This window comes from Shewanella mangrovi, from assembly GCF_000753795.1.
In the GTDB taxonomy this organism is placed as follows: domain Bacteria; phylum Pseudomonadota; class Gammaproteobacteria; order Enterobacterales; family Shewanellaceae; genus Shewanella; species Shewanella mangrovi.
Window position 1 is genome coordinate 1 of record NZ_JPEO01000018.1, and the last position, 57,671, is coordinate 57,671.

A 57,671-nucleotide genomic window follows, 5' to 3' on the forward strand; every position below is an offset into this window, starting at 1 on the left:
CCATAGGAGGTGGTTTAAGGGTGACAAAAAACGGCACAGCGAATGCTGTGCCGATATTCTTGCTTATTTGTTTAGCCGCCGAAGTCATCCAACAGAATGTTTTCGTCTTCAACACCTAAATCTTTCAGCATCGCGATAACTGCTGCGTTCATCACTGGAGGTCCACACATATAGAACTCGCAGTCTTCCGGCGCTTCGTGTTGTTTGAGATAGTTCTCATACAACACATTATGAATAAAGCCTGTGTAGCCATTCCAATCGTCCTCTGGTTGAGGATCAGAGAGGGCAACATGCCATTCAAAGTTTTCGTTATCTGCTGCTAAGCCATCAAAATCTTCTACATAGAACATTTCGCGCTTAGAACGAGCACCATACCAGAAGCTTATCTTACGGTTAGTTTTGATACGTTTAAGCTGATCAAAAATATGCGAGCGCATTGGTGCCATACCAGCACCACCACCGATGAAGACCATTTCAGCATCGGTATCTTTCGCAAAGAACTCACCGAATGGGCCAGAAATAGTCACTTTATCACCAGCTTTCAGGCTCCAGATATAAGATGACATCTTACCGCAAGGCAAACTCAAATTACGTGGCGGAGGTGTCGCAATACGTACGTTGAGCATGATGATGCCAAACTCTTCTGGGTAGTTCGCCATTGAATATGCACGAATGGTTTCTTCGTCAACTTTAGATTCAAGTTTGAAGAAACCAAAGTGTTCCCAGTCGCCACGATATTTTTCCGGTACGTCAAAGTCAGCGTACTTGACGTGGTGTGCTGGCGCTTCAATTTGGATATAACCACCGGCACGGAAAGGTACAGACTCACCATCAGGGATTTGTAGCTTCAGCTCTTTAATGAAGGTCGCTTTGTTATCGTTAGAGATAACTTCACATTCCCACTTCTTAATACCGAAGATGTGTTCATCCAGCTCAATGTCCATGTCAGATTTTACGTTAACCTGACAAGACAAACGGCAGCCGCTACGAGCTTCACCTTTGTTAATGTGGTTTAACTCTGTCGGCAGAATATCTCCGCCACCAGACTTCACAATCACACGGCATTGGCCACACGAACCACCACCACCACAGGCAGATGATACGAAGATGCCATTATTGGCTAACGCACCCAGCAACTTGCCACCCGCTTGGGTAGTGATTGCCTTGTCAGGGTCGTTATTGATTGAAATTGTAATATCGCCTTCCGATACCAGCTTAGACTTAGCGAACAAAATCACTAACACCAACACCAGTACGATGGCGGTAAACATACTCACACCGAGATAAACCTCAAGTGGAGTGGACTTAAAAATACCAAGAATATCCATTAACTTATCCTTAGAAGGTCCAAATAGGGTGTTTTCGCTGATCTACTATAGAGATACACCGGAAAACGACATGAAGCCCAAGGCCATCAGACCCGCGGTAAGGAAAGTAACCCCCAAACCACGTAACCCAGCAGGGACGTCTGCGTACTTAAGTTTTTCACGAATACCCGCCATCAGCACAATTGCCAGCGCCCAACCAGCGCCAGAACCGAAACCGAATACGACACTTTCACCCAAGGTGTAATCGCGTTCCACCATGAAAGACACCGCACCAAAAATTGCGCAGTTCACGGTAATCAACGGTAGGAAGATACCCAGCGCGTTGTACAGTGGTGGAAAGTACTTATCCAAAGCCATTTCCAGAATCTGTACCAGTGCCGCAATCACCCCAATAAAGGTAATGAACTTCAAAAAGCTCAGGTCTGCATCAGGGAAGCCTGCCCAGTCTAAAGCACCAGGCGCTAACAGCCCTTGATAGATAATTTGGTTTACGGGTACAGAGATACTCATTACCACGATAACCGCAACACCCAGACCGATGGCTGTATCGACTTTCTTCGATACCGCCAAAAAGGTACACATACCAAGGAAGAAGGACAGCGCCATGTTTTCAATGAAAACAGAACGGATCAACAAACTAATATAATGTTCCATTATGCTTATCCTTTCGCTTCTACTTGTTCAGGCTTGTAGGTGCGCAGCGCCCAAATCACGAAAGAGATCAGGAAGAAGGCACTTGGCGGCAACAGCAACAGACCATTTGGTTGATACCAACCACCGTCGGAGATCTTCTGCAGAATTTGCACACCGAACAGTGAACCGCTACCCAGTAATTCCCGGAAGAAGCCAACTGTCAGCAGAATCGCACCATAACCCAGACCGTTACCGATACCATCCATGAAGCTCATCATTGGCGGTGACTTCATCGCGTATGCTTCAGCACGTCCCATTACGATACAGTTGGTAATAATCAACCCAACGAACACCGACAACTGTTTCGAAACGTTGTAGGCATAGGCCTGCAGGAACTGATCCACCACAATTACCAGCGAAGCAATAATGGTCATTTGCACAATGATCCGCACGCTGTTTGGAATATGGTTACGGATAAGTGAGATAAATAGGTTGGAAAAGGCTGTTACGGCAGTCAGTGCCAGAGCCATTACCAAAGCAGTTTCCATTTTGCTGGTTACCGCTAGCGCACTACAAATCCCCAGTACCTGCAACGCAATTGGGTTATTGCTGAGAATAGGTCCAGTAAGAACCTGTTTGAGATCATTAGCTTCAGCCATTAGCTCAATCCTCCATTGCGTGCTTTCTTAATGAAGTTAGCAAACCCTTCATTCCCCAACCAGAAGGTCAGTGTATGTTGGACACCATTGCTGGTCAGCGTGGCGCCAGACAGTGCATCGACACCATAAGGTGTTTCTGCTACTGCAGGGTTTTTCGTCACAGTAATTGCGATGTTGCCTTGCTCGTCAAATAGCTTCTTACCATGCCATTTGGCTTTCCATTTTGGATTTTCAACTTCGCCGCCCAGCCCTGGCGTTTCACCTTGGCTGTAATACACCAAATTTTGCACTGTGTTCAGATCTGGCTCAACAGCCAAGAAGGCATACATAGTTGACCAGAGACCATAGCCATGGACGGGTAAAATAACACTGGTAAGCTTGCCAGATTCATCATGTACCAGATAGATAACAGCGTTATCTGCTACACGCTTAATTGAGGCAATATCATGTTCAGGCTTAGAAGATGTTTCGGGGTCGCGTGATACTTTCTGTTGATCATAAGTATCACCATCAACGCCTGCGACTTCTTCGCCTGTTTTTAAGTTGATGACTTTGGCTTCTACGAACTTCTCATAGGTTGCCAAAATCTCTTTTTTGCTGACCTGAGACTTGCTGTCAATCAGGTTAGCAGCTTCAAGAATGTATTTTTGCTTATCGAGTAACTTGTTTTCTTGCTGCGTAGGTTTTAATAACACCGCGGCGGTCGATACGAAGATCGAGCAGATAAAACACAAGCCGATAACAATAAATACCGTCCGAGCGAACGTTTCCTTATTCTTAGCCACGGGCAATCCTCCGTTTGATATTCGCCTGAACGACAAAATGGTCAAACAATGGGGCAAACAGGTTAGCGAACAGAATCGCCAACATCATGCCTTCTGGGAAAGCAGGGTTGACTACGCGGATAAACACTACCATCGCGCCTATCAAAAAGCCGTATGCCCATTTCGCCTTGTTGGTAAAGGATGCAGATACTGGGTCGGTCGCCATAAACATCATACCGAAGGCAAAACCACCCAATACCAAGTGCCAGTACCACGGCATAGCAAACATCGGATTAGTGTCGGAGCTAATTACATTCAGTAGCAGAGAAATCGCAATCATCCCCGCCATAACACCACCGACAATGCGCCAAGATGCGATACGAGTGTAGATAATCACTAAGCCGCCCAGCAAAATTGCTAAGGTAGAAACTTCACCTACGGAGCCTGGAATCATACCCAAGAAAGCATTCCACCAGCTTTGGTCTAAGGCGTAGCTCATGTTACCTGCCGCTGCTTTACTCAATGCAGTAGCACCAGAGAATCCGTCAGCCACCACCCAAGTGGTATCACCTGACATATTCAGTGGGTAAGCAAAGAACAAGAAGGCACGTCCAGCCAACGCAGGGTTCAAGAAGTTACGTCCGGTACCACCAAACACTTCTTTCGCGACAACCACACCAAAGCTGATACCTAAGGCAACCATCCACAATGGAATTGTCGCTGGCAGCGTCAGCGCAAATAGCACAGAAGTCACGAAGAAGCCTTCGTTAATCTCATGACCACGTACCGAGGCGAACACCACTTCCCATATGCCACCGACCGCAAAGGTAACAGCATAAATGGGCAGGAAGAAACAGGCGCCATACCACATTAAGCCTGCCCAACCAGTATTGGCAGTCAATTCACCACCCAGTAATTGGAACAGACCCACTTGCCAAACGTCTGGCGAACCAAAGCCCGCCGCCAGCGCCAGTTGCGCCTGTAAACCTACGTTATACATACCGACGAACATTGCAGGAAATGTGCAAGCCCATACGGTAATCATCATACGTTTCAGATCGAGGTTATCACGAACGTGAGTAGCCCCTTTATTGACCTTCCCCGGCGTATAAAATATGGTGGCCGCTGCTTCGTACAGCGCATACCACTTTTCGTATTTACCGCCTTTTTCGAACTGCGGTTCAATACGTTCAAGAAAATCTTTTAAACTCATAGACCTTCCCTCTCGATAGTATCGAGGCAATCACGCAGATAGGTGCCGTAGTCATACTTACCTGGGCATACAAAGGTACACAAAGCCAGGTCTTCTTCATCTAACTCCAGCGCACCTAACGCCGCAGCGCCATCGGTGTCTCCCGACAGCAGGTCGCGAAGCAACATGGTCGGCAAAATATCCATCGGTACTACACGCTCATAGTTGCCAATTGGCACCATTGCGCGTTCTGAACCACCGGTGCTGGTTGTCATGTTGAACAACTTTTTCGGGCTCAGATGGCTTAAGAAAGAACGCGTGATAGAGAATTTATCGGCCCCTGGCATTACCCAGCCCAAGAACTCTTTCTCAGTGCCTTCTTCCAGCAACGTCAGTTGCGTCGCATAGCGTCCCATAAAGCAATGAGGGCCACGTGCGTGTGTACCGTGCAGCACAGAACCAGAAACCACACGGACAACACCGTCGGCTTTTTCTGCAGCTACCAGATCTTCTGTGCTTGCGCCCAGAACAGAACGCAACAGTCGAGGTGATTTCGCTTTCGGACCACCAATGGCAAACACACGTTCTACATGTAATTGACCCGAGGTAAATAATTCACCGACGGCAATAACATCTTGATACCCGATATTCCAAACCGTACGTTTTGACGATGCAGGCATCAGGAAGTGAATGTGTGTGCCCGGCAAGCCAGCTGGATGAGGACCAGCAAATTCTTCGACTTGCGCATTGGCTGACGGGATATCGGCACCGGGTGCTTTACAAAGGAAAACTTTGTCTGCAAGACGGGCCAGTACTTTTAGGCCGTTACTGAACGCTGCTTGTTGTTCGGCAATAACAACTTGAGGATCAGCTGCGAGAGGTTGAGTATCAATGGCAGTGACAAAAATCGCTGCGGGAGTAGCATCAATAGCTGGCACTTTACTGAAAGGTCTTGTACGGAATGCTGTCCACAGGCCAGATTCGACCAAGTTTTCCCGTACTTTTTCCGCTTCCAGAGTGTCTAACTGCTGAGCGTTATATTGAGCAAACGAGACGGCATCATCTCCCTCGACCTCAATAACGACAGACTGTAATACACGTTTGGCGCCGCGGTTGATTTCAGTTACTGTGCCACTGGCAAAAGCGGTATATTTTACGCCAGGATTCTTTTTGTCTTCAAAAATCACCTGCCCTTTCAGCACTTTGTCGCCGACACGAACTTTCATGGTCGGACGAAGGCCAATATACTCTTCACCTAATGTAGCTACGTGTTTGATGGCAGGACCATCATGGATAACTTGCTTTGGAGTACCTGCAACAGGTAGATCCAATCCTTTCTTGATTGTAATCATATCCACATGCACTACGTTTTGGAGGAAAGACAATGCGCCGCGTTCCTGTCAATTAGCAGTTATCACAGTTGTAAATCCCTACTGATTGAGCTAGCGCAGATTTATCTCAGAAATGCGATCGCAATCACGTTGAACGGCGGCATTCTAACGCAATTAACAGGCTATCGCCACGAAAATTGTAGTGTTTTTCTGCTGCATAAATATTCGACATATCAGTAACTTCTAACAGATTTTCCTATAAAATCGGCGCCAATTCTTATGGCGCAACAGCATGATTTATAAGAAATTCAGTTAATATTCAGCAAACACTTCAAGCTTCAGGACTAAGCACTAACCGCGCTTATTTGTGCCACCAACCTCCATTTCGCATGCATAAACTACAACTAAAGTCGTATGCGACTTACGAAATTTTATTTCAGCGTTTTAAACAACGCATCACTGTAGAATTCATATTTCGAAATCAGCAATTTCTGCTAGCGTTTTGCCGTTTCGCAGAGGTTATCCAACGTAAATTTTACTTTTACTTTCATTGAATAATCCCAATTCATTACATGTTAGTAACTTAATGCTTTTTTCGCGCAAAAAAAAGCTACCCTTTAGTCTGAGTAGCTAATTAAAATGTTGCTAAATTACAACTTCTGCAGAATCTCGTCGCTGAGCTTGAGTTCATCATTTCGGTTAACTTGCACACCGGCTTTGATGACATCACGAGCAATGCTCTGTGCCTGCTCCAGCGAATGCATGCTGTAGGTTCCGCACTGATATTCGTTCAACTCAGGAATGTCGTTCTGATCTTGTACACCAATCACGTCATTCATCGCGGCAAGCCATGCATCTGCAACACGTTGTTCTGTCGGAGCACCAATTAAGCTCATATAGAAACCGGTACGGCAGCCCATTGGCGAAATATCGATGATTTCTACACCGTTACCATTGAGGTGATCACGCATAAAACCAGCAAACAGATGTTCTAAGGTATGGATACCACGCTCACTTAAAATCGCTTTATTTGGAATGCAAAAACGCAAATCAAATACGGTAATGGTATCACCACCCGGTGTGGTCATGGTTTTTGCAACACGCACCGCAGGCGCATGCATACGAGTATGGTCAACGGTAAAACTGTCTAACAATGGCATTGTTTCAGACCTCTTTCTAAGGTTCTTTATTCACGCTAAAGAACACAATTAATTTTCAATTATCCTTTGCACTTAGGCGATTCTGGCACTTGCTGCTCAGACTGCCATTCAGCGGGCGTGTATGTATGCATTGACAAAGCATGAACGCCATTAGCCAACTCATGAGCTAAAGCTTCATTTACTTTACGATGTCTAGCCAACAGCCGTAAGTCGGCAAACGCTTCACTCACGACAATCACTTTAAAATGGGTTTCAGAATTCGGAGGTACATGATGATTATGACTTTCATTAATCACCTGCAGATGCACTGGCAGCAGCGCTTGCTGCAATTTCTGCTCGATAACGGCCGCAACGGACATGTAGATTCTCACTTGAGCTGACAATTTGCGGCAGGTTACTGCGTGCTCCGCCAAAGATCAATCTTATCGACGGTTTCACGGCTGATGATAAAAAGGCACAATCTGCCGAAAGGTGAAATTCAAACGAGCATCGGTTATTTTTGCCCTCGACGGCAGCGCATGTTGCCAGTCTCGCTGCATCGGCCAACGCATCAATAACAAATCCCCTGCCGCCAACGCAATGCGATGTTTTTCACCACTTTGCTTATGACGAATATCAAAATCACGGGCAGCGCCGAGAGACACCGACGCGATAGTGCTTTGCGGCATTAACTCGGGTTCATCATCACTGTGCCAGCCCATTTTCTCTTGTCCGTTGGCGTAATGATTCACTAACACGCCGTTCAGCTGTAATTGAAACTCTTGATTGAGTTGTTGGCACAGTCGCGCAAGATAATGTGGCCAAGGTAAGGCACGGATCATTAACCCTGAATAGAGATAATCACAGCCTGCGTCCGCAAACCAGGCTTGCGTTCTAGGAATAGCATGCTGCTTACCAAATACGGTTAATTCAGGGCGTGAAAAGGGAAAATGAGCCGCCTCTTGCCAAAGAAGTTGTTGCTGTTTCGACGAAAGATAGCCGCTAAGCAATTGCCAGGGAACATCGGTTTGGCTCTGAGACGGCGCGTCTTCAAATAACGGCATTTGCGATTTGGCAGACATTCGGTTCCCAAGTTAGCTGACTTTCACAACAGGTGATTAGCTTATCGACAAATCCAGCTATTCGCTAATCCGCAGGCGATCTGCGATAATTGCGCCATTCAATCTTTGCCGCGTTTTGCCATGACCAACCAGTTCCAATTTAACAATATTACGCTTGAACTTAACCGCTATCCCGCCAATTCAAACGATAATCTGCAAGCGTGGGATGCTGCCGATGAGCATCTGCTAAAACAGCTAAATGCCGACGTAGCCCAACAATCCCTGCTGCTAATGAATGATAGCTTTGGCGCTTTGTTGTGTGCGTTAAAAAAGCAGTTCGTTGATTGTCATCTAACATGGTTTTCAGATGCCAAAACCAGTTTGCTCGGTTGCCAGCAAAACCTACAACACAACCAACTCAGTGAAAGCGATATTGACTGGTTGCATCCACTGCAAACGCCCGTAACAGCGCCAACAATTGTGCTGCTAAAACTCCCTAAAAATCTCAATTACTTTGTCGAACAGCTACGAATGTTAACTCAGTGGCTAGCGCCAGAAAGCCAATTGCTCATCGGTGCCAAAGCGAAAAATATTAACCAAGCCCTGCTTCATAGCATTGAGGTAAATTTTGGCAGCGCATCGGCCAGCTTAGCTTGGAAAAAAACACGTGTTATCAGTGCCAAGTTTGACGGTAAGCGCCGTGCAATACCTGAGATTCAGCGCTGGCAAACCGAAGATGGAATTAAGCTTATCGGCTTAGCCAACGTATTCGCTGCCAGCAAGCTAGATATTGGCGCGCGTTTGATGTTAGCGCATTACCCTGAAGGAAATTTCAAACATGTTGTCGATTTAGGCTGTGGTAACGGTGTTCTGGGGCTGCAAGCCGCTTTGCGTTATCCGCAGGCCCATATCCATTTTGTCGATGATTCATTCGAAGCGGTAAGCAGTGCTGAACAAGGCTGGCATGCTAATCAACTAGACACTCATCGAGGTCATTTTCACTGGGACGATTGTCTGACGCATCTGCCGACTGAGCAGGCACCAGATTTGATCTTATGTAATCCGCCATTTCACCAAGGCGAGGCCATTACCGATCATATCGCCTGGCAAATGTTTATGGACGCTAAAAAACGCCTTATTGACGGGGGCATGTTACAAGTCGTCGGCAATCGCCACTTAGGCTACCACGTCAAACTCAAACGCCTATTCGGTAACTGCACCACAGTCGCAAGCAATCAAAAATTTGTTATTTTACGGAGCATTAAGTAACAACCTCTTAAAAACTGTTTATTTGATGTGCAAGAAAGGTATAGGATGATGCTTGATTAGGAATCGTTTTAGTAATCAAAGGAGTGTTGATGAAACGAAGCATCATCCTGCTGTTTTCATGCCTAGCAATGTCGTTTTTCGCCCATTCAAAAACAGCAGAAATCTACCAACAATTCGCTACTCTACCCATCATGCAATCACCCACTATCTCCCCTGACGGCGATAGTATTGCCGCGGTTTATAACGGCAAAGACGGCCCACAAGTGGTGCTGATGAAATTCCCGACCATTCAGTTCACGCCGTTGGCACAATTGAGTCGCGGTAAAGACAGAATTGAAACCCTGGCATGGTCAGGTAATCGTTATCTTATTATCGGCGCTTCATATCCGGAGTATTACCGAGGCGATACTTTTAGGGTGCAACGTTTATATCGACTCGATATCAAGACCAAGGATATTCGTGAGCTGTCTAACTCTAAAAACCGCAAAGAGACCTTCTTCAAATACGTCAATTACTCGCTTGCTTCGACGCTAAGAGATGATCCGGAACACATCCTCGTGAGCACTTATGACCAGCGTGATGATTACTACACACTGTTCAAAGTAACCCTAGAGAACGGCACTTACGAAAAGTATTTCACCAATGAAGAAAAGCTTGATTCGCTGCGGACCGATATAGAGGGCAACATTCGGGTTGGTGTCAAAATCGAAAAGCTCAAGGGCAGCGAGAAGCATGAAAAAACCATTTGGTATCGTGACTCGCTTGATGAGCCAATGAAGAAAATCCACAGCCGCATTCTAGGTGAAGGTGAAACCTTTGATATTGTGGCGCTTAGCGATGATAACGTTCATGCTTATGTGATCAGTGACCGCGAAAATGCGCGCCAAGCCTTATGGCTCTACAACATCAAAACCAATGAGTTTGAAAAGGAGCTGTTCAGTCATCCTAAATACGATGTTGCGGGGGTTATTCACGACAACGAAGGCAAAGTGGTTGGCGTTTATTACTACGATGACTACGAGCGTCAGTACTTTTTCAACCAGCAACAAGATCAGTTGACCACTGTCGCACAAAATCTGTTACCAAAGGCGCAGGTATATATTGTCACCAGTTCCAAAGACCAAAAGCGCTTTATGTTTAGCGCACAATCACCCGAACGCGTCCCCGTTTATTACTACGTCGATTTGCGCCAGCAAAAAGCAGGAGCTTGGCTCGCCAGTTACCCAAATCTCGTTAAGACCCAACTTGCGGAACCGCAAAAATTTGAGTTTGCCGCTAGTGATGGCATGCAGCTGAACGGTTATTTAACTTTGCCACATGGCGTGAAAAACCCACCACTCATTGTGTTTCCACACGGCGGTCCCACATCACGCGACACCAAATACTACAGTCCTTTTGTGCAATATTTTGCCGCCAAAGGTTATGCAGTGATGCAGGTCAATTTCCGCGGTTCAGAAGGCTTTGGTAACCACTATGAGACTTCAGGCTACTTTGAATGGGGCAAACGCATGCAGCGTGACGTCGATGATGCCACCGACTACGTGCTAGCCAATTATCCGGTCGCAAAGCATAAATCGTGTCTTGTTGGCGCTAGCTATGGAGGTTATGTCGCATTGACTGAGGCATTTCAGCGACCTGATAAATTCGATTGTTATATCAGCATTGCTGGTATCGCAGATTTAAAGGACTTGGTCGAACATGAGCGTCGCGATGATAACTTTATCAAGAACATAGTGCCGGATGAAGACTCGGATACTGTAGATAAATTGACTGAAGTATCTGCCGCCTATCATATCAACGAAATCAAGAAGCCAATATTGCTGATCCATGGCACTAAAGATACTCAGGTGAGTTATCACCAGTCAGAAGAGTTCTACAGTAAGGCCAAAAGCAGAATCGATATTGAGTATGTCGAAATCGACAACATGACCCACTATCTCGATGACGCAGAAGGCCGAATGGAAACCTTTAAAGCTATAGATGAATTTCTCGATAAACATCTGTAATAGTAAAAAAGCCTGACGTCATGTCAGGCTTTTTTATGTTAGGCATGTATACGTCGGCGCCAAACCACAAACGCCAATCCCAACAGACCAAGTAGTGACAGACTACCACCCTCCACCACAACGGTTTCTTGATAACCATAGTCTTGATCGCGGTTGTAACTTTGCAATGGCAATGCATACAGACTGTTAGTATCGTCACTGCTGATAGTGGCAACGATGTCGTCATAACCAACTTCATACAGATCAATCAGAATGTCGTAGTGATCAGTGGGATAACCAGTGTCCAAACTCGTCACGACTTCATAACTATCAAAGGCACTTTCACCCTGCAGATAAAACACGTCTGTGGTATGCAGATAAACCCAATCACCGCCATTTCTGCTGGTATAAATCACCGCATATACGGGCACTTGCTCATCCACGTATGCACCATAAACGTCAGCATCAAAGTTTATCGAGAACGAGTGATAAAAGCCGTCATAGTTGTCGTCACTGAGTAAATACGTGTCGGCACTGTAGAAGGAAAATTCGTGATAATAACTATGTAAGGTCTGGCTGGATATTGACTGCACTTTGGATTTATCCGCAGTGCCCGATTTCGCCGCTATCTCACGTTGCTTAGCGTCGCGACTGATTGACTCCAGCACAACCGCTGCTGAGCTTTGCTGCTGCAGCTGGGTCGATGTTTTTTCACGCTCAGCATTGGCTTTATCGCCATTAACACCATACTCGATAATGTTTACCGATGCCTGCTCTGTGGCATTTGCAACTTGTGCCCATGAGATACTCAGCAATAGCATTGCAGCATAGCCTAATGTTTTCATATCCATTACCCTCTTATCTGAGATTTAGGACCATTAAACCTTTGAGCTAATGAACAAAAGATGAATGAAAATGTTCAGCCGATGTTCATCTTGCTGACGAATAATGGCAGGGCAAGGATTCACTACCTGGAAAGATTTCATCCTCTCGCAGGATCTTTTACACTGATATTAAATCTTTTAAGAGCCTTGGTTATGACACAGCGTTTTTTTAAAAATCCCACCCGATTCAGCTATCTAATAGCTGTGCTGTTACTGTGTCTGCTGCAACCTAATTTTTCCTATGCTAAACACGATAAAGGTAACCACCAGCGACAATCACAAAAGCTGAGTGTCACCAATAGCAACCAAGCCGCACAGTTAGCCAAAAGCCGCTATGGCGGTAGAGTGTTGAAAGTCAGCCGCCATAAAATGGGTGGCGATCCTGCCTTTAAAGTTAAGTTAGTGACCAATGATGGTCGTATCATCTATGTCAGCGTCAATGCTGTTACTGGCTCGGTAAACTAAGGAAGGTCAAGCATGCGGATTTTGTTAGTAGAAGATGACCTCGATTTACAACAGAACCTAAAGCAACACCTACTCGAAGCAAACTACGGCGTAGACACCGCTGCCGATGGTGAAGACGGTCTCTTTCTCGGCACGGAATATCCCTATGACGCCGCCATTATTGATATTGGTTTACCTAAACTCAATGGCATTCAAGTGATCGAAGCCTTACGCAAGCAGCAATGTGACTTTCCGATATTAATTCTCACTGCACGTGACAGTTGGCAAGATAAGGTTGAAGGACTCGATGCCGGCGCAGATGATTATCTAACTAAGCCGTTTCATCCGATGGAATTAATTGCCCGCATGAAAGCGCTAATTCGACGTTCGGCAGGCAAGGCAAGCCCTATCACCCAAAACGGCCCTCTGACCATCAACACGAGCTCCGCCGAAGTCCGCTTAAATGATAAGGCGGTTAATCTCAGCGCCTCAGAATATCGCTTGCTCGAGTACCTGTTTCTGCATATTGGCGTGGTGCAATCAAAGAGTGATTTGATTGAACATCTCTATGATCAGGACTTCGACTTGGATTCTAACGTGATTGAAGTTTTTGTCCGCCGTCTGCGCAAAAAGCTCGATCCTGAAAATAAGCTCAACCTAATCGAAACCTTGCGTGGCCAAGGATATCGCATGAATCAACTGGCAACTGACTGAGTTAAGGATACAAATGTCACCGCCTGAACGCCCGTCCCTGTCTCTCAAAAGCCGCATTATCGCCAGTGCGCTGTTTTTAAACCTGATCCTCGTACCACTGATTGGCATGGCATTGTCTGATGCGTTTCGAGTAGAAATGACCGACGCAGAGCAAAGTGAAATGAGCGCTGCTATGTATGGCATTCTGGCACTAGCTGAGATGGAAGATGACGAGCTGGTGTTACCAGCGATGTTGCAAGATAAGCAGTTTAACGTCGACCAGTCGGGACTGTATGCATTAGTCACTAACGAACATGGTGACATTCTGTGGCAGTCCGCCTCTTTACTCGGGATGAACTTGCCGCAAAAGCTGCCATTTCCGGCGCTTGGTGAGCGCAAGTTCAGCGAGATTAACTTTAATAATAAGCCCCATTTTCTATTCAGTTTTAGTGCCGGATTTGCGGCAACAACAGCAACCGAAAAGCCACTGAATTTTGCCGTACACATCATCAAAACCGAGGACGCCTTAGAATTAACACAGGCGGAATTCACCCAAAAAATCTGGCATTGGCTGTTTATCCTGATGGCGATTTTATTGTTGATACAAGGCGGATGGCTGTGGTGGACCTTGTGGCCAATCGCGCGCTTTCGCAAAGAGTTAACCGCCGTTGAACAAGGCCAGCAGCAACATATTAACAGCCGATATCCGAGCGAACTGGCCAAAGTGGCTGAGCAAATCAACCTGTTAATCTCCAACGAACAACGTCAACGACAACGCTATCGCAATGCGCTGTCTGACTTGGCTCACTCGCTGAAAACCCCGCTTGCCGTGTTATCCAGTATTAAGCAACTTCCTGCCGAGGCGCAGGAACCAATCAACAACATCAGCGCTAATATCAGTCATCAGTTAAAACGGGCGCAGTCATCGGGCAATGCCGCCTGGCATAAAGGGATTGATGTTGCCCCAATTGCGCAGCGATTAGCGCGCACCCTGCCGAAAATCCATCACGAAAAACAACTCTCGATTGAGCTCAACATCGAAAACAATCCACTCTTTTATGGTGAAGAAGGCGACTTAACGGAATTGCTCGGTAACCTATTAGACAATGCCTGCAAAGCCGCTAAACAGCGCATCAGATTGAGTGCCAGCAAGCAGCAAGGCGAATTACACTTGGTCATTGAAGATGACGGTCCCGGTATTGCTGAAGAATTACGTGAGGCAATTTTTCAACGCGGTGTCAGAGCCGATACTTACGACAAAGGCCACGGTGTAGGGTTAGCCATCGTCAAAGATTTACTGACTACCTATCAGGGCCGTTGGCAGATTGAGCGTTCCCAAAAGCTCGGCGGAGCGCAATTTACTATCCAATTGCCTAAATAAATCGATCTTTTTTTGAGCTTTCAGCTTATGTTCATCTTGCGTTGCGTAAGCTCAACCATGAAATGATAAAAACCGCACCAGTTTAGGTGCCCTCATGCGAAACGCGGAGGCGACTATGATAACCGTTATGCGTACCCCCAAAAATGCGAGCTTCAGTATCATACTGTTGCTATTAGCATTATTTGCTGTTGGTTTGGCACGCCCAACCATGGCAGCCGACGACGATGGTAGCTACAGCGATGCCGAGGTGGCACAGCTGATGTCCCCCATCGCCCTATACCCTGATACACTCCTGACGCATGTGTTAATTGCCGCCAGCTATCCGTTAGAAGTTGTGCAAGCACAGCGCTGGCGCAAACAACATAGCAATTGGAGTAACGACCAGCTCACCACCGAAGGCGGTAAACAAGGTTGGGATCCTAGTGTTGTCGCCCTACTTGCGTTTCCAGAAGTGCTAGACAAAATGAGTAACGACCTCGATTGGACCGAAAAAGTCGGTGAAGCGTTTGTCGCCGATGAAGGTCAGGTCATGGATAGTATTCAGGGCTTGCGCCAATCAGCTTACAACGCTGGGAATTTAAAAGATGTTAAAAATATTAAAGTTGAGCAAGATCAGCAACGAATTGTAATTGTTCCATCAAGCCCTAGTGTCGTTTACGTTCCTTACTACGATACTCGATACATTTACGGAGACTGGTATTGGGGGGCATATCCACCCGTATATTGGGATCCATTTCCCGGTTATGTCGTCGCGCCACATAGTCTGTTCTACTGGCGTGGTAGCGGCGTGCATATCTCGTTTAACTTCTTCTTTGGTGGCTTATTCTGGCACGATAGAAGCGTTTGGGTCGACTACCGCCACAGACACACTCGTTATGTGCATGTACGCCGTCACCACACCATGGAAGGTCAACGTTGGGAGCATCGTCCTGAACACCGTCGAGGTATTCACTACCGCTCAACATCACTGAATAAGCGTTATGAACCACGTTTTCACCGTAACCGTGATACACGAGACTTTGAACGGGTACACCGTACAATGAGCACTCACCATTTGCCAAACGCGCGTCATATCGAAGGCCGTAACAGCAAAGTGATACATAGCACAGGTGAACGTCGTGATCTCGCTGAGCGAGAGCACCGTCAACACGATATCAACAATCGCTTGCGAGATCAGCGAGAACCGAATCGTAGCGTAACGCCACATAACCAGTTACGTAGCACGTCATTGCAACCTAAAGCCGCGCCTAAAGTTGATTTTCATCGCGATCGTCAGGGCAATGATAATATGAGCAAGCCCGGTTTCAGAAGCCGTGAATTTAAAACTGAGCGAGCTCAGGCACCGAAAGCAGAACCTATGCGAGTACAACCACGTCAACCAACGATGAACGTACGCAGCGAACGGCCACAGCGCGCACAACGAGAGATCAGTAAGCCAATGCATCATCAGGCGAATCGTTCAACACGCAGCGTGGAACGCCGCAGCCAACCAACGACGCGCGGCAATAATGGCAGTGCCCGACGTCATGAAAACTAATATGTTGCGACATAAAAAAGCCGGGGTGTTCCCCGGCTTTTTTTATGTCAATCTCATCATGACAAAGCGCTAAATCGCCATATCATCATAGAGTTTAATCTGCGTCAGCTCCGCGACTTCTTCTATATAGCGGCGAATACGTTCTGGGAACGCTAAGTCTTTAACAAGCGTCAAATTTCGTAAGCCTGGGAACAGTAAAATATCATCATAGCTGAGCTGATATTGACGTTCAGACGGCAAGCTCACCGAGTCGAGAAGCGGCCAACAATGAGCCAAGCCGTTGATGTAATTTGCAGATTTGGCATAAGCGTCGTCAAAACTCATGCTTATCATTGCCGTTTTGTTTTTGGTATACCAAGCAATGGCCTCCGCTTGCTGAAACTCAGGCATATCTACTTTGACATTACGTGGAAACAGCAAACGGCTACTGTAATAGGATGACTCTTGTAAAAAATGCTGTATCTGCTGGCTAAACACCGCTGGCGCTAGGCTCTTATCACTGGTCAACTTGTCGAGATATGCCACGATATCCAGACTTTCTGCCATAAAACTACCGTCAGCTTTTTCAAGAATAGGCACCATGTTGGCACCGACCATACGAATGCGCGCATCGACATCTTGGTTTTGCAGATAGACCCACTCGACATTCAGACCTTTCCATCCGGTCATCATCATTGCACGTACGCAGTAGGGGCAATGATCAAAAATGAACAGCTTCACTGTGAACTCCTTGCAGTGTTTGGCTAAGTGCTACAGATAAACATATTTGCCCTGCGAATGCACTCATCCCACCGCAAAGAGCGTAACTTCTACGATGCGAATTAGCGCTCACTGCCGATAATCGCTGGCAAGTTGCGAATCTCCAAATGCTGACCAGCACAATCAATAACGTCGAGATCCAATTGCCCAGAAAGCAATTGTGGAGTTTGAGTTGGCAACCACCCAACGCTCTTTGCCGCCAGCTCAATTTTGGGAGTAAATACCCCTTCAACGCAGCCACAAGCCGATAAAATACGCCATTGACGTAGACGACGGCCACGTTGCTCTACGGTTAACTGAACCGATGGCAAAATATGACGTGCACCATCCAACCACAAGCCATTGCCCGGAAACGTTGCCGACAATCCATCTGTGAGACACATACCGGCTCGGCGTCCATTAACGTCCCCATTAAAAATCAGCCAACGCCAAGGTGTCTGACGGGAACTCTGACCGACAAAATAGCCATAACCGGCCGTCATTCTGGACAACACTTGTGGCTCAAAATTCAGCATGAACTCACCGACAGGTGCTAATCCATGATGTTGCTGTTGATATACCCACCCCTGAGGTCTAAGCGCACCACAGCAGCTCACCGGCAAACTCAGTGGTGTCGGCCGTAACTCAGCGTTAAGGCTCAGTGGTAACTTAGCTGCGGCGGCTGCCAATTGCAGTTGCCAATGTCCTTGAAACTTCGCCAGCTTGAGCTCTCCTGCACTGCTCATCCCTTGCCATGCATTTGATGAAAGTGTTGCTCTGCCTTTGAAAAAACGACGCGGAGAGATATCCCGTACTTGCTGTTTAACATGATCAAACAGCAATATTTGTGGCGCTTGCAATGGTGCAGCGACACGACACAGTAGCTGAAACTGTCGATGTTGCAGCATCACGATTTCTAGCTGCCGCTTCAGCCTCAGCCGCCATTGAGTCCCCAATGAGAATGATGCCCCCGGCGCTGTTAGCTGCTTTACCGGGCCATCAAAATAACCAAAATTGGGCTCACCTGCAGTGAATAACTGTTCGGGGGCCATGCGAGTGATGGTTCGTTGCTTAAAGGTGCTTGATGGATTTAGCTCAGTCACAGTCAACTCTCCTGCAAACATGATGAACCCACTCTATCGCGAACCGCTTACGGACAAAAGCCAGCAGCTGAATATTCGCTTGCCAAGCATGGCAGAAGACTGCCCAGCTCAATGAAATCTGTTATGCTGGCCTCTTTGACATCTTGTATGGGCTGTTGTTATGAGACTGTTGTTTGCCTTGCTGACCATCACCGCGCTATTGACTGGTTGCGCCGCTAATTCTCCAAAAACTCTGGTACTTAGTCCCGAAATTCCGCCAGCCACGGCGCAAACCTCATCGCTGATTTCGTTAGCACTTAAAAGTAAAGATATGCGCAGCATTAGCTATGTAGTGCGCTTTATGGACGATGACAAAGTGGAGCGCTTAGTCAATCCTGCTGAGTCACCGCGCATTACACTTGAACGCCTGTTTAATCAGGCATTAGCCAACGCAGGTTACCAAATTGACCCCGCCAGTAGCCGCGATTTCGAAATTGTTGTCGATCAAGTGGTAACCGACGTGGATGAGTCAATGTTGGGATTTGAAGCAAATACCCATTTGATGATGACGGTCAATGCCAGCAATCAAAATCGAACCTTTACTAAACGCTACTCCGCGACTAGCCGTTTGAAAGGCCCGTTTAAAGCGGATTTTGCCAGCTTAGAATTGGACATCAACAAGTTAATCACTCAACTGAGTGGCCAAATCGTGAACGATCCTGAACTGAATCAATTTTTACAGCAATAACAAGGAGACACTGCCGGCACATCACGGTAGTCAACGGAATAATATGAGTAAGTGGTTATTTGCAATCTGTTTTTCTTTAGTCAGTCAGCTAGCCGTTGCTGCGGTCGATATTCAAAAAGACAACCTCTATCCGGTGGTCGAAATGGATACCAGCATGGGCAAAATTGTGATGGAGCTAGATCGTACCCGCGCGCCCATTACCGTCGATAATTTTCTGACCTATGTGGTAAAAGGCGAGTACGACAACACCATTTTCCATCGCGTCATCGCCGACTTTGTGGTGCAAGGTGGCGGACTCGATCCAAACTACAAAGAACGCCCAGAAGGTAAACCGATCTTCAACGAATCAGGAAACGGCTTATCAAATGAAACCGGCACCATCGCGATGGCAAGAGAGAACGATCCGCACTCTGCTATTCGCCAGTTCTATTTCAACGTTGCCGATAATAAGAAGTTAGACCCGTCGTCAAGACGCTGGGGCTATGCGGTATTTGGTGAAGTGACCGAAGGCATGGATGTATTGCAAAAAATGTCACAGGTGCCTACCGGAGAAAACTCAGAATTGCACTGGCAAGATGTCCCATTGACACCGATTATTTTGAAAAAAGCGACTTTGCTCCCAAGAAAATAAACTTAGCGAGCGAATAAGCAAGAGCTGGTTATACTCAGCTTAGTCAACAGGGAACGATAAGATGAACGCCGAAGAATTCATCCAAACTAAAGCACCGCAACTGGCCTTTTTTGGCCACAGTTTTTTCAGAGGCCAATTGCCTTTAGCAGAACTGGAACACTACATTTGGCAGACGCTGGAAGAGTGGCAACAGTACGCTTTTGCGGGCGACGCCCACACCGAACAAGAATCCATTTTTTGGTTTCTCATGCATGAACTGCATCGTTGGCCAGAGCCAGTACTACGCGGTAATCGTTATCTGTCGAGCAAGCTCATTGAATGCTGTGACTATCTTTCGGGACAAGGCTATTTCCCCGAAAATTGTATCGGCATCCGCCCAGCCATCAATATTCAGTCCAAAGGCTCAGCCGCCTGAGACCTATGGCTGCTAGTAGCGCTTGTGTTCCGACGCAGCGCTACTTACTCTAACAATCTCTATTTTAAGATGTAACTTGCCCATGCCCGTTGTTGACAGCATCAAAAATACTCTCGGCGTCTATGCCCACAAACGCGTGCTACTGATGCTGCTGTTTGGTTTTTCCTCTGGTCTGCCGTTGATGTTGGTATTTTCTACGCTGTCATTTTGGTTGCGTGAGGCTGGCGTTGATCGCGCCGCAATTGGCTATTTTAGTTGGGTGGCTCTGATGTACGCCTTCAAATGGGCGTGGGCTCCATTGGTGGATCGATTAAAGTTGCCATTGCTAAGTCGTCTTATGGGGCGGCGTCGCAGTTGGATGCTGCTATCACAAGTGGTGTTGATAGGTGCCATTATCGGTATGGCGAGCAGCGATCCAACTCAAGATTTACATCATTTGGCGGTCTGTGCGCTATTAGTCGCGTTTAGCTCTGCCACCCAAGATATTGTGATTGATGCCTATCGCATTGAATCAGCCCCCGAAGGCATGCAAGCGGCACTCGCCGCAGCGGCGCAAGTTGGCTATCGCAGCGCGATGATCATCGCCACTGCCGGGGCGTTAACCGTGGCAGCGTGGATATCTCCGAATCCCGAGGCATATGATCTTCACAGTTGGCAAGTTGCCTATTGGGCGATGGCCGGTCTGATGGGCATTGGGCTGGTTACCACCCTGTTTGCACGCGAACCTCAAGTTGACACCCGTTCAGCAACGGCGGCTGAAATGGCGCTGCGTAATGAGTTATCGACTCGCTTTCCTAAGCCTTTCGCTTCCATTTTGGCCTGGCTACATGCGGCGGTAGCGATGCCGTTTATCGACTTCTTCAAGCGCTTTGGCAAGCATGCCATTATCATTTTGCTGCTGATTTCCTGTTATCGCATTTCCGATATCGTGATGGGCATTATGGCCAACGTGTTCTACGTCGATATGGGATTTTCTAAAGAGGAGATTGCGACGCTCAGTAAAGTATTTGGCCTGATCATGACCTTGGTCGGCTCAGGTGCTGGCGGGATTATGATTGCGCGTCATGGCACCATGAAAATCCTCTACCTCGGCGCATTTCTAGTGGCGACGACCAATCTCTTGTTCGCCTTACAGGCCTATGTTGGATATAACGTGCCACTGCTGACGCTGGCGATTTCCATCGATAACTTTAGTGGTGGCGTTGCGACGGCGGCGTTTATCGCCTATCTGTCCAGTCTCACCAGCACCGGCTACAGTGCCACTCAGTACGCCTTACTATCGTCAATTATGCTACTGTTCCCGAAATTTATTGCGGGCTTTTCCGGCGAATGGGTTAATGCCTTTGGTTATGTGAACTTCTTTATCAGCGCCAGCATTATTGGGCTGCCGGTCTTGCTGTTGGTGAAACTCGCCAGCCGCGCCCAAGCATTACACACGGCAGAGCTCACCGACGCGGCAACAAAGCCAAGCGATGCCAATGATTAAGCTCTGAGCTCAAGATTAGGTCATAAAAAAGCTGCCAATCGGCAGCTTTTTTCTTTTTACTTAATGCCCCCAAGGGCATCAATCACGGAAGTTGTTAAATTGAAACGCTTGGTCCATATCGGCGTTACGCACCAGCGACATCACCGCTTGTAAGTCATCGCGCTTCTTCCCCGTCACTCGCAACGAATCGCCCTGGATCTGCGCTTGCACTTTCACCTTGCTGTCCTTGATCATTTTCACCAGCTTTTTAGCTGTATCCGCTTCAATTCCCTGCTTAAATCTTACTTTTTGCGCGAAGGTTTTGCCGGTGTGCACAATTTTGTCGTCGAGCTCCATGGCTTTAGGATCAACATTTCGTTTGCTCAACTGGCCACGCAGAATGTCGACCATCTGCTTACATTGGAAATCAGATTCAGCAGCGAGGGTGACCACTAAATCTTTGTACTCAACTGAAAACTCTTTACCGCGAAAATCAAAGCGAGTGTCCAGTTCACGCTTGCTGTTATCCACTGCATTACGCAGTTCCACCGCATCGACTTCCGACACAATATCAAATGATGGCATGAGTGCCTGTCCTAAATTCTGTGAAATCCTGCAAGAGATTTTACCCCAACTTGACCCATTGCTGAACTCGATAAAGTTTACGGATGACAGCTTTCTAAGGTTTGCCTATTATGTGGATTCAACCAATAACAACTAGATTTTATCTTGATTAATAAGCCCCTACTGTTCAAATTTACCTTTCTGTTGGCTGTCATAGTGGTGAGCTATTTGGTTTTTTCCAAACCCAGCTATCCGCAAAATATTCCCGGCATGGATAAGGTTGGCCACGTCGGCAGCTTCTTTGGTCTTACCTTACTGGCCTATTTTGCCTTCAGACCACGTTGGTACTTAGTGTTTATTGCCACAGCATGCTACGGCGCGCTAATCGAGGTGGTACAGTCTTATTTGCCCTATCGCAGCGCCGATTACCATGATTTTATTGCCGATATGTGCGGCGTAGTGTTGTTCTATCTGCTACTGTTCCTGTCACGCTTATGCTACAAAACATGGAACCGTTCATCGCGATGAAAATTGCCATTCTCGGTGCTGGCGCAATTGGTCAACTGCTAGCCCATCAACTTGCCACAGCCGGTAGCAAACCCGTATTGTTGGTTAAGGCTAACCAAGTCGAGGTCGACACGCCGTTTGTCATAGAGCAACAAGATGGCCGCAAATTGCGACATTTTGAAAGTTATTGTGTGACTGACGCGCAATTGCCTGAAGTGGAACTGGTGATCGTGACACTGAAAGCCTACCAAGTCACAGCGGCGCTGATGGCATGGTTACCTAAATTGCCGAAACAGTGTCATATTTTGCTGCTGCATAATGGCATTGGCACTCACCTTGAATTGGCATCAAGATTAGCGCACCATGGCTTATCGCTGGGCACTACCAGCCAAGCCGCATTAAAAATTACGCCACATACCATCAAACAAACGGGCACTGGCATTACCCAATTTGGTCATTATTGTGGCACGCCCATCTCTGACGAACTGCAGCAGTTGCTATTAACGGCTATTCCTGACAGCTGCCAAGTGGAGCATATTCTGACCGCGTTATGGCACAAACTGGCCATTAATGCGGTAATCAATCCGCTCACAGCGATTGAGGATATCCCTAATGGCGCCTTAGCCGCGGAGAAATACCAATACACCATCAGCGCGATCTTGGCGGAGTTAATGCAGGTCGCCGAATTAGAAGGTATCGAGTTGGATGGACAGTTTATCGCAGGGCGCGTTAAACAAGTCATTGAGTTGACCGCTGATAACTATTCCTCCATGCACCAAGATGTTGCCTTTCAACGCCCTACTGAAATCGACTATATCAATGGTTATCTGGTCAAACGCGCTCAAGCTCACGGCATTCAGTTATTTCACAACCAACAACTGTGGCAGCAAATTCAGCAGTTGAGTCAGCACTAACCTGCTGATTTTACTTAATTCCACAGTACTAGAATCGCCGCTAATGCAATCAGCACCAAGCCACTCATATCTTTGACTTTCACAGGTTGTTTGAGCCAGAAGAAAGATATCAGCATCATAAAGAAGACTTCGACCTGCCCCAGCGTTTTCACATAAGGCACGGCGGTTAACGACATCGCACTAAACCAGCCAAACGAGCCAAGAAAACTGCTGACACTGGTGGCTACCGTAAGTTTTGGTCGCTGCCACAGCGCCTGTAACGTCGGCTTATCTTTCAGCCACAACCATGTAAGCAGTATGATTGTCTGTATCGTAATCACTAATGCCAACACCCAGGCGGCGCGATGCGGGAATGGTAACGCAAGATTAAGGCTCGCCTCACGCACCCACAAAGACGTTAACGCAAAACTGGCTCCACTGGCTAAGCCGATCACAATTGTTCGCCAAGACAAGCTGCGTAGCGCACTGCCAGCGCTCAATAGAAATACTGCGAACGTTCCCAGTAACACGCCTAACCACCCTAACGCCGTCAGCGTAGTACCGAAAAACATTACCCCTAAAATTGCCGCCACTAAGGCTTCACTTTTCGCCAGCCCGGCGCCAACTGCAAAATTTTTCAGTTTAAAAAGCTGCACCATAAGCGCAGTCGCCACTATCTGCATGATGGCGGCACCGAGGATAAACAATCCCCCCTTGCCCCACAGCTGCGGTAACGCCGCGGGTTGCCAGAGGTAAAGCGCACCAAGATAGAGCCAAGCTAACGGGCCTGCATACAGAAATCGCGCTAAGGTCACACCAGCGGTTTTGACATCACGACTCAACTGACTTTGAAAGGCGTTACGCCATGCCTGCATAAATGCAGCGAACAGGGTAAAGAAAATCCACATGAATTGGCTTCCACAAACAACAACGCTCGGCGAAAAACCGAGCGTTGCAGCATAACACACGCACTTACGAGTGCGGTCGTTATTATTTACTGGTGTCTAATGCAGGGAATGATTTAACCAAATCATCCACCGCTTTCATCTGCGTCAGATAACCTTCCAACTGGTGCAGCGGCAATGCACATGGGCCATCGCATTTTGCTTGGTCTGGATTAGGGTGCGCTTCAATAAACAGTCCCGCCAGACCTAATGCCATGCCTGAGCGTGCCAGTTCAGTCGCTTGCGCACGACGGCCACCGGCTGAATCTTCACGGCCCCCCGGACGTTGCAACGCGTGGGTCGCATCAAAAATCACTGGATACCCGCTTTGCTTCATCTCATCCATACCGAGCATATCAACCACAAGGTTGTTGTAACCAAAGCAGCTGCCACGCTCACAGAGAATGATTTCATCATTACCCGCTTCGTTGAACTTCTTGATGATGTGGCGCATTTCGTGCGGCGCCAAAAACTGCGGCTTTTTGACGTTGATAATGGCACCGGTTTGCGCCATTGCCACCACCAAGTCAGTTTGGCGGGCCAAGAATGCTGGCAACTGAATGATATCGACTACTTCAGCCACTGGCGCACATTGATACGGCTCGTGCACGTCGGTGATCAGCGGCAGGTTAAAGGTATCTTTGATCTCTTGAAAGATTTTCAACCCTTCTTCCATGCCGGGGCCGCGATAAGAGTTCACCGATGAACGGTTAGCTTTATCGAATGACGCCTTAAACACGTATGGAATACCCAGTTTAGTGGTCACTTCAGCGTAGGTTTCGGCAATCTGCATCGCTAAATCGCGTGATTCCAACACGTTCATACCGCCAAACAATACGAATGGCTTGTTGTTGGCAATTTCAATATTGCCGAGTTTGATGCTTTTCATCGTTGTTAATCTCTCTCATCATGCCGCCAGCGCAGCATTGTATTTGAAACATGTTAACTGAAATTAGTTACCGACGACCTGCAGAAGTTGGCCACAGAGCCACGCCATATAAGTCCCCACGGCATAACCAAATACCGCCAGCAATACACCGACTGGCGCCAGTGCTGGGTGGAATGCTGCCGCGACGACTGGTGCAGATGCCGCGCCGCCAACGTTAGCTTGGCTGCCGACTGCCATATAAAACAGCGGCGCGCGAATAAGTTTAGCCACCAGTAACATCAAGCCCGCATGGACAATCATCCACATAATGCCAAGGAAGAAATACTCTGGCGTTTCCAAAATCTTGGTGACATCCATATGCAGGCCAATGGTCGCCACCAGAATATACAGATACGCCGAACCCACTTTCGAGGCGCCCGCCGCTTCTAAATGACGCGCCGGCGTAAATGACATCACCAAGCCTATGGTCGTCACAATCACCACCAGCCAGAAGAATGATGAGGTCAGGCTATATTTTTCGGTCCACGGATAGTGCTCTGTGAAGAAGGGTGCCAGCCAGTCAGCACAGAAATGGGCGATACCAGTCACGCCAAAACCGACGGCGACAATCAACATCAGATCGCGCAGGCTCGGAATACGCGCATTTTCAGCGTGGTACTTTTCCACTTTGTGGCGCAGGCTATCAATCGCCGAGGTATCGGCGCCAGTGGCAGTATCAATCTTCTTGGCGTTCGAGGCCAAAAACAGCAGCACCGCCATCCAGATATTGGCCACAATCACATCCACGGTCACCATCACCGAGAAGATATCGCCACCGACTTCATAGACTTCTTTCATTGCCGCTTGGTTGGCACCGCCACCAATCCAGCTGCCCGCCAGCGTGGTCATGCCGCGCCATACCGCATCAGGGCCGTGGTTGCCGGTCATGCTTGGGTCAATCGCTGACATGATCAGCAGCGCAATCGGCCCACCAATCACAATGCCAACCGTCCCGGTTAAAAACATCGCCAGCGCTTTCGGGCCAAGACTCAAAATCGCTTTCAGATCGACACTTAAAATCAGCAGCACCAAACACGCCGGCAGCAGATAACGCGACGCCACAAAATACAGTTTTGAGGCGTGACCATCGACAATGCCAAAGGTGTTTAACAATGAAGGAATGAAGTAACACAGCAGCAGCGCCGGAATAAAGCGATAGAACTTTTGCCAGAATGGATGGCTACTGCTGTTGGTGTAGAAAACAAATCCTAATATGGCGGCCAGCAAGCCCAGCGCCGTAGCGTCGTTGGTAACCAGAGCGGTCGTCATAAATAAGGGGTCTCCCTGAAGTTATGCCCTATGTTGTGTTACGTGTATCAATGGAACGTTTGCGACTCTTCTCCAAGCTCGCGCAGCTGCATTTTGACCAGTTCCACCATAGGGTCGTGCGGATTATTATCGATAAAAAATTGTAAGTCGGCGGTCGCGACTTGGATGGCACCGAGTTGGTGCGCGATAAATGCCCGTTCACGATGTAGGTTAAGTTCGTCTGGATACCAGTCCAGCATTAAATTACAGCACTCGAGAGCGGCTTCAAACTCATGTGCCAATACGCAAGCGGCTTTCAATTCACTCATCATACGCATCAAAATGAGTTTATTGCAGCCGGGCTTGAGATAACGCGCTTTAAAAGGTGCGGCATTACCTAGCTCACCTTTTACCAAGGCATGCAAATCGTGACGCGTCAGAAAACGGCCAGTAAGCGGATCGATATAACGAAACTCCCCCGCCAGCGAACAGGCAATGACGGTAGTGCCTGGTAATAACAACAGCTCCATGTGCAGATCGAGCTGCCGCGCCAGCAACATCAGCGCAGTGGCTAAGGTGGTGGAGTTACCCCGACGCTGCATAAAACACATGCCTAAGTCAGCCGCCGCAATTGAGAAATACTGCTCATCAGCTTGAAAGCCACGTTCTTCATAAAAGAAGCGCAACAGCGCTTGTAAGCGTTGCGCTTCATCAGCCAGATAATGACTTAACACCGCACCGGATAACTCAAACCATGCCCACTGAGCCTGCTTCACCGAGTTAAATCCCAGGTGCTCAACCAGCTCAAATGCGCTATCTGGCAAGGTCAACGACTTGTCATTAAAGGAAAATTTTTGCATCACTTAGAAAAATACCACTCGTTTAAGAACTGCTAACTTCGCTGCAAATACCAACCAGCCCAGCGCACCAACAAAGGCAAAAATACGGAACATGGTGCCGCGGTTAGCTTTCATCGCAAGCGCCGCTAGCAGAATATATGCAATCACTGCCACCAGCTTTTCCGTCAACCAACCGTCAACGAAAGGATATTGGCTGATGATAATGCTCAGCGAAATACCGGATAACAACAGCAGCGTATCAACGGCATGTGGCAAAATGCGTAACCATTTCTTTTGCAGTAACGCCGAGCCCTTAAGCTTCATGCCAAAACGCGCAATAAATAACATCACACTTAAGCCAATCATCATTAGGTGAAAATGCTTAACTGCGGTGTAAACCGTATACATATTATCCATGAAATTTCGCCGTTTTGATCAAAGGCGACAGTGTAACCTATGGCAGCGTGGCTCTCCAACCGGATAGCGAAGAAGCACGGCGCCATAGTTATGAAGTGGGGATAAAAGCAGCAACTTTCAAGCTGATGTGTGGTGCTAGCCTAACCACACACCCAATGAACAACGTTCGTTGGAACCAAAATCGCGCACAGTGGCGACATTTTGATAGCCCAGCTGTTGCAGCTCTGCACGTACGGTTGGCCCTTGGGTATAACCATGTTCCAACAAAATGTAACCGCCTTGATGCAGATATTGGCGCGCATGATCGGCAATAAAGAACAGATCGGCAAAACCATCATTGGCCGCGGTCAATGCTGAGCGCGGTTCAAAGCGCACATCGCCCGCATCTAGGTGCTCATCAGCTTCCGCAATATACGGCGGATTCGACACAATCAGATGAAACTTGCGACCACTAACGGCGCTAAACCAGTCACTTTGCAAGATCTCGACTTGCGGTAACTTAAGCCGCTCGCGATTGGATTTGGCAAGCTCAACAGCATCTGTCACTTTGTCGACAGCCGTCATCTGCCATTGCGGCCGTTCATGGGCTAATGCCAATGCAATCGCACCAGTACCAGTGCCCAAATCAAGCGCTTGGGTATCGGCATCAAGGTTCAGGTTGAGCGCCGTTTCGACCAAAATCTCAGTATCTGCGCGGGGGATCAAGGTGGAATCATTGACAATAAATGGCAGTGACCAAAACTCACGTTCGCCAAGAATATGCGCCACTGGCGTCCCCTGAGCACGGCGAGCAACAAGCGCTTCAAACTGACGCTGCTGCTCTTCACTAAGTTGGCGTTCCGGCCAGCTATAGATGAAACTGCGCGCTTTGCCGATACAATGCAACAGCAGGACTTCAGCATCAATTTGTGCTGATTCAGAGCTAGGCGCCAATTGTTCAACCGCCCATTTTACGGCATCGGCAATCGTGAGTCTGTGCATGGATATCACTCCTTACTCAGCAGCAAGTGCGGCGAGTTGATCCGCCTGATACTCCTGAATCAATGGATCAATGAGTTGATCCAAGTCGCCTTCCATAATTTCATTGAGGCGATACAGCGTGAGATTGATACGGTGTTCACTACAACGTCCTTGCGGAAAGTTATAGGTACGAATACGTTCGGAACGGTCACCACTGCCCACCAACGAACGGCGCGTGGATTCCTCGGCGCTGCGGCGTTTTTCATCTTCAGCCGCTTGCAAACGTGCCGCCAACACACTCAAAGCACGTGCCTTGTTCTTGTGTTGCGAACGTTCATCCTGACATTCCACCACTAAACCAGTTGGCAAGTGGGTAATCCGGATAGCTGAATCGGTTTTGTTGACGTGCTGACCACCTGCTCCCGAAGAGCGGAAGGTGTCGATACGCAGATCGGCAGGGTTGATTTCTACCGCAGCGGCTTCTGGTACTTCGTGCAGAATCGCCACAGTACAGGCTGAGGTGTGTACCCGACCTTGAGATTCGGTTTCGGGCACGCGTTGTACGCGGTGACCACCTGACTCAAACTTGAGTCGGCCATAAACGCCATCGCCCACCACACGGGCAATCACTTCTTTAAAGCCACCGTGTTCGCCTTCGTTAGCGCTGACCACTTCAACTTGCCAACGGCGCGCTTCAGCATAACGGCTATACATGCGGAACAGATCACCCGCGAAAATCGCCGCTTCATCGCCACCGGCACCGGCGCGAATTTCCAAAAAGGCGTTGGTTTCGTCGTTAGGATCTTTAGGCAGCAACAGGATTTGCAGCTCGCCTTCCAGACGTTCAAGCGTCTGTTTAGCGGATTTCAACTCGTCCTGAGCCATCTCTTTCAGCTCAGGATCATCTTCATGCAGCATCTCTTCAGCGGTTTCTAAGTCAGCTTGCGCTTGCTTAAATGCGCTAAAACCTTTCACTACATCTTCGAGTTGTGCATATTCTTTGGACAGACCACGAAATCTGTCTTGATCGGAGATCACGCTGGCATCGCTCAGCAATGCCTGCACTTCTTCATAACGCTCCACCAAGCCTTCCAGCTTGCGGATGACGGAATCCTTCATTTAGCTCGCTAACCTTAGTTTTTATCCAAGCCGAGCGCGGTTCTTAGTTGTCCAAGTGCATTGAGATCGCCGTGGCGACTGGCTACGGCTAACGCTTGCGTTGGTGCATGGATCAGCTTGTTCGTCAGGCGATTCGCCAATTCACGAAGCACTTCCTCTGCATCACCACCCTGCGTTAATTTATGCAGTGCCCTTTCTAACAGTTCATCTTTGATATCGTTTGAGTGAGTACGATATTCACGAATACTGTCGACAGACTCCAGCGAGCGAATCCACTCCATAAAGTGGTGTGATTGCTCTTCGGTAATAAGTTCCGCTTGTTCGGCGGCTTCACGGCGTGAAGCCATATTCTGTTCCACGATGCTTTGCAGATCGTCCACGGTGTACAGATAAGCGTCATCTAAATCGGCGACTTCTGCTTCTATATCCCGAGGTACCGCAATATCAACCAACAACATAGGTTGATGGCGGCGCTGCTTCAGCGCTTTTTCCACCATGCCTTTACCAAGTATCGGCAGTGGGCTGGCGGTAGAGGATATCACGATATCGGCTTTTGACAGATAGTCTGGGATCTGTTCGAGCGTAATTGCGCGTGCGTTGAACTCTTCGCACATGGCTTCGGCACGTGAAAGTGTACGGTTTGCCACCACCATAGAGGCCACGCCATTCTCTTTTAAGTGACGCGCCACTAATTCGATGGTCTCACCCGCACCAATTAGCAATACCTTAGTGTTGCTCAGAGCGGAGAAGATCTGTTTCGCCATCACCACCGCGGCGAACGCCACCGACACGGCTGCTGAGCCGATTTCGGTTTCGGTGCGGACTTTTTTGGCAACGGAGAAGGTATTCTGGAATAAGCGATCCATGGTCGCGGCCACAGTGCCGGACTCTTTCGCTTTGGAAAAGGCTTGCTTAACCTGACCTAAAATCTGTGGCTCACCCAATACCAGCGAATCCAACCCTGATGCTACGCGCATCAAATGTTGAACGGCTTTCTGCCCTTCATGCTGATAAAGACAAGGCGCAACATCGTCATGGTTGAGCGCATGATACTGTTCTAACCATTCGACGACATGCTGAGCATTGTCTGTGTTGCAGTACAGTTCTGTTCTGTTGCAGGTAGACACAATCACTGCTTCGCCACTGCCGGTTTTACCAGCAAGACTTTTCATCGCATCGTGAATTCTGTCTGGGGAAAAGGCGACTTTCTCGCGCAAGTCAACAGTGGCAGTTCTGTGGTTAATACCAATTGCTACTAGGCTCATCTGACTCGTTCTGGACTCTTGGCGTCATTCTATGTGTATGCGGTTATTCTACTTAATCGACAAAACTAAAAACAGAATACGCTTAACAAAACCGAATAAAGGTAAAAAAAGTGTCGTAAGGTCTACTTATCTTGTTTATTTACCAATACTTGTTCAATTTACGCTCAATAACAGCAAACGCTGATAGAGCCGCATTTAGACACATGTTGTCTCCTAACGCAAAGGGCTCGTATCATAGTAGCCACCAAATGATGAACCGGCGGCGATTAATTTGAAGCGTCTCACAAAATTGGCAACAGCTAATATTCTGCCTCGCCTCAGCATACTGATGCTGGCCAGCATGATGCTGTTTGGTTGTGGTATTACCCCACCAGCCAACTGGCAACCTACCCAAGTAAACCGCGTTAGCGAAGCCAAAGCATGGGAGCTGAAGGGTAAAATTGCTGTAAAAACGCCCGAGCAAAAATTTAGTACCAACTTATATTGGTTGCACACGCCACAATCTGAAGAGCTGCGTCTCACCAGCATGATTGGCTCAACCCTGATGCTGCTAAAATCTGACGTCAACTCAGCCACGCTTGAGCTCGATGGCAAAAGTTATCAAGGCGATAACGCCAGTGAGTTGCTGCAACATTTAAGCGGTTGGCAAATTCCGATTAGCCAGTTACCGCAATGGATTGTTGGCTTACCCGGCAACGCCAACATTGTGCAGCACAACGCTGATGGCTTACCTCAGTTGCTGGTAGACTCACGGCAACTGCCGCCGTGGCACATCAGCTATAAGAGCTGGCAAGCGCTGCAAACCAATACGCTGCCTCGCCTGCTGACACTGGAACGTGGTCAGCTTTCATTGAAAATACAACTCAATGAATGGCAAGCCTTAACCGAAAAACGTCCGCAAAGGATCTCTCAATGAGCGACACCTCAGTATCTTTGGCTTGGCCAGCACCGGCCAAACTTAATCTGTTTTTACACGTCAACGGTCGCCGCGTAGATGGCTATCACGAACTGCAAACCCTGTTTCAATTTGTCGACTTTGGTGATTGGCTCGATTTTAAAGTCCTCGATAAAGCCGATATCACCCTGCGCAGCAACATCACCATGGACGTCGCGCCCGCGGACAACTTAATTGTGAAAGCCGCTAAAGCACTGCAACAAGCGAGCAACTGTGCCAAAGGCGCTGAAATCTGGCTCGACAAACAACTGCCGATGGGCGGCGGGTTGGGCGGCGGTTCATCTGATGCCGCGACCACGCTGGTAGCGCTCAACGCCTTGTGGCAGTGCGGCTTGTCGGTTGATGAACTCGCAGCGCTTGGACTCAAGCTCGGTGCCGATGTACCGGTGTTTATTCGTGGTCAGGCCGCGTTTGCCGAAGGTGTGGGTGAAAAGCTACAGCCTGTCGATTTAGATGAACACTGGTATGTGGTCATCGCCCCCGATGCGCATGTTTCCACTGCCGAGGTTTTTCAACATCCAGATCTACCAAGGGATACACCCAAGCTGCAATTGTGTGATTTATTGTCCTCGGAATGGAAAAATGACTGCCAAAAATTGGTCACAGAGCAGTTTTCCCAAGTTGCCAATGCGCTCGCGTGGCTGATAGAATATGCGCCGTCAAGAATGACCGGTACCGGAGCTTGTGTATTTGGTCAGTTTGACAACGAGCAGCAAGCGCGAAGCTGTTTTAAGCAAATGCCATCCACCCTGCGTGGATTTGTTGCCCAGGGGGTGAATCGCTCCCCGTTAATGAGCCGCTTAAGCGAACTCTGAAGCGATTCCTCCAGGGATAAAGCGCGTCACTTTATCCCCACCGTTCTTATACAAAGCAAACGCCCGAGGTTCCTAAAGTGCCCGACATTAAGCTCTTTGCTGGGAATGCCACCCCCAGTCTCGCCAAGAAGATCGCAGATCGTCTTTTTTGTAAGCTTGGAGACGCCACGGTTGGCCGTTTCAGCGATGGTGAAATCAGCGTACAGATTAATGAAAATGTACGTGGTGCGGATGTGTTCATTATCCAATCCACCTGTGCTCCTACCAACGACAACCTGATGGAACTGGTTGTCATGGTTGATGCTCTGCGTCGTGCTTCGGCAGGTCGTATCACCGCCGTAATCCCTTACTTTGGTTATGCCCGTCAGGACCGTCGCGTGCGTAGTGCTCGTGTACCTATCACTGCAAAAGTAGTGGCAGACTTTCTGTCTAGCGTAGGTGTTGACCGCGTACTGACCTGTGACCTGCACGCCGAACAGATCCAAGGTTTCTTTGATGTACCGGTAGATAACGTGTTTGGTAGCCCAGTATTGCTGGAACACATGTTGTCGAAGAAATTTGAAAACCCAGTGGTTGTTTCTCCAGACATTGGCGGTGTGGTTCGCGCCCGTGCCGTTGCTAAACTGATGGATGATTCAGATCTGGCCATTATCGACAAGCGTCGCCCACAAGCCAACGTTGCCCAAGTGATGCACATCATCGGTGATGTTGAAGGCCGCGACTGTATCATCGTCGATGATATGATCGATACCGGTGGCACGCTGTGTAAAGCCGCTGAAGCCCTGAAAGCACATGGCGCTAACCGCGTGTTTGCTTACGCAACTCACCCTGTGTTCTCTGGTAACGCACCAACCAACATCAAAGAATCAATGATTGACGAAGTGATCATCACTGACACCATTCCATTGAGCCCTGAGATGCAAGCTTCTGGTCGCGTCACTCAATTGACCATGTCTGGCGTACTGGCAGAAGCCATTCGTCGCGTGAGCAACGAAGAGTCAATCTCAGCGATGTTCCATCAATAAGCGCTTGCTTGATTGAGATAAAAAACGCACCCAAGGGTGCGTTTTTTATTGTTAAGTCTACTCGATTAGAGCAAATTCATAGGTTCCTTTGGGAATATATTCAGCACAGCAAGAACTGCATTTGAATGTCTCAAGCTTTCTTATTGTCGACTCATGTATAGCAATTTCACTGTGGCATCGTTGACATTCAATATCGAAAATATCACAACTTAAGTTTATCTCCTGGCTTTGCTCATTCACTGTAACTTTTAATAAAGCCCCACAGTTATAATTGCTACATTTACAAATATCCCCATTGCGTAGATTTTGTAATGAGAATGCAATATCTTGCTCACATAAAGGGCAACGACTCAAACTTAACCCTCTGAAATTGATTACAATATTACCTTTAACGTACTCCTCTAACTGTTCAGCAATTTCTAGAACAGATTCCTTTATGCTCTTTGAGTTAGAAGAGCCTACTTTCTTAGGTTCAACCAGATGCAAAAAATTACCTAACTTGTTGTAACTTTTATTTAGCCATCTCACCGGAGGCAATTTCTGCTGACCTAATAACAACCACCCATCTTTTGGAGGTTCTATTGAATTCGATAAATTAACTTCAATGGAGCAATCTGTGGCTGTCAGTCGGTCAAACTCGACTAACATTTTTAATGCTTTATTTGGTTGCCAAGTTTCAACAATAGTGTTCGGCAACTCATCGATACCATGAAGAAGCTTTTGATAAACTATTGCCTCGATACAAAATCTAAGTTCTAAGCAAGCATATACATGTTCGCTTTTGTTACTAGAACTAAGAAGGTCTAATGCCCGCCGCAGATGTTCTTCTTTGTTGTAAATATTAAAGACTGACATAGCTTCCCCCTTAGAAAATATCCACAGCATAATACAAAGTTTCAGCTATCCACTATTAGTACATACACATTGCTCGACTATTCGAAGAGATACTTACCAAATACCATCGTTATATGATCGAATAAACTTCTTTGGACGGTATTGTGCGCCTAAATTTGTTAGATCCTAGATTTTTAGCAAAACGGTCTTCGATGACAATAAATATGAACATTCTCGTAGTCTGAATATTCAGGCAGCACCAATTCCCCTTCGGCGCGGCGAAGGAGCGTTGGGCAACCATTGAGCAATCGAGACATTCGCCGTTCTCGCACATCCTTGTGCTCCACGGCATTAGTACATCCTGTACGTCGATATCTCGAAGCGATGGTGAGCGAGGGCCCGCGAATCAGAGCGATTTGCGAAAATGGCAAACCAGAAGCACCGTAGCGTTTCGCGATATGGGGCGTCCTCGGGTTTCCAAAGGGCGAGGGGCGAGGGACGAGCATCGCCCTTTGGCTCAGGTGTGGAACGAGTAGTTCCACAACTTTCCAAAGCGCAGCTTTGTATGGCGCTAGCCATCAAGCTTTCGCAACCGCAGTTTGCAATCACGCAGTGATAAATCTTGCCAAGCGCAGCTCGCAATGGCTGTAAGCCATAAAAGCAATCACGTAGCGATAAATCATGGCAGCGCTAAAAGTACAAAACGCAGATACACGAAAACCGCGTCATCAAACTCAGAACTAAAACTAAATGGGAATTTAAACAAGAAGAGAAAATGGCTGGGGTACCTGGATTCGAACCAGGGTATGCCGGTATCAAAAACCGGTGCCTTACCGCTTGGCGATACCCCACCTGAAATTTCGGGTTAAACAGAAGTGCAAACTGCTTTGTTTTGCTGCCGAACAATGTGTTCGGTGTTTAACCTTAGGTTTTCACTGTGATGTGAAAAACCAAAATCACATAAATGGTAGCTATGACGGGATTTGAACCTGTGACCCCAGCATTATGAGTGCTGTGCTCTAACCAACTGAGCTACATAGCCACGGATGGCTGGGGTACCTGGATTCGAACCAGGGTATGCCGGTATCAAAAACCGGTGCCTTACCGCTTGGCGATACCCCACCTGTGATTTATGTGCATCCGGGAGAAATGGCTGGGGTACCTGGATTCGAACCAGGGTATGCCGGTATCAAAAACCGGTGCCTTACCGCTTGGCGATACCCCACCAACTTTTCAAAGTTTAGCTCATCATTCGAAATGGTACGGGAGGAGAGACTTGAACTCTCACACCTTGCGGCACCAGAACCTAAATCTGGCGTGTCTACCAATTTCACCACTCCCGCATCGAGATGATGACATCCAGTAAAGGATGGTAGCAATGGCGGGATTTGAACCTGCGACCCCAGCATTATGAGTGCTGTGCTCTAACCAACTGAGCTACATTGCCACAAAAACTTTTTCGTCTCTCTCCCGAGAGAACGGGGCGTATTATGCTTATTCGTCCCAGACAGGTCAACAGCTTTTTTAGTGAGAATCACAGCTTTAACACTGTTCGCCTATAAACTCACCAAACTGAGTAACCATTGTGCAAACAAGCGTAAAATCAGCGGTTAAAACACCGCTGATCCTGCAATACGCCATTAAACGTTAAACAAAAAATGCATGACATCGCCGTCTTTGACGATATAAGTTTTACCTTCAACACGCAACTTACCAGCTTCTTTGGCGCCGTTCTCGCCTTTGTACTGCACGAAATCATCATATGACATCACTTGCGCACGAATAAAGCCGCGTTCGAAGTCAGTATGGATTTTACCCGCCGCTTGTGGCGCTGTGGCACCGACAGATACGGTCCAAGCGCGCACTTCTTTTACACCCGCGGTGAAGTAAGTTTGCAGATTCAGCAAGTCATAACCTGCACGAATTACGCGATCCAGACCTGGCTCATCCAAACCGAGATCCGCCATGAACTCGTCACGCTCTTCGGCATCCATCTCTGCCAATTCAGATTCAATGGCGGCACACACAGGCACTACAACTGCATTCTCTTCTGCCGCAATGGCGCGCACAGTGTCGAGGTGTGGATTGTTCTCAAAACCATCTTCCGACACGTTAGCAATGTACATAGTGGGCTTGAGGGTCAAGAAGTTCAAGTAAGCAACTGCTTCCAACTCTTCTTTAGTTAAATCCAGTGTGCGCAGCATTTTGCCTTCGTCGAGTACTGGTTTCAGTTTTTCCAATACTTCCACTTCAAACTTGGCGTCTTTGTCGCCGCCTTTAGCGCGCTTTTGCTGACGCGTGATTGCACGCTCACAGCTGTCCAAGTCAGCCAGCGCCAACTCAGTGTTGATCACTTCGATATCAGAAGCTGGGTTTACTTTGTTCGCCACGTGCACAATGTTGTCGTTTTCAAAGCAACGCACGACGTGACCGATAGCATCGGTTTCGCGGATGTTCGCCAGGAATTTGTTCCCCAGACCTTCACCTTTAGATGCGCCCGCGACCAAACCGGCAATGTCCACAAACTCCATGGTGGTTGGCAGTACACGTTCTGGGTTCACAATCGCAGCTAACACATCTAGACGTGGATCGGGTACAGGAACCACACCCGTGTTTGGTTCAATGGTACAGAAAGGAAAGTTGGCTGCTTCAATGCCCGCTTTAGTTAACGCGTTGAACAGAGTCGATTTACCGACGTTTGGCAAACCCACGATGCCGCATTTAAAACCCATGTTAATTACCCTTTATCAATCAAATACCGGTTGCTAACCAACCGGTCAAAAAATTATTGTGCCTTGAACGCATGTAAGCGATTCATGGCCTTAGTTAAATCATCTGTCAGCAAAATATCGGTGGCGCGTACCGCTTCATCAATGGTCGCTTCAATCAGCTGTTGTTCCGATTGTGGCGCCTTTCCTAGTACGTAACCACTCACCTTGCTCTTATCACCGGGATGGCCGATACCTAAGCGCAAACGATAGAAATCTTTGCTATTGCCCATTTTGGCAATGATATCTTTCAAACCATTGTGGCCGCCGTGGCCACCACCAAGTTTGAATTTAGCGACCCCAGGCGGCATATCCAATTCATCATGCGCCACCAACATCTGTTGTGGCTCAATTTTGAAGAAGTTGGCGAGCGCTGATACCGCCTTACCACTCAAATTCATAAAGGTAGTAGGCACTAACAAACGCACATCTCGTCCTTTGACGGTAAGACGTGCGGTTAAGCCAAAATATTTGCTGTCTGGCATCAGCGTAGCACCATAGTGACGTGCAAGCTGCTCAACATACCAAACTCCGGCATTGTGGCGCGTGTGTTCATATTCGGCGCCGGGATTTCCTAATCCGACAATCAGCTTAATATCTGTCATGGAATTTGTATCATCACTGCTGGGCATCAAAACCTAATAAAAAATGCCGCGAATTGAAAAACGCGGCATTTTAACACTCTAATCAAAAGAACAACAAATCATCGCTGCGGCGATTATGCCAGCCCCAGCGCATATTTCAGCACTTTTTGTTTAACCGGATTATTAAAGTTAGCCAACTTTAAACCGACATTACGCGCCAGTTTTAACGGCAGCACATCATTACTAAAGCCAGCGTAGAACAGATCCATGCCGGTCATCATCAGTTGATTGTCGAACCAGCGCTTGTGCTGGTACTGCTGCAAAGTGGGTTTATCCCACCAGCGCTGCGCTGTTTTTTGCGCACTGGCGATAACGTCGATTAAGGCATCAACATCTTTAAAACCTAGGTTAACGCCCTGCCCAGCCAACGGATTAATGGTATGCGCTGCGTCACCGAGGATAACTAAGTTGTCCTTGTAATATTGTTTAGCGTGGCGTCGCGTTAACGGAAAGCTACCACTGTCGACCACCTCAAAATTTCTATCAAGCCGTGCTGGGAAGTGCTTATCAATGGCCTGCTTAAGTTGTTTATGATTCAGTTGTCTAAGATCGCTGATGGTTTGCGCATCGTCATACCAGACTAATGACGCATTTTTCCCAGGCAGAGGTAATAACGAGCGCGGACCGTTGGGCGTAAACTGCTGCCAGGTGACATCTTGTTGGTCACATTCGGTCGCAATATTGATCAGCATGCAGGATTGACGGTAATCCCAGCCGGTCACGCCAATACCAGCCCATTGACGCACCATAGAGTTCGCCCCGTCAGCGCCAACCAACAGATGGGCGTCAAGCACACTGCCGTTATCTAAACTGATCTCAATGCCGTTGCAGGCTCGCACGAGCCGCGCCACACGCGCGGGACAATAGCAGTGCAAATTGTCGTATTGGGCAAATTGCTGCCACAATGCCAATTGCACCAAACGGTTTTCAACGATATGACCAAGGTGCGACATTTTCAGTTGTTCGGCGGCAAACTGGGTAATAAAGCCATCCATTTCCCACGTTTCTAGACCGCGATATGCCACACTACGCATCTGCCATAAAGCATCGAGAGCCCCTAATCGTGCCAGCAGGTTTTCTGATGCCACGCTAATTGCAGAGACGCGCACATCTATGGGTTGCTCAGCCGCATAAGGTTGTGGCTGATGCGATTCGACCACGGCGACTGACAAGCCTAACTGAGCTAAACCGATAGCCGCAGCAGCGCCGACCATGCCACCACCAATAATCACAATGTCGTGCTGAAAATGTTGTTTTGTCACACTAGATTTCCTGAAAAATTATCAAACGACTTCCCGTTGCGGCCACTGAGCAGCATCAGTCTGAGTAAACTTTATGAGACGTATTATCGATAAAAACTGCAATGTGATTCGCAACCTTTTAAACCATTCACCCAAGTGTCAGCGTCATATTGGTTGTACCTGATACGTGCATTACAGGGCTTCACACTCATGACAGAGGAGAACGCCATGGCTACTCGAATTAAATCGTTTTATGTTGCAGCTTTTGTGGGCGCTAGCGCCTTAATATCATCGTCACTTTGGGCAGCAACGCCAAAAGGTGAAATGGAAGTGATTACTGTAACCTACCAAGCATCGCTGCATTATGCCGTAAATCAACATTTGACTGAAAGCATTAGTGGTTTTCATGCGGCGCGTCAGCAATTAATTGTCGACGACGCTCGCCTGCAGACACAGCAAATGGCCCAGAGCTTCCACGAAGATACCCTCCAGCCTATCGATATTGCCGCTAACCTTTCGCTGCCTACTCATCTCGATAATGACGATGTACATCACTAGCTTACTGCTACCCTTTCAATTACCGACAGCCCCCAGCTGCCGGTAATTTTTGACGGATTCGATACTGACTATTGGCATGCTGCCGCCTTCGCAGGTAAAATGGCGCGCTATTTTTCCTATGTGGTATGTGAGAGCGCGGCAAAACTGATGAGTAAAAAACTCCATATTAAAACCTGGGGCTGTCAGATGAATGAGTATGACTCAGCAAAGATGGCCGACCTGTTAAACGAATTTCAAGGCTACAGTCTGACAGACGAGGCGGAAGAAGCTGACGTTCTGTTGCTGAACACTTGCTCGATTCGTGAAAAGGCGCAGGAGAAAGTGTTTCATCAGCTCGGGCGCTGGAAAAACCTCAAGGACAAAAATCCCGATCTGATCATTGGCGTGGGTGGTTGTGTCGCTTCGCAAGAAGGGAAAGCCATTAAAGAACGTGCCCAATGCGTTGATATCGTATTTGGCCCACAAACCCTGCACCGTTTGCCCGAGATGATCAATCAAGTGCAAAGCGGTGAAAAAGCTGTTATCGACGTGAGCTTCCCGGAAATCGAGAAGTTTGACCGTCTGCCTGAGCCGCGTGCTGAAGGCCCAACAGCATTTGTGTCTATCATGGAAGGCTGCAGTAAATACTGTTCATTCTGCGTAGTGCCATACACGCGCGGTGAAGAAGTCAGCCGTCCACTGGATGATGTGATTTTGGAAGTGGCGCAACTGGCAGAACAAGGTGTACGCGAAGTCAACCTGCTCGGCCAGAACGTGAACGCGTATCGCGGTGCTAAGCACGATGGCGAGATCTGTAGCTTTGCCGAATTGCTGCGTTTTATTGCGGCAATTGATGGTATCGACCGTCTGCGTTTTACCACCAGTCACCCGATTGAATTCACTCAAGACATCATTGATGTCTATGAAGATACGCCGGAGTTGGTGAGCTTCCTGCACTTGCCAGTGCAATCTGGCTCAGACCGCATTCTGACGCAGATGAAGCGTAACCATATGGCGATTGAATACAAATCGATTATTCGTCGTCTGCGTAAAGCACGCCCTGAGATTCAAATCAGCTCGGACTTCATTGTGGGTTTCCCTGGTGAAACAGCGCAAGACTTTGAAGACACCATGAAGCTGATTGAAGAGATCAACTTCGACCATAGCTTCAGCTTTATCTACAGCGCACGCCCTGGCACGCCAGCGGCTGACTTACCAGATGATGTGGATTTGGAAGAGAAAAAGCAGCGTTTGGCACGTCTGCAAGACACCATTACTCACCAAGCAATGCGTTACAGCCGCCAAATGCTCGGCACAGTACAACGCATTTTGGTTGAAGGCCCATCGGTGAAAAACCCAATGGAGCTGCGCGGCCGTACTGAAAACAACCGCGTGGTGAACTTTGAAGGCCAACCACACCATATTGGCAAGTTTGTCGATGTGGAGATTATGGACGTGTACACCAACTCATTGCGCGGCAAATTTGTGCGTGGTGAAGATGAGATGGATCTGCGTAAAAATCTACGGCCAGTCGATATCGTTGCCAAGCATCAAAAAGAAGATACGCTGGGTGTAGGCACCTACACGCCATAAGCAACTCAATAAAAGGCGGCGCAAGTCGCCTTTCAACTTTTTGCGACACACTTTTTCATTAGCAATTCGCGCCGTAGGCTCGTAAACTGATTTTTTACCTTGTAGTAATTTTCGGAGTTATTTTTGTCCAACAAACTGACTGCAATGGACCTCTATTTGGAACCGGCAGACACTCGCCGCCTGGCATCTCTCTGTGGTCCTTTTGATGACAACATCAAACAACTCGAACGCCGTATCGGCGTCGAAATCAGCTATCGCAACAATCACTTCCGCATCGTAGGGCAAGCGCAGGGCTGCTTAACGGCCAGCAATCTGCTGAAAACCCTCTATGTTGAGACTGCGCCAGTCAAAGGCAGCACACCCGATCTTGAACCCGAGCAAGTGCATATTGCCATTCAAGAAGCGGTATCTATTGAAGCGGACGATGAAAGCGATCAGCCCAAAGAACACTTTATTAAAACCCGTAAAGGGGTGATTAAGCCGCGCAATCCTAACCAAACGCTGTATGTGGCCAATATTGTCCGTCACGACATTACCTTCGGTATTGGCCCGGCCGGTACCGGTAAAACCTATCTGGCGGTTGCCGCCGCAGTCGATGCGCTGGAACGTCAGGAAGTGCGCCGTATTCTGTTGACCCGCCCTGCGGTTGAAGCGGGTGAAAAGCTCGGCTTTTTGCCGGGTGACTTGAGCCAGAAAGTCGACCCGTATCTACGCCCGCTGTATGACGCGCTGTTTGAAATGCTCGGTTTTGAGAAGGTTGAACGCCTAATCGAAAAAAGCGTGATTGAGATTGCGCCGCTGGCGTACATGCGCGGCCGGACGCTCAATGATGCCTTTATTATTTTGGATGAAAGCCAAAACACGACGGTGGAACAGATGAAGATGTTCCTCACCCGTATCGGTTTTAATTCCAAAGCAGTGATCACCGGTGACATCACCCAGATCGACTTGCCCAAACACGTAAAATCGGGGCTGCGTCATAGCATTGAAGTGCTGGCCGATGTCGACGAAATTAGCTTTAACTTCTTCCAATCCAAGGATGTCGTGCGCCATCCGGTAGTGGCAAGAATTGTCGAAGCCTACGAAAAACACGATCAACTTGAACAAGCCGCAAAAGCTGCCCGCGAAAGAGCACGTGAACAGCAGCAATCGGCAATGGAAACCAGCCACCATGAGTCTTGAGCTCGATTTAGATTTACAAATTGCCACTGAGGCCGATAACCTACCGCAACAAGCTGATTTCGAGCGCTGGGCCACACTCGCCATTGGCAACGCTATGCCGGTCGCTGAGATGACCATCCGTTTAGTTGATGAAGCGGAAAGCCAACAGCTCAACCATGAATATCGCGGCAAAGATAAGCCGACCAATGTGCTGTCGTTTCCGTTTGAAGCACCTCCCGGTATCGAGCTACCGCTGCTTGGCGACTTAGTAATTTGTGTCCCGGTGGTTGAGCGTGAAGCCGCCGAACAGAACAAACCGTTGCAAGCACACTGGGCACATATGGTTGTGCATGGTTGCCTGCATCTGCTAGGTTATGATCATATTGAAGATGACGAGGCTGAAGAAATGGAGTCAATTGAGACCCAACTTATTGAAAGCCTCGGTTTTACAGACCCCTACAAGGAGCAATAGTTGTCTGCTAGTCAGACACAGGAACCACTATGAGTGACGACATCCCCCCGAGTACGAGCGCCCAAAAGAAGGGTTGGTTTGATTTAGTTAGCCAGCTGTTTCAGGGCGAACCCCAGAATCGTGAAGAACTGGTTGGGGTCATCCAAGACGCTGAACAGCGCGACCTCATTACCGAAGACACCAGCGAGATGATCAAAGGTGTTCTGGAAGTCTCGGATTTACGCGTACGGGATATCATGATCCCACGTTCGCAAATTGTAGCCATTCAATATACAGATGGTGTGGATGAAATCCTCAACACCGTCATCTCTTCTGCACATTCACGTTTTCCTGTCGTTAACGAAGACAAAGACCATATCGAAGGCATTTTGCTGGCCAAAGATCTGATCCCTTATGGCTTCAACAACGGCGACGAACCTTTCTCGCTTGAGCAAGTGATCCGCCCAGCGGTAGTCGTGCCGGAGAGTAAGCGCGTTGATGTGTTGCTAAAAGAGTTTCGCTCGCAACGTTATCACATGGCGATTGTGGTCGATGAATACGGCGGTGTATCGGGTCTGGTGACCATTGAAGACATTCTCGAAGAGATTGTGGGCGATATCGAAGATGAATTCGATCATGACTCAGAAAATGAGCCTGATATTCGAAAAGTCGGTGGCCGCGTATTTATGGTGAAGGCGCTTACCGCTATTGATGATTTTAACGATCACTTCGGCTGTAATTTCAGTGATGAAGAGTTCGACACCGTCGGTGGTTTGGTGAGTCACGCCTTTGGGCGCTTACCGGAACGCAACGAAAAAATCACCATTGGCGGCTATGAATTCAAAGTGATCATCGCCGATACTCGCCGTCTGATCCAATTACGGGTTAAACTTCCCGATCAGGAAGAATCAGAAAGTAGTAATGAATAGTGCCGTCCCACTCCTTTTCTCGCGCTAAAACCGCGCTATGTTACGCGCTGATGTTTATCATCGGCGCGTTAACCGTCCTCTCCTTTGCTCCATACAATATTTGGCCCGTATTACCATTAGCCCTAGCCGCCGCCTTATGGTGTGGCGAGAAGCTGCCGCTGTCGACGACTAAGCTTTGGTGGTGGTTTGCGTTTGGTAGCTTCGCCACTGGCATCAGTTGGGTACATGTCAGCATGGTGCGTTACGGCGAGCTCCCAATCGTGGTCGCGGTACTGCTGATGGCGTTATTGAGCGGCTATCTAGCGCTGTTCCCAGCGTTAGCAGGCTGGTGTTACAGCAAACTAAAAAGTCCCAAAGCCTCATTGTGGAATCTGTGTTTATTATTCCCAGCACTGTGGGTACTTGCGGAATGGGCACGAGGCTGGGTACTGACCGGTTTTCCTTGGTTGTGGCTCGGTTATAGTCAAACCGAAGGGCCTCTACGTCCTTTAGCGGCCGACATCGGGACTCTGGGAATCAGTTTTATTGTGATAAGTGTGGCTGGTGCAGTGACGCTCATTGCCTTAAAACGCTTTTTTACACTGCCGATTTGGCTGCTAATTTTAAGTGTTGGTCTATACGCCGCCCCACATTACAACCCGGTAAAACGCACCGGAAAAACCGTGAATGTGGCCTTAGTGCAGGGCAATATTCCTCAAAGCATGAAGTGGCATCCCGAAGCCTTGTGGCCAACCTTGCTGAAATATATGGATCTGACCCGACCACATTTTGCAGACACAGACTTAGTCATCTGGCCAGAAGCCGCCGTCCCCGCACTAGAGCAAGACACTCAAGAGTTTTTGGACAATGCTAATCGTGCGGCGAATCTCAATAATACGGCGATTGTCAGCGGCGTTATCAGTTACGAACATGGCGATTTCTATAACTCGCTCATCGTGTTGGGGAATGCGCGCCAACAGCAGCAAAGCGCTGGCGACTATCAGCTCAACGATAATAACCGCTATCGCAAACATCATCTGTTGCCGATTGGGGAGTTTGTTCCCTTCCAATCGCTGCTACGCCCGCTAGCGCCCTTTTTCAATCTGCCGATGTCATCGTTCAGCGAAGGCCAATATCATCAAGATAATCTGCACGCCGCAGGCTATACGCTTGCGCCAGCGATTTGCTATGAAATCGCCTTTCCTGAGCAGCTCAGGGAAAACGTCAATAACAACACCGACATGCTGTTAACTGTGTCAAACGACGCTTGGTTTGGAGAATCTAACGGCCCGCTACAGCATATGCAGATAGCGCAGATGCGCGCGGTTGAATTAGGTCGTCCGCTGTTACGCGGCACCAACAATGGCGCCACCGCAGTGGTCGATGAACACGGCAATATCACCGATAAATTGCCGCAGTTTGAAGCGGGTGTACTGACGAGCAAAGTGGCGTTGGTAAAAGGTATGACGCTATTTAATCGTTTCGGCCAATGGCCGATATTGCTGCTTACAACTTTGCTGTTGTTATTGGCGCTGGTTCGTAAAAAGATGAAAATTTAACCCTATAAAAATCAGTAAATTAAATAAAACCTTTCACTAATATACTGACTCGTAAGCAATTCTTAAGCTTGGATTCCTAGCTTTAATGTGAGATGTATCACAACGGAGTTGCTTTATGAGTCAGCGTTCAAGTAACTGCTATCCGTCAATATCGACTTCGTTCAGCCGTAACGAAGAGGTTGCCGAAAACGTATTATTTCACCTCAGCTTTCCGCAGCAGTCGCAGCGCAGCGCGGTTGAACAGTTTATTACCCAGCAATTCCAGTTGGTGCACCAAGCCAATATTCAAAGTTTTATGCCATTGCTGTTGTCTTTGCTATCGCCTCAGCACCGAATAATGGCAGCGTTTGGACTTCGTCCCGGTTCAGCCACGCCGCTATTTCTCGAACAGTATCTGCCGCAGCCAATTGAGCAGTTAGTGGCAACCCATTTTAAACAACCCGTAGACAGACTCCGTTTAGTCGAAGTCGGCAATTTGGCGGTTAATCATAAGGCTTATGGCCCGAGTTTAATGGTGGCATTGGCGACACTATTACATAGCTGCCAGTTTGAATGGATGGTGTTTACCGCCACCAGTCAAGTACAACGACTGATGAGATTGCTGGGATTTGATCCAATTGCAATCTGCAGCGCCGATCCCAATCTACTCGCCGAGCACAGTGATGACTGGGGTAACTATTATCTCAATCAACCACAGGTCATGGTGGGCAGTATCGGCAATGCCATTGAGGTCATTAACAACAGCGCACGCTTGCGCCGCTTACAGCAACCTTTGTTAGCGGATATTGCCAAAATCGTCCGTCGCGTCTCACCGCATTTGGCCTTGTCGTATCGAGGTGATCATGACGCTGTTTGAACGATTACACGATGTTGCGAACCAGTATAAAGACCAAATCGCGTTAAGCGATGGGCAACAACAACTCAGCTATGCCGCGTTATTCGATAAAATACAGCGACTTGCTAACGCCCTAGTTGCTCTGCAGGTGAAGAGTATCGCACTGTTTGGCGGAAACAGTATTGATTGGGTGCTGGTCGACCTCGCCTGCCAGCAGTGCAACATTACCCTGCTGCCGCTCCCAGCATTTTTCAGCCAAGGTCAGATTAATGCCTGCATCAAGCAAGCGGGTTGTGAATTATTGCTGACTGAAGATCCGCATTTAGTCCAGCAGCTTGATGCGTCATTATTACAAAGTGACGCCAATGTACGCCTCGCAGATTGCCGCTTTTTTGCCTTTGCGTTACGGGCAAGTTTAGTGCAACTGCCGCTAGGGACTGACAAAATCACCTTTACCTCAGGCTCAACCGGACAGCCCAAAGGGGTATGTCTGACCAATGAACATCAATGGCAAGTCGCCGCTTCACTGGCGCAAGTGATCGCCATTGAAGCACCTCGGCATCTTGCCCTGCTGCCACTCAGTACCCTGCTGGAGAATATTGCAGGAATCTATAGCCCGCTATTGTGCGGAGGGACGGTTGTCATTCCGACTGAACAGCAGCGAGGCATGCAAGGTAGCTCAAAACTGGATGCAACAGCCTTGTTGCAGTTCATCAGTCAGCAGCAACCCAATAGTTTGATTTTGATCCCGCAGTTATTACGCCTGCTGGTAGGCGCCTGTCTGCATGGCTGGCAACCACCCGCGAGCTTGCGGTTCGTCGCTGTGGGCGGCGGCAAGGTGGACAAAAAACTGCTGCAAACGGCACATTCACTGGGATTGCCGGTATTCGAGGGCTACGGTCTCTCCGAATGCGGCTCCGTAGTAGCGCTCAATACGCCACATCAGCAACAGCCGGGCGCCGCCGGGCGCATACTCCCTCACTGCCAAGTAGAGATAGTTGAGGGAGAAGTCGTAGTCAGTGGCGCATGCCACTTGGGGTACGCTGGAGAGCCTCAGAGCTGGTACCCAAACAAAATTTTCACCGGCGATCTTGGCACGCTCAACCAAGGCTGGCTCACCATTAATGGTCGCCGCAAGCACCTGCTTATCTCCTCATTTGGCAGAAATATCAGTCCAGAGTGGGTGGAATCAGCACTGCTGGCAGAGCCGGTCCTCAATCAATGTATGGTCATCGGCGATGCTGAACCTTATCTCGCCGCAATTGTAACCACCAGTGCGCAAGTCGACGAACCACAACTGGCCAATCTGATGGCGCGGGTGAATCGCCAACTCCCTGACTACGCTCAGGTGTGGCGTTGGCTCAGGCTCAGCGACGCGCAACTCTTACCATTTACCACGGCCAATGGTCGCTTAAAACGTGATGCCATTATGGCGGCGTTTGCCGACGAGATTGCCACGCTTTTTCACGCTGAATCCGCATTCAGTTAATTACCGAGGTGCCTATGACCTTTTATCAACAGCTGCAACAAGCCACCGCCGATGCACGCAACTACCTGCTAAGCGCCCCTATTATTCAGCGTTGTTTGAGCGCCGATATTAGTCTCAATGAATACGTAGCCTTCCTGCAACAGGCATATCATCACGTCAAACACACTTCGCCATTGCTAATGGCCACAGGCGCACGTCTGCCTGAAAGCAAAGAATGGCTGCGGGCTGCCATCGCAGAGTATATCGAGGAGGAACAAGGCCATCAGGAGTGGATCCTAAATGACATCGCTGCCTGTGGTTTTGACAAAGAAAAAGCGCGCCGCAGCACACCTAACTTTAGTACCGAGATGATGGTGGCATACGCCTATGACATGGTGAACCGCATCAGTCCGCTAGGATTTTTCGGCATGGTGAATGTATTGGAAGGCACCAGTATCAACATTGCCACCCTTGCGGCGGGTCGTATCCAAGCAACGCTTGGCCTACCGAATAAGGCCTTCAGTTACCTGACTTCACATGGTGAGCTGGATAAGCAACATATTCAATTTTTTGAAGGTTTAATGAACCAAATTAACGACGAGCAAGAGCAGCAATTGATTATCCATGCCGCCAATAATTTTTATCGCTTGTATGGCAATCTGTTCCGCGAACTCGATGCAACACAGGCACACCTATTAACACGTGATGACCATTCACTGGCCCATGCAGTTTGAGGTAGAGATGACGTTAACTCAGCAACGCTTTGTGATCACAGGTGCAAGTGGTGGCATTGGCGCCGCCATTGCAAAAGCGCTGGCAGCAGCAGGGGCAACACTACTGCTATGTGGTCGTAACCAACGTAAGCTCACCAAATTAGCCAGCGAACTGGACGGTGATCCTCAACTGTTTATTGGCGATCTTAACGATAGCGCCAGTCTGACGCTGCTAAGCCTCGCCGCAGCAGAGTTTAACGCCAACGGCGTGATTAACTGTTTGGGTGTCAATCAGTTACAAACTTTGGCGCAGACGAGTGACACCGATGTATTACACACTATCAATACCAATCTGCTGACGCCGATCAATATCTGCCGGACTCTGCTGCCGCAGTTGCTCAGTCAGCCAAGTGCCAACATTATCAACGTAGGCTCGATTCTCGGCAGCATCGGCTATCCTGGCTCAACCCTTTACTGCGCCAGTAAATTTGGCTTACGCGGTTTTACCGAGTCACTGCGACGCGAGTTAGCCGACAGCCAAGTTAAGGTGCTCTACTTTGCGCCGCGCGCTACTGACACTGAGATTAACAGCGAGGAGATGCAGCAACTCAATCAGCAGTTGGGAAACAACACAGATACCCCGCAATGGGTGGCGCAGCAGTTATGCCAGCGCTTGGCCAACGCGCCACAAGGCGCGGCTTATCTGGGCTGGCCAGAAAAACTTTTTGTACGAATTAATGCACTGTTCCCCGCGCTGGTAGATGGTGCCAGCCTTAAACAACTCCCGATTATTAAACGTTTTTGTCATGTCGAGACAACTACAACACCCCATGCAGGAGAGCAACATGAAGCTTCTTAATCCTATTTTGGCTACGCTGCTACTGGCCTGCTCTACGGTCAGTTATGCCGCGGAGAACACTGACAACAGTTCACCCCTAACCCAATTACAGCAGCTGTGGGCAGAGAATAACTACCAACTTAAAGGCGATGCGCAAGAAAAAGCATTTGAGTCGCTGCTGAAAACCGCTGATGAGACGTTGAAAAGCCATACGGATGACGCCAACATTCTCATCTGGCATGGCATTATCAACTCGACGTTTGCTGGCGTCACTGGCGGACTAAGTGCACTTAAGTATGCAAAAATCGCGAAAAAGGACTTCGAGCAGGCGTTAAAAATCAATCCTGAAGCGCTGCACGGTTCGGCCTATACCAGCTTAGGGGTGCTCTATTTTAAAGTACCAGGCTGGCCAATTGGCTTTGGCGATGATGACAAGGCACAAGAGCTGCTGCAAAAAGCGTTAACGCTTAACCCAGATGGTATCGACAGCAACTACTTCTACGCTGAGTTTTTGCGCGATGATGACAAGTATCAGCAAGCTAAACAGTATTACCAAAAGGCATTAGCCGCAGCACCACGAGTAGGTCGTGAGGTAGCAGATGCGGGACGGCGGCAGGAGATTGAGACCGCTATGGCCGATGTCGAAAAACATCTTAAACAATGAAGCGTGTCAACCGTCAGATTTTTATAAAAAAAGCTTAAATATCAAAAGACAAATCTAGGTTATTAGGTAATAATCGCCCGCCGTTGGCTCAGGCAATATTGCGTTAATCATAGGTTTGTCTTTTTTATATGAAAACTCTCCCAGCAAAAGGACGGTCAGGCGGGTTTACTCTTATCGAGTTGGTCGTGGTGATCATTATTTTAGGTATTTTAGCGGTGATAGCCGCACCTAAATTTGTCAATATGAGCAGTGATGCTCGCTCTATGGTACTCAGGCAGATGCAGGCAGCGGTCAAATCGGCCAATATGCAGGTGTTTGCCAAATCACAAATGCCCAGTTTTACGACTCAAGCGGTGGCTAATCGCAGTGATTTACTGGATGTTGATTTAGATGGTAACGGCAGCTTTGAAACGCGACTGAAGAACGGCTATCTGGATAATACTGATGTGCTACAACGGCTTGATATTGATGAAGATAAGCTAGCCCATCAGGAAGAAAATAGTGACAATCTCTATATCGGCTATGACCTCAACGGCGACAGCAATGTTAACGATGATCAGTGCTATTTTCTCTACACGCAGGCGGCAGATAGTACAACACCGCCAGTTTACAGCATTGAAAATAGTGGCTGTTAGATAATTACGTTCATCAGTGTCGCCAACCCCAACAAAAAAACGCAGCCAAGTGCTGCGTTTTTTTGTTGGCCGTGCTTTACACAACAATCGCTAAGGTAATAACGCTTCGCGGGTAAACTCACGATTATCGCAATTAGGACATTCGGGAATAATCCCCGTAAATTCAATGCTCATACTGTGGCCGCATTTAGAACAGCGCAACTGGCCTTGGCTTACCACATCGCCAGTATGGTAGACACCCGCCTGCTTAAACTGTTGCGACAACTCATGCCATTCCACCTGGCTGCGATCACTAATTTCCCCCAACCAATGCCACAACGAGTTTTCAAGGCCAATAACACTGGGGCTATAACTCATATCGGTTTGCATCTTCTGCTTGATAAAACTGTCGATATCTCGCTTCAAGAACCCTTCGACCAAGGCGAGTTCTTCCTCAGATGCCTTGCGTTTCAACGCCAGATATTCTCGACTGTGGGTGATTGCCTCATAAAGCGCATTAATACTCAATGAGCTGTCATCACGATATTGCTCTGCCACTTTGTCCATCAATGACTGATAGAGTGTCAGTAATTTTTCACTTTTCTCGTTCATGACCACGACTCCTTAACTCCGGTCTTTGTTAAAGACTCACTTCTGGTTTATCCTATGCGGATTTGAAAGCGCCCCTATGCGCAAATGACAATTTATGGGCGGCAAAGCCGAGAATCCTGATGCAAGAACAATATAATCCTTCAGAAATTGAAGCCCGTGTTCAACAAGATTGGGCTGAACACAAAACCTTTGAAGTGACAGAAGACCCAAATAAAGAAAAATTCTACTGTCTCTCTATGTTCCCTTATCCGTCCGGCCGCCTGCATATGGGACACGTCCGTAACTACACGATAGGTGATGTAGTAGCGCGTTTCCAGCGTTTACAAGGAAAAAATGTCCTGCAACCAGTTGGTTGGGATGCCTTTGGTCTGCCAGCAGAAAACGCGGCTATCAAGAATGCCTCTGCGCCTGCGCCATGGACTTACGAAAATATCGATTACATGAAAAACCAGCTGAAAATGCTGGGGTTTGGCTACGACTGGAGCCGTGAAATCGCCACCTGTACGCCAGAGTACTACCGTTGGGAACAGTGGTTTTTCACTAAGCTGTATGAAAAAGGCTTGGTTTACAAAAAGACCTCTTCAGTGAACTGGTGTCCAAACGACCAAACTGTACTGGCTAACGAACAGGTTCAAGACGGTTGCTGCTGGCGCTGTGATACCAAGGTTGAGCAGAAAGAAATTCCGCAGTGGTTTGTAAAAATCACCGATTATGCCGAAGAACTGCTGAACGATATCGATACCCTTGAAGGTTGGCCGGAGCAGGTGAAAACCATGCAACGCAACTGGATTGGTCGTTCAGAAGGTGTGGAAATGACCTTCGCAGTAGACGGTAGCGATGAAACCTTCGATATCTACACTACTCGTCCAGATACTGTTTACGGCGTGACTTACGTGGCGATTGCTGCGGCGCACCCACTGGCACTGAAAGCTGCTGAAACCAATCCTGAGCTAGCTGCATTTGTTGAAGAATGCAAACAAAGCAAAGCGTCTGAAGCTGAGCTGGCCACCATGGAGAAAAAAGGTGTTGCCACTGGTCTGTATGCGATTCACCCACTGACTGGCGCCAAAGTTCCGGTATGGGCGGCTAACTTCGTACTGATGAACTACGGTACTGGCGCGGTAATGTCTGTGCCGGCGCACGATCAACGTGACTACGAATTTGCCACTAAATACGGTTTAGATATCAAAGCGGTTATCAAACCAGCTGACGGCGAAGCGGACGTATCAAACGAAGCTTACACCGACAAAGGCGTACTGTTTGATTCAGCCGAATTCTCTGGCCTAGCATTTGCCGAAGCGTTTGATGGCATCGCCAACAAACTCGAAGCAGAAGGCAAAGGCAAACGCCAAGTGAACTACCGTCTGCGTGACTGGGGCGTAAGCCGCCAACGTTACTGGGGCGCACCTATTCCAATGGTGACCTTAGAAGACGGCACCGTAATGCCAACACCCGAAGATCAACTGCCAGTGATCCTGCCAGAAGATGTGGTGATGGACGGCGTACAAAGCCCAATCAAAGCTGACAAAGCGTGGGCGCAAACGACTGTAAATGGTCAGCCAGCACTGCGTGAAACCGACACCTTCGATACCTTTATGGAATCAAGCTGGTACTACGCCCGTTACTGTTCACCTCAAGCGGATCAAATGCTGGACCCAAGCAAAGCCAACTACTGGCTGCCAGTGGATCAGTATATCGGCGGTATCGAACACGCCTGTATGCACTTGTTGTACTTCCGCTTCTTCCACAAACTGCTGCGTGATGCCGGTTTGGTTAACTCTAATGAGCCAGCAAAACGTCTGTTGACCCAAGGTATGGTACTGGCTGATGCCTTCTACTACACCGACGACAAAGGCGCCCGCGTTTGGGTTTCACCGCTGGATGTCACCGTTGAAGAACGTGACGACAAAGGCCGTATCGTGAAAGCGGTAGACAGCCAAGGTCATGAACTGGTTTACACCGGCATGAGCAAGATGTCGAAATCGAAAAACAACGGTATCGACCCGCAACTGATGGTAGAGAAGTACGGCGCTGACACCGTACGTCTGTTTATGATGTTTGCTGCACCACCAGAAATGACGCTGGAATGGCAAGAATCAGGCGTTGAAGGCGCACACCGCTTTATCAAACGTCTGTGGAAACTGGCCTTTGAATTGAGCGAAGCTGGCGAAGTGCCAGCGCTGGATGTGAAAGCGCTGAATGCCGATCAAAAAGCCCTGCGTCGCGAACTGCACAAAACCATCGCCAAAGTGACTGATGATATCGGTCGCCGCCAGATGTTCAATACTGCGGTGGCTGCGGTAATGGAGCTGATGAACCACCTGCAAAAAGCACCACAAACCAGCGAGCAAGATAAAGCCCTGTTGGTTGAAGCACTGACGGCTGTGGTGCGTTTGCTGTACCCAATCACGCCACACCTGAGTTCAGTGCTGTGGTCTGAGTTGGGCAACACCGATGCGATTGAAACTGCGGCATGGCCGGAAGTTGATGAAAGCGCCTTGGTGGAAGATAGCAAACTCATTGTGGTGCAAGTAAACGGCAAACTGCGTGCTAAAATCACCGTAGCGGCCGATGCCACCAAAGAGCAAGTTGAAGCTCTGGCAATGGCTGATGAGCAAGTGCAAAAATATGTTGAAGGCGTCACTGTACGCAAAGTGATTTTTGTACCTGGCAAACTGCTCAATATCGTTGCCAACTGATAAGGGATTTCATGCTGAAAACTATGATGCGTTTGAAGCCTCTGACAGCCTGCTTTCTGGCACTGGTGATGCTCACCAGTGCTGGCTGCGGCTTTCATTTGCAAGGCAGCTATTCGATTCCAAAAGAACTGCGGGTATTGAGCCTGCAAACTCAGGATCAATACAGCGAGCTTAGCCGCTTAGTGCGCGATCGCTTACGTTTGCACAATATTGATGTGCAGCCCGTCAGCAAGACGTTACCGCGCCTGACGCTGATTAAAGATTCGCTGGAACGTTCAACGCTGTCACTCTATTCAACCGGTAATGTGGCCGAATATGAGCTGATTTATCACGTTGACTTCAGTGTGGCGCTGCCGAATAAAGAAGCACAGAAATTCAGCACCGAAATTCGTCGTGATTATCAGGACGACCCGCGTACCGCGCTGGCAAAAAGTCGTGAGATGAACTTGCTGGTAAAAGAGATGCGGGCGCAGGCCGCCGATTATATTATTCAGACGTTGGCTTCTACTGAGGTTAACTGATGCGGGTTTATCCGGATCAACTCCATCGCCAACTCAACACGCTCAAACCTTGCTATCTGCTCTTTGGCGACGACCCATGGTTGTTAAATCACGCCAAAGAGCAACTTATTGCTGCCGCACGCGCACAAGGATTTGAAGAGCGTATTCAACTGGAACAGGACAACAGCTTTAGCTGGCAAGAGCTCGCCAATGAGTGGAATGCCATGAGCTTGTTCGCCAGTCGCCGCATTATCGAACTGCATCTACCTCAAGCCAAACCGGGCACTGAAGGCAGCGCTATGCTGCAACAACTGCTCAACAGCCAAAACCACGATGTGTTGCTGATCATCACTGGCGCTAAATTAGCGCGTGAACAGCAGTCGAGTAAATGGTTTAAGGCGCTGGATAAAGACGGAATTTTTGTGCCCTGCACCACGCCTGAAACTGCGCAATTTCAGCGCTGGCTCGATGGCCGCGTCCAGTTCTATCGACTTAACCTACAAGCCGACGCACGAGCGATGTTGATGAATCTCTACGAAGGCAACCTGTTAGCCGCTGACCAAGCCTTGCAACTGCTACAACTTTTAGCAGCCACTAGGCCAATTAGCGCTGCCGAACTGACGCAGTATTTCGAAGATCAGTCGCGCTTTAACGTATTCCAACTGGTTGACGCTTTGTTGGAAAATCGCCAAGAGAAAGCACAGCACATTCTGGTGCAGCTCAAAGCCGAAGATACCGCCATGCCCATCATTCATTGGGCGCTGCAAAAAGAGTTAACAATTCTGTGGCAGTTACAATCAGCAGCGAACGCACGGCAACCACTCACGCCAATCTACAGCAAATTACGTATCTGGGATAAACGTCAGCCGTTGTATCAAGCGGCATTATCGCGTTTATCACTTGAGGCGATTGAAGAAATGCTGTCGTTATGCTCCAGCTTAGAACTCAGGCTCAAGCAACAAGGTCTTGAAGATTGGACCGGTGTTAGCCATCTGTGTTTACTGTTCGACGCCGACACGCACGCACAATTGAAAACCTTTGGATTGAACTAATGCGGATAGGTATTTTTGGCGGCACTTTCGATCCAGTTCATTATGGTCATCTGCGTCCTGCTGAAGCGGTGCGACAACAACTTAAGCTTGATGAACTGTGGTTAATGCCCAATCGCATTCCGCCACATAAAGCCGCTGCCAGCGCCACGGTCGAGCAGCGACTGCAAATGTTGGCATTAGCTCAACAGGAATTTCCAGCCTTTTCGATTTGCGATATTGAGCTTAAGCGTGATGTTCCCTCCTATAGTGTGGTGACGCTGGAACAACTTATCAGCACCCGCCCACAAGATAACTTCTATTTTATTATGGGCACCGACTCCTTAGTGACGCTATCCACCTGGCATCAATGGCAACAGCTGTTTGCGTTATGTCATTTGGTGATCTGTGGTCGTGATGGCTGGCAACTTACGCAGGACAATCCGGTGTGGCCACAATGGCAACGGCGCCATATTAGCGGGGAGCAACACCTGCAACAGCATGCAACAGTGCGAAGTGGCGATATTGTTCAGCTCGATATTGAGCTGCAACCTTACGCCTCAACCCAATTGCGGCACGCGCTAGAGGTAGGCGATATTAATGCCTGCCAGCAAGCAGTCCCCGCAGCCGTACTCGATTTCATTTTACAGCAGCAGTTATATCAAAGCTGATACGAACACTATTTGCCGCTATACTAGCGCGCCCAAATAACCGACGAATGAGGAACTGCACGTGCAAAGCACGGAACTAAAAGCCTTTGTTGTAGACAAAGTTGAAGATATTAAAGCGAAAGATATTGTGGTCTTGGACGTACGTGAAAAATCCAACGTTACCGATTTTATGGTGATTTGTACCGGTACTTCTAACACCCATTTACGCGCGATTGCCGATAACTTAGTACGCGAAGCTAAAACGGCGGGCGTCGAACCTTTAGGGGTTGAAGGTCGTGACAGTAACGAATGGGTACTGGTAGACCTTGGTGATGTGATTGTACATGTAATGCAAGATGCAACACGCGAGCAATATCAACTTGAAAAACTCTGGTCAGAAATTTAAGCGCTTATGAAACTGCAATTGATTGCCGTTGGCACCAAAATGCCCGACTGGGTCACTCGCGGATTTGAAGAATATCAGCGCCGTTTTCCGCGTGATATGCCATTTGAGTTGATTGAGATCCCGGCGGGCAAACGGGGTAAAAACGCCGATATCGCGCGCATTCTGCAAAAAGAAGGCGAAGCGATGCTAGCGGCGGTAGCCAAGGGCAATCATATCGTCTCACTCGATCTTCCCGGTAAAAACTGGACCACTCCTGAGCTGGCCAGCAATCTAGAGAAGTGGCAGCTTGATGGTCGCGATGTCAGTCTGCTGATTGGCGGGCCGGAAGGATTAGCACCTGCGTGCAAACAAGCGGCGGCGCAAAGCTGGTGTTTATCTGCGTTAACGCTGCCCCATCCCTTGGTACGGGTGGTGGTAGCAGAAAGCCTCTACCGCGCGTGGAGCATTAACAATAATCATCCCTACCACCGGGAATAACCTCGTTTTCGCAACAAAGGACGGAGAGACTCAGTGCATAGAAGAAAGCGCATTACCATGCACGACCATGCGGCGGAAGCGTCACTGTTTAAGCGCCGCGCGCTGTTTACCTTCGTTTGTGTGTTACTGCTGATTGGGGTGTTGATCGGCAACCTTTATCATCTGCAGATCACCGCCTTTAAAGATTACACCACCCGTTCCAACGACAACCGTATTCGGGTGATCCCGATAGCGCCTAGCCGTGGGTTAATTTACGACCGCAACGGTAAACTATTGGCCGAGAACCAACCGTTTTACTCACTTGAAGTGGTGCCGGAAAAGGTAAAAGACATTCCGGCCATGCTTGATGAGCTATCGAAAGTTATCCCCATCAGCGACGAAGAACGCCAAGATTTTACCGATGCGCTCAAGTTTCACCGTCGCTTTAAGCCACTGACATTAAAAAGCCGGCTTACTGAAGAGCAAGTGGCGGAATTTAGTGTTAATCAATACAAATTCGACGGTGTTTCGGTAGAAGCTGGGCTGGATCGCTTTTATCCACAAGGAATGTTGCTAACACACGTGCTTGGCTATGTCGCACGCATCAATAACCGTGACCGCACTACACTGGAAC

Annotated in this window: 60 protein-coding genes and 6 tRNA genes (1 of these 66 running past the window's edge); 34 read left to right on the top strand and 32 right to left on the bottom strand. The window is 48.4% G+C overall.

The genetic code is table 11. From position 1 onward, the window contains the following. Window positions 1-71: 71 nt before the first annotated feature. From nqrF to HR45_RS15920, 9 genes are all read right to left on the bottom strand, one after another. Window positions 72-1,328 (bottom strand): NADH:ubiquinone reductase (Na(+)-transporting) subunit F, encoded by a 1,257-nt coding sequence (nqrF, locus tag HR45_RS15880; RefSeq protein WP_037444932.1) that lies wholly within the window; start codon window positions 1,326-1,328, stop codon window positions 72-74. A gap of 45 nt (window positions 1,329-1,373) precedes the next feature. Then, window positions 1,374-1,982: an NADH:ubiquinone reductase (Na(+)-transporting) subunit E gene (gene nqrE, locus HR45_RS15885; protein WP_037444934.1), complete on the bottom strand. Its 609-nt coding sequence runs from the start codon at window positions 1,980-1,982 to the stop codon at window positions 1,374-1,376. A gap of 5 nt (window positions 1,983-1,987) precedes the next feature. Then, window positions 1,988-2,620, bottom strand: a complete 633-nt coding sequence (locus HR45_RS15890; protein ID WP_037444936.1) for an NADH:ubiquinone reductase (Na(+)-transporting) subunit D — start codon at window positions 2,618-2,620, stop codon at window positions 1,988-1,990. Continuing rightward, window positions 2,620-3,405, bottom strand: a complete 786-nt coding sequence (locus HR45_RS15895) for a Na(+)-translocating NADH-quinone reductase subunit C (RefSeq protein ID WP_037444938.1) — start codon at window positions 3,403-3,405, stop codon at window positions 2,620-2,622. The genes HR45_RS15890 and HR45_RS15895 overlap by 1 nt, the downstream gene beginning before the upstream one ends. Then, window positions 3,398-4,597, bottom strand: a complete 1,200-nt coding sequence (locus HR45_RS15900; RefSeq protein ID WP_037444939.1) for an NADH:ubiquinone reductase (Na(+)-transporting) subunit B — start codon at window positions 4,595-4,597, stop codon at window positions 3,398-3,400. The genes HR45_RS15895 and HR45_RS15900 overlap by 8 nt, the downstream gene beginning before the upstream one ends. Beyond that, window positions 4,594-5,928, bottom strand: a complete 1,335-nt coding sequence (locus tag HR45_RS15905; protein ID WP_037445105.1) for a Na(+)-translocating NADH-quinone reductase subunit A — start codon at window positions 5,926-5,928, stop codon at window positions 4,594-4,596. The genes HR45_RS15900 and HR45_RS15905 overlap by 4 nt, the downstream gene beginning before the upstream one ends. Before the next feature lie 629 nt (window positions 5,929-6,557). After that, a complete protein-coding gene (gene luxS, locus HR45_RS15910) occupies window positions 6,558-7,067 on the bottom strand; it encodes an S-ribosylhomocysteine lyase (protein ID WP_037444940.1) in 510 nt (169 codons plus the stop codon). Window positions 7,068-7,126: 59 nt separating this feature from the next. Further along, complete coding sequence (locus HR45_RS15915) at window positions 7,127-7,426, bottom strand: BolA family protein (protein ID WP_037444945.1); 300 nt, start codon at window positions 7,424-7,426, stop codon at window positions 7,127-7,129. Between the two features lie 75 nt (window positions 7,427-7,501). Continuing rightward, the gene (locus tag HR45_RS15920; protein WP_156104091.1) at window positions 7,502-8,128 is read right to left on the bottom strand and encodes an alpha-ketoglutarate-dependent dioxygenase AlkB family protein; all 627 of its coding nucleotides are present in this window, start codon (window positions 8,126-8,128) and stop codon (window positions 7,502-7,504) included. Window positions 8,129-8,248: 120 nt separating this feature from the next. On the opposite strand from HR45_RS15920, the gene HR45_RS15925 reads away from it, so the two are divergent. Together HR45_RS15925 and HR45_RS15930 are read left to right on the top strand one after the other, a co-directional pair. Beyond that, window positions 8,249-9,376, top strand: a complete 1,128-nt coding sequence (locus HR45_RS15925; protein ID WP_037445111.1) for a methyltransferase — start codon at window positions 8,249-8,251, stop codon at window positions 9,374-9,376. Window positions 9,377-9,465: 89 nt separating this feature from the next. Further along, window positions 9,466-11,382: a S9 family peptidase gene (locus HR45_RS15930; RefSeq protein ID WP_052074798.1), complete on the top strand. Its 1,917-nt coding sequence runs from the start codon at window positions 9,466-9,468 to the stop codon at window positions 11,380-11,382. A 38-nt stretch (window positions 11,383-11,420) separates the two neighbouring features. On the opposite strand, the gene HR45_RS19125 is transcribed toward HR45_RS15930, so the two are convergent. Further along, window positions 11,421-12,206, bottom strand: coding sequence for a choice-of-anchor H family protein (locus HR45_RS19125; protein ID WP_162180662.1), 786 nt, complete (start codon window positions 12,204-12,206; stop codon window positions 11,421-11,423). A 192-nt stretch (window positions 12,207-12,398) separates the two neighbouring features. Here HR45_RS19125 and HR45_RS15940 point away from each other — a divergent pair, with 192 nt between their 5' ends. The 4 genes from HR45_RS15940 (at window position 12,399) to HR45_RS15955 (ending at window position 16,300) form a co-directional block, all read left to right on the top strand. After that, window positions 12,399-12,710, top strand: a complete 312-nt coding sequence (locus tag HR45_RS15940; RefSeq protein ID WP_241461146.1) for a PepSY domain-containing protein — start codon at window positions 12,399-12,401, stop codon at window positions 12,708-12,710. Window positions 12,711-12,722: 12 nt separating this feature from the next. Continuing rightward, on the top strand, window positions 12,723-13,403 hold the full coding sequence (locus tag HR45_RS15945) for a response regulator transcription factor (protein ID WP_037444948.1): 681 nt from the start codon (window positions 12,723-12,725) through the stop codon (window positions 13,401-13,403). A gap of 13 nt (window positions 13,404-13,416) precedes the next feature. After that, complete coding sequence (locus tag HR45_RS15950; RefSeq protein ID WP_037444949.1) at window positions 13,417-14,763, top strand: ATP-binding protein; 1,347 nt, start codon at window positions 13,417-13,419, stop codon at window positions 14,761-14,763. 115 nt (window positions 14,764-14,878) lie between these two features. After that, on the top strand, window positions 14,879-16,300 hold the full coding sequence (locus tag HR45_RS15955; RefSeq protein ID WP_052074800.1) for a DUF3300 domain-containing protein: 1,422 nt from the start codon (window positions 14,879-14,881) through the stop codon (window positions 16,298-16,300). 69 nt (window positions 16,301-16,369) lie between these two features. Here the strand turns inward: HR45_RS15955 and grxB are convergent, their stop codons facing one another. Continuing rightward, window positions 16,370-17,020: a glutaredoxin 2 gene (gene grxB / locus HR45_RS15960; protein WP_037444952.1), complete on the bottom strand. Its 651-nt coding sequence runs from the start codon at window positions 17,018-17,020 to the stop codon at window positions 16,370-16,372. Between the two features lie 101 nt (window positions 17,021-17,121). Beyond that, window positions 17,122-18,141 (bottom strand): DUF2804 family protein, encoded by a 1,020-nt coding sequence (locus tag HR45_RS15965; protein WP_162180663.1) that lies wholly within the window; start codon window positions 18,139-18,141, stop codon window positions 17,122-17,124. Between the two features lie 160 nt (window positions 18,142-18,301). On the opposite strand from HR45_RS15965, the gene HR45_RS15970 reads away from it, so the two are divergent. From HR45_RS15970 to HR45_RS15985, 4 genes are all read left to right on the top strand, one after another. Then, window positions 18,302-18,868, top strand: coding sequence for a YajG family lipoprotein (locus HR45_RS15970; protein ID WP_037444955.1), 567 nt, complete (start codon window positions 18,302-18,304; stop codon window positions 18,866-18,868). 43 nt (window positions 18,869-18,911) lie between these two features. Next, window positions 18,912-19,499: a peptidylprolyl isomerase gene (locus HR45_RS15975; RefSeq protein WP_037444957.1), complete on the top strand. Its 588-nt coding sequence runs from the start codon at window positions 18,912-18,914 to the stop codon at window positions 19,497-19,499. 61 nt (window positions 19,500-19,560) lie between these two features. Continuing rightward, window positions 19,561-19,914, top strand: coding sequence for a hypothetical protein (locus tag HR45_RS15980; RefSeq protein ID WP_037444959.1), 354 nt, complete (start codon window positions 19,561-19,563; stop codon window positions 19,912-19,914). Window positions 19,915-19,996: 82 nt separating this feature from the next. After that, window positions 19,997-21,400, top strand: coding sequence for an AmpG family muropeptide MFS transporter (locus HR45_RS15985; protein WP_037444962.1), 1,404 nt, complete (start codon window positions 19,997-19,999; stop codon window positions 21,398-21,400). A 78-nt stretch (window positions 21,401-21,478) separates the two neighbouring features. On the opposite strand, the gene HR45_RS15990 is transcribed toward HR45_RS15985, so the two are convergent. Further along, window positions 21,479-21,964 (bottom strand): YajQ family cyclic di-GMP-binding protein, encoded by a 486-nt coding sequence (locus HR45_RS15990; protein WP_037444964.1) that lies wholly within the window; start codon window positions 21,962-21,964, stop codon window positions 21,479-21,481. Window positions 21,965-22,108: 144 nt separating this feature from the next. Between HR45_RS15990 and HR45_RS15995 the strand changes: the two genes are divergently transcribed. Further along, window positions 22,109-22,471, top strand: coding sequence for a VanZ family protein (locus HR45_RS15995; RefSeq protein ID WP_037444972.1), 363 nt, complete (start codon window positions 22,109-22,111; stop codon window positions 22,469-22,471). Beyond that, window positions 22,450-23,364, top strand: coding sequence for a ketopantoate reductase family protein (locus HR45_RS16000; protein ID WP_037444975.1), 915 nt, complete (start codon window positions 22,450-22,452; stop codon window positions 23,362-23,364). Before HR45_RS15995 ends, HR45_RS16000 begins: the two co-directional genes overlap by 22 nt. A 14-nt stretch (window positions 23,365-23,378) precedes the next feature. On the opposite strand, the gene HR45_RS16005 is transcribed toward HR45_RS16000, so the two are convergent. The 8 genes from HR45_RS16005 to hemA form a co-directional block, all read right to left on the bottom strand. After that, window positions 23,379-24,251, bottom strand: coding sequence for a DMT family transporter (locus tag HR45_RS16005; protein ID WP_037444981.1), 873 nt, complete (start codon window positions 24,249-24,251; stop codon window positions 23,379-23,381). Between the two features lie 82 nt (window positions 24,252-24,333). After that, a complete protein-coding gene (kdsA, locus tag HR45_RS16010) occupies window positions 24,334-25,176 on the bottom strand; it encodes a 3-deoxy-8-phosphooctulonate synthase (protein WP_037444983.1) in 843 nt (280 codons plus the stop codon). A 63-nt stretch (window positions 25,177-25,239) separates the two neighbouring features. After that, entirely contained in the window at window positions 25,240-26,484 is a 1,245-nt protein-coding gene (locus tag HR45_RS16015; protein WP_037444985.1) for a DUF819 family protein, read from the bottom strand. Window positions 26,485-26,531: 47 nt separating this feature from the next. Next, window positions 26,532-27,323 carry a transglutaminase family protein gene (locus tag HR45_RS16020; RefSeq protein ID WP_037444988.1) on the bottom strand — a complete coding sequence of 264 codons (792 nt, stop codon included), beginning with the start codon at window positions 27,321-27,323 and terminating at the stop codon, window positions 26,532-26,534. A gap of 3 nt (window positions 27,324-27,326) precedes the next feature. Further along, a complete protein-coding gene (locus HR45_RS16025) occupies window positions 27,327-27,719 on the bottom strand; it encodes a SirB2 family protein (protein ID WP_037444991.1) in 393 nt (130 codons plus the stop codon). Between the two features lie 135 nt (window positions 27,720-27,854). Continuing rightward, on the bottom strand, window positions 27,855-28,700 hold the full coding sequence (gene prmC, locus HR45_RS16030) for a peptide chain release factor N(5)-glutamine methyltransferase (RefSeq protein ID WP_037444994.1): 846 nt from the start codon (window positions 28,698-28,700) through the stop codon (window positions 27,855-27,857). Window positions 28,701-28,712: 12 nt separating this feature from the next. Next, the gene (prfA, locus tag HR45_RS16035; RefSeq protein ID WP_037444998.1) at window positions 28,713-29,798 is read right to left on the bottom strand and encodes a peptide chain release factor 1; all 1,086 of its coding nucleotides are present in this window, start codon (window positions 29,796-29,798) and stop codon (window positions 28,713-28,715) included. A gap of 14 nt (window positions 29,799-29,812) precedes the next feature. Then, entirely contained in the window at window positions 29,813-31,063 is a 1,251-nt protein-coding gene (hemA, locus tag HR45_RS16040) for a glutamyl-tRNA reductase (RefSeq protein ID WP_037445000.1), read from the bottom strand. Between the two features lie 271 nt (window positions 31,064-31,334). Between hemA and lolB the strand changes: the two genes are divergently transcribed. The 3 genes from lolB to HR45_RS16055 all read left to right on the top strand — a co-directional run bounded on the left by lolB (window position 31,335) and on the right by HR45_RS16055 (window position 33,858). Beyond that, window positions 31,335-31,979: a lipoprotein insertase outer membrane protein LolB gene (lolB, locus tag HR45_RS16045; RefSeq protein ID WP_156104093.1), complete on the top strand. Its 645-nt coding sequence runs from the start codon at window positions 31,335-31,337 to the stop codon at window positions 31,977-31,979. Then, entirely contained in the window at window positions 31,976-32,833 is an 858-nt protein-coding gene (gene ispE / locus HR45_RS16050) for a 4-(cytidine 5'-diphospho)-2-C-methyl-D-erythritol kinase (protein WP_037445004.1), read from the top strand. The genes lolB and ispE overlap by 4 nt, the downstream gene beginning before the upstream one ends. 77 nt (window positions 32,834-32,910) lie before the next feature. Further along, a complete protein-coding gene (locus HR45_RS16055; protein WP_037445005.1) occupies window positions 32,911-33,858 on the top strand; it encodes a ribose-phosphate pyrophosphokinase in 948 nt (315 codons plus the stop codon). A 57-nt stretch (window positions 33,859-33,915) separates the two neighbouring features. Here HR45_RS16055 and HR45_RS16060 read toward each other — a convergent pair whose 3' ends face one another. The 10 genes from HR45_RS16060 to HR45_RS16105 form a co-directional block, all read right to left on the bottom strand. Beyond that, on the bottom strand, window positions 33,916-34,713 hold the full coding sequence (locus HR45_RS16060) for a hypothetical protein (protein WP_037445006.1): 798 nt from the start codon (window positions 34,711-34,713) through the stop codon (window positions 33,916-33,918). A 755-nt stretch (window positions 34,714-35,468) separates the two neighbouring features. Next, window positions 35,469-35,543 (bottom strand) — tRNA-Gln (locus HR45_RS16065). A gap of 114 nt (window positions 35,544-35,657) precedes the next feature. Beyond that, window positions 35,658-35,734, bottom strand: a tRNA-Met gene (locus HR45_RS16070). A 5-nt stretch (window positions 35,735-35,739) separates the two neighbouring features. Next, window positions 35,740-35,814 (bottom strand) — tRNA-Gln (locus HR45_RS16075). 28 nt (window positions 35,815-35,842) lie between these two features. Next, window positions 35,843-35,917, bottom strand: a tRNA-Gln gene (locus HR45_RS16080). Between the two features lie 33 nt (window positions 35,918-35,950). After that, a tRNA-Leu gene (locus HR45_RS16085) sits at window positions 35,951-36,035 on the bottom strand. 27 nt (window positions 36,036-36,062) lie between these two features. Continuing rightward, a tRNA-Met gene (locus tag HR45_RS16090) sits at window positions 36,063-36,139 on the bottom strand. Between the two features lie 193 nt (window positions 36,140-36,332). Then, window positions 36,333-37,424: a redox-regulated ATPase YchF gene (gene ychF, locus HR45_RS16095; protein ID WP_037445007.1), complete on the bottom strand. Its 1,092-nt coding sequence runs from the start codon at window positions 37,422-37,424 to the stop codon at window positions 36,333-36,335. Window positions 37,425-37,477: 53 nt separating this feature from the next. Beyond that, complete coding sequence (gene pth, locus HR45_RS16100; protein ID WP_037445008.1) at window positions 37,478-38,065, bottom strand: aminoacyl-tRNA hydrolase; 588 nt, start codon at window positions 38,063-38,065, stop codon at window positions 37,478-37,480. A gap of 113 nt (window positions 38,066-38,178) precedes the next feature. Continuing rightward, window positions 38,179-39,318: an FAD-dependent monooxygenase gene (locus HR45_RS16105; protein ID WP_052074805.1), complete on the bottom strand. Its 1,140-nt coding sequence runs from the start codon at window positions 39,316-39,318 to the stop codon at window positions 38,179-38,181. A 255-nt stretch (window positions 39,319-39,573) separates the two neighbouring features. Here HR45_RS16105 and HR45_RS16110 point away from each other — a divergent pair, with 255 nt between their 5' ends. From HR45_RS16110 to HR45_RS16165, 12 genes are all read left to right on the top strand, one after another. Then, a complete protein-coding gene (locus HR45_RS16110; protein WP_037445014.1) occupies window positions 39,574-39,903 on the top strand; it encodes a hypothetical protein in 330 nt (109 codons plus the stop codon). Between the two features lie 147 nt (window positions 39,904-40,050). Next, on the top strand, window positions 40,051-41,475 hold the full coding sequence (gene miaB / locus HR45_RS16115) for a tRNA (N6-isopentenyl adenosine(37)-C2)-methylthiotransferase MiaB (RefSeq protein ID WP_037445126.1): 1,425 nt from the start codon (window positions 40,051-40,053) through the stop codon (window positions 41,473-41,475). Between the two features lie 123 nt (window positions 41,476-41,598). Then, the gene (locus HR45_RS16120) at window positions 41,599-42,657 is read left to right on the top strand and encodes a PhoH family protein (RefSeq protein WP_037445016.1); all 1,059 of its coding nucleotides are present in this window, start codon (window positions 41,599-41,601) and stop codon (window positions 42,655-42,657) included. Then, window positions 42,647-43,108, top strand: a complete 462-nt coding sequence (ybeY, locus tag HR45_RS16125) for an rRNA maturation RNase YbeY (RefSeq protein WP_037445018.1) — start codon at window positions 42,647-42,649, stop codon at window positions 43,106-43,108. Before HR45_RS16120 ends, ybeY begins: the two co-directional genes overlap by 11 nt. A 29-nt stretch (window positions 43,109-43,137) precedes the next feature. Then, a complete protein-coding gene (gene corC, locus HR45_RS16130) occupies window positions 43,138-44,016 on the top strand; it encodes a CNNM family magnesium/cobalt transport protein CorC (RefSeq protein ID WP_037445019.1) in 879 nt (292 codons plus the stop codon). Window positions 44,017-44,066: 50 nt separating this feature from the next. Then, window positions 44,067-45,554 carry an apolipoprotein N-acyltransferase gene (lnt, locus tag HR45_RS16135; RefSeq protein WP_052074806.1) on the top strand — a complete coding sequence of 496 codons (1,488 nt, stop codon included), beginning with the start codon at window positions 44,067-44,069 and terminating at the stop codon, window positions 45,552-45,554. 115 nt (window positions 45,555-45,669) lie between these two features. After that, complete coding sequence (locus HR45_RS16140) at window positions 45,670-46,410, top strand: thermostable hemolysin (protein WP_052074801.1); 741 nt, start codon at window positions 45,670-45,672, stop codon at window positions 46,408-46,410. Continuing rightward, entirely contained in the window at window positions 46,397-47,878 is a 1,482-nt protein-coding gene (locus HR45_RS16145) for an AMP-binding protein (RefSeq protein ID WP_037445021.1), read from the top strand. Before HR45_RS16140 ends, HR45_RS16145 begins: the two co-directional genes overlap by 14 nt. Window positions 47,879-47,892: 14 nt before the next feature. Next, window positions 47,893-48,591, top strand: a complete 699-nt coding sequence (locus tag HR45_RS16150) for an iron-containing redox enzyme family protein (protein ID WP_037445022.1) — start codon at window positions 47,893-47,895, stop codon at window positions 48,589-48,591. Further along, window positions 48,563-49,429: an SDR family oxidoreductase gene (locus tag HR45_RS16155; RefSeq protein WP_241461148.1), complete on the top strand. Its 867-nt coding sequence runs from the start codon at window positions 48,563-48,565 to the stop codon at window positions 49,427-49,429. The genes HR45_RS16150 and HR45_RS16155 overlap by 29 nt, the downstream gene beginning before the upstream one ends. Next, window positions 49,416-50,072 (top strand): tetratricopeptide repeat protein, encoded by a 657-nt coding sequence (locus HR45_RS16160; protein ID WP_037445029.1) that lies wholly within the window; start codon window positions 49,416-49,418, stop codon window positions 50,070-50,072. Before HR45_RS16155 ends, HR45_RS16160 begins: the two co-directional genes overlap by 14 nt. Window positions 50,073-50,200: 128 nt before the next feature. Then, the gene (locus HR45_RS16165) at window positions 50,201-50,707 is read left to right on the top strand and encodes a type II secretion system protein (protein ID WP_037445031.1); all 507 of its coding nucleotides are present in this window, start codon (window positions 50,201-50,203) and stop codon (window positions 50,705-50,707) included. 90 nt (window positions 50,708-50,797) lie between these two features. Here the strand turns inward: HR45_RS16165 and HR45_RS16170 are convergent, their stop codons facing one another. Continuing rightward, window positions 50,798-51,298 carry a zinc ribbon-containing protein gene (locus tag HR45_RS16170; protein WP_037445033.1) on the bottom strand — a complete coding sequence of 167 codons (501 nt, stop codon included), beginning with the start codon at window positions 51,296-51,298 and terminating at the stop codon, window positions 50,798-50,800. 119 nt (window positions 51,299-51,417) lie between these two features. Here HR45_RS16170 and leuS point away from each other — a divergent pair, with 119 nt between their 5' ends. The 7 genes from leuS to mrdA all read left to right on the top strand — a co-directional run. Beyond that, complete coding sequence (gene leuS / locus HR45_RS16175) at window positions 51,418-53,997, top strand: leucine--tRNA ligase (RefSeq protein ID WP_037445036.1); 2,580 nt, start codon at window positions 51,418-51,420, stop codon at window positions 53,995-53,997. A 26-nt stretch (window positions 53,998-54,023) separates the two neighbouring features. Next, window positions 54,024-54,518: an LPS-assembly lipoprotein LptE gene (locus HR45_RS16180; protein WP_037445134.1), complete on the top strand. Its 495-nt coding sequence runs from the start codon at window positions 54,024-54,026 to the stop codon at window positions 54,516-54,518. After that, window positions 54,518-55,549, top strand: coding sequence for a DNA polymerase III subunit delta (gene holA / locus HR45_RS16185; protein WP_037445038.1), 1,032 nt, complete (start codon window positions 54,518-54,520; stop codon window positions 55,547-55,549). The genes HR45_RS16180 and holA overlap by 1 nt, the downstream gene beginning before the upstream one ends. Beyond that, complete coding sequence (nadD, locus tag HR45_RS16190; RefSeq protein WP_037445040.1) at window positions 55,549-56,196, top strand: nicotinate-nucleotide adenylyltransferase; 648 nt, start codon at window positions 55,549-55,551, stop codon at window positions 56,194-56,196. The genes holA and nadD overlap by 1 nt, the downstream gene beginning before the upstream one ends. 61 nt (window positions 56,197-56,257) lie before the next feature. Further along, window positions 56,258-56,581 (top strand): ribosome silencing factor, encoded by a 324-nt coding sequence (gene rsfS / locus HR45_RS16195; RefSeq protein ID WP_037445043.1) that lies wholly within the window; start codon window positions 56,258-56,260, stop codon window positions 56,579-56,581. A gap of 6 nt (window positions 56,582-56,587) precedes the next feature. Continuing rightward, on the top strand, window positions 56,588-57,058 hold the full coding sequence (rlmH, locus tag HR45_RS16200) for a 23S rRNA (pseudouridine(1915)-N(3))-methyltransferase RlmH (protein ID WP_037445045.1): 471 nt from the start codon (window positions 56,588-56,590) through the stop codon (window positions 57,056-57,058). A 33-nt stretch (window positions 57,059-57,091) separates the two neighbouring features. Next, window positions 57,092-57,671 carry the beginning of a penicillin-binding protein 2 gene (mrdA, locus tag HR45_RS16205; RefSeq protein ID WP_156104095.1) on the top strand. Its footprint extends 1,286 nt past the window's final position, so only the first 580 of its 1,866 coding nucleotides appear in the window; its start codon is at window positions 57,092-57,094; the stop codon falls past the right edge of the window.

Coding starts and splice junctions, on each gene's coding strand:
- nqrF (WP_037444932.1), bottom strand. CDS start 1,328: ATGGATATTCTTGGTATTTTTAAGTCCACTCCACTTGAGGTTTATCTC.
- nqrE (WP_037444934.1), bottom strand. CDS start 1,982: ATGGAACATTATATTAGTTTGTTGATCCGTTCTGTTTTCATTGAAAAC.
- HR45_RS15890 (WP_037444936.1), bottom strand. CDS start 2,620: ATGGCTGAAGCTAATGATCTCAAACAGGTTCTTACTGGACCTATTCTC.
- HR45_RS15900 (WP_037444939.1), bottom strand. CDS start 4,597: ATGAGTTTAAAAGATTTTCTTGAACGTATTGAACCGCAGTTCGAAAAA.
- HR45_RS15905 (WP_037445105.1), bottom strand. CDS start 5,928: ATGATTACAATCAAGAAAGGATTGGATCTACCTGTTGCAGGTACTCCA.
- luxS (WP_037444940.1), bottom strand. CDS start 7,067: ATGCCATTGTTAGACAGTTTTACCGTTGACCATACTCGTATGCATGCG.
- HR45_RS15915 (WP_037444945.1), bottom strand. CDS start 7,426: ATGTCCGTTGCGGCCGTTATCGAGCAGAAATTGCAGCAAGCGCTGCTG.
- HR45_RS15920 (WP_156104091.1), bottom strand. CDS start 8,128: ATGTCTGCCAAATCGCAAATGCCGTTATTTGAAGACGCGCCGTCTCAG.
- HR45_RS15925 (WP_037445111.1), top strand. CDS start 8,249: ATGACCAACCAGTTCCAATTTAACAATATTACGCTTGAACTTAACCGC.
- HR45_RS15930 (WP_052074798.1), top strand. CDS start 9,466: ATGAAACGAAGCATCATCCTGCTGTTTTCATGCCTAGCAATGTCGTTT.
- HR45_RS19125 (WP_162180662.1), bottom strand. CDS start 12,206: ATGAAAACATTAGGCTATGCTGCAATGCTATTGCTGAGTATCTCATGG.
- HR45_RS15940 (WP_241461146.1), top strand. CDS start 12,399: ATGACACAGCGTTTTTTTAAAAATCCCACCCGATTCAGCTATCTAATA.
- HR45_RS15945 (WP_037444948.1), top strand. CDS start 12,723: ATGCGGATTTTGTTAGTAGAAGATGACCTCGATTTACAACAGAACCTA.
- HR45_RS15950 (WP_037444949.1), top strand. CDS start 13,417: ATGTCACCGCCTGAACGCCCGTCCCTGTCTCTCAAAAGCCGCATTATC.
- HR45_RS15955 (WP_052074800.1), top strand. CDS start 14,879: ATGATAACCGTTATGCGTACCCCCAAAAATGCGAGCTTCAGTATCATA.
- HR45_RS15970 (WP_037444955.1), top strand. CDS start 18,302: ATGAGACTGTTGTTTGCCTTGCTGACCATCACCGCGCTATTGACTGGT.
- HR45_RS15975 (WP_037444957.1), top strand. CDS start 18,912: ATGAGTAAGTGGTTATTTGCAATCTGTTTTTCTTTAGTCAGTCAGCTA.
- HR45_RS15980 (WP_037444959.1), top strand. CDS start 19,561: ATGAACGCCGAAGAATTCATCCAAACTAAAGCACCGCAACTGGCCTTT.
- HR45_RS15985 (WP_037444962.1), top strand. CDS start 19,997: ATGCCCGTTGTTGACAGCATCAAAAATACTCTCGGCGTCTATGCCCAC.
- HR45_RS15990 (WP_037444964.1), bottom strand. CDS start 21,964: ATGCCATCATTTGATATTGTGTCGGAAGTCGATGCGGTGGAACTGCGT.
- HR45_RS16000 (WP_037444975.1), top strand. CDS start 22,450: ATGGAACCGTTCATCGCGATGAAAATTGCCATTCTCGGTGCTGGCGCA.
- HR45_RS16005 (WP_037444981.1), bottom strand. CDS start 24,251: ATGTGGATTTTCTTTACCCTGTTCGCTGCATTTATGCAGGCATGGCGT.
- kdsA (WP_037444983.1), bottom strand. CDS start 25,176: ATGAAAAGCATCAAACTCGGCAATATTGAAATTGCCAACAACAAGCCA.
- HR45_RS16015 (WP_037444985.1), bottom strand. CDS start 26,484: ATGACGACCGCTCTGGTTACCAACGACGCTACGGCGCTGGGCTTGCTG.
- HR45_RS16020 (WP_037444988.1), bottom strand. CDS start 27,323: ATGCAAAAATTTTCCTTTAATGACAAGTCGTTGACCTTGCCAGATAGC.
- HR45_RS16025 (WP_037444991.1), bottom strand. CDS start 27,719: ATGGATAATATGTATACGGTTTACACCGCAGTTAAGCATTTTCACCTA.
- prmC (WP_037444994.1), bottom strand. CDS start 28,700: ATGCACAGACTCACGATTGCCGATGCCGTAAAATGGGCGGTTGAACAA.
- prfA (WP_037444998.1), bottom strand. CDS start 29,798: ATGAAGGATTCCGTCATCCGCAAGCTGGAAGGCTTGGTGGAGCGTTAT.
- hemA (WP_037445000.1), bottom strand. CDS start 31,063: ATGAGCCTAGTAGCAATTGGTATTAACCACAGAACTGCCACTGTTGAC.
- ispE (WP_037445004.1), top strand. CDS start 31,976: ATGAGCGACACCTCAGTATCTTTGGCTTGGCCAGCACCGGCCAAACTT.
- HR45_RS16060 (WP_037445006.1), bottom strand. CDS start 34,713: ATGTCAGTCTTTAATATTTACAACAAAGAAGAACATCTGCGGCGGGCA.
- ychF (WP_037445007.1), bottom strand. CDS start 37,424: ATGGGTTTTAAATGCGGCATCGTGGGTTTGCCAAACGTCGGTAAATCG.
- pth (WP_037445008.1), bottom strand. CDS start 38,065: ATGACAGATATTAAGCTGATTGTCGGATTAGGAAATCCCGGCGCCGAA.
- HR45_RS16105 (WP_052074805.1), bottom strand. CDS start 39,318: ATGGTCGGCGCTGCTGCGGCTATCGGTTTAGCTCAGTTAGGCTTGTCA.
- HR45_RS16110 (WP_037445014.1), top strand. CDS start 39,574: ATGGCTACTCGAATTAAATCGTTTTATGTTGCAGCTTTTGTGGGCGCT.
- miaB (WP_037445126.1), top strand. CDS start 40,051: ATGAGTAAAAAACTCCATATTAAAACCTGGGGCTGTCAGATGAATGAG.
- ybeY (WP_037445018.1), top strand. CDS start 42,647: ATGAGTCTTGAGCTCGATTTAGATTTACAAATTGCCACTGAGGCCGAT.
- corC (WP_037445019.1), top strand. CDS start 43,138: ATGAGTGACGACATCCCCCCGAGTACGAGCGCCCAAAAGAAGGGTTGG.
- lnt (WP_052074806.1), top strand. CDS start 44,067: ATGTTTATCATCGGCGCGTTAACCGTCCTCTCCTTTGCTCCATACAAT.
- HR45_RS16140 (WP_052074801.1), top strand. CDS start 45,670: ATGAGTCAGCGTTCAAGTAACTGCTATCCGTCAATATCGACTTCGTTC.
- HR45_RS16145 (WP_037445021.1), top strand. CDS start 46,397: ATGACGCTGTTTGAACGATTACACGATGTTGCGAACCAGTATAAAGAC.
- HR45_RS16150 (WP_037445022.1), top strand. CDS start 47,893: ATGACCTTTTATCAACAGCTGCAACAAGCCACCGCCGATGCACGCAAC.
- HR45_RS16155 (WP_241461148.1), top strand. CDS start 48,563: ATGACCATTCACTGGCCCATGCAGTTTGAGGTAGAGATGACGTTAACT.
- HR45_RS16160 (WP_037445029.1), top strand. CDS start 49,416: ATGAAGCTTCTTAATCCTATTTTGGCTACGCTGCTACTGGCCTGCTCT.
- HR45_RS16165 (WP_037445031.1), top strand. CDS start 50,201: ATGAAAACTCTCCCAGCAAAAGGACGGTCAGGCGGGTTTACTCTTATC.
- HR45_RS16170 (WP_037445033.1), bottom strand. CDS start 51,298: ATGAACGAGAAAAGTGAAAAATTACTGACACTCTATCAGTCATTGATG.
- leuS (WP_037445036.1), top strand. CDS start 51,418: ATGCAAGAACAATATAATCCTTCAGAAATTGAAGCCCGTGTTCAACAA.
- HR45_RS16180 (WP_037445134.1), top strand. CDS start 54,024: ATGCGTTTGAAGCCTCTGACAGCCTGCTTTCTGGCACTGGTGATGCTC.
- holA (WP_037445038.1), top strand. CDS start 54,518: ATGCGGGTTTATCCGGATCAACTCCATCGCCAACTCAACACGCTCAAA.
- nadD (WP_037445040.1), top strand. CDS start 55,549: ATGCGGATAGGTATTTTTGGCGGCACTTTCGATCCAGTTCATTATGGT.
- rlmH (WP_037445045.1), top strand. CDS start 56,588: ATGAAACTGCAATTGATTGCCGTTGGCACCAAAATGCCCGACTGGGTC.